The sequence below is a fragment of the Tsukamurella sp. 8F genome (assembly GCF_029167375.1).
Lineage (GTDB): Bacteria > Actinomycetota > Actinomycetes > Mycobacteriales > Mycobacteriaceae > Tsukamurella.
In genome coordinates this window covers 1-57,671 of record NZ_JARFTP010000022.1, presented here as the reverse complement: position 1 = coordinate 57,671, position 57,671 = coordinate 1, and the positions used below count along the sequence as shown (strand labels likewise).

General features: G+C 69.9%; 31 protein-coding genes (1 of these 31 running past the window's edge). 25 read left to right on the top strand and 6 right to left on the bottom strand.

All coding sequences use genetic code 11. The features are described 5' to 3' along the window. Positions 1-902: the 5' portion of an MBL fold metallo-hydrolase gene (locus tag P0W64_RS16240; RefSeq protein ID WP_275481198.1), read on the bottom strand. Its footprint begins 694 nt before the window's first position; only the first 902 of its 1,596 coding nucleotides appear in the window; the start codon lies at positions 900-902; its stop codon lies beyond the left edge, outside the window. A gap of 114 nt (positions 903-1,016) precedes the next feature. Here P0W64_RS16240 and P0W64_RS16235 point away from each other — a divergent pair, with 114 nt between their 5' ends. The 4 genes from P0W64_RS16235 to P0W64_RS16220 all read left to right on the top strand — a co-directional run bounded on the left by P0W64_RS16235 (position 1,017) and on the right by P0W64_RS16220 (position 6,823). Then, positions 1,017-1,772: a lysophospholipid acyltransferase family protein gene (locus P0W64_RS16235; RefSeq protein ID WP_275481197.1), complete on the top strand. Its 756-nt coding sequence runs from the start codon at positions 1,017-1,019 to the stop codon at positions 1,770-1,772. Continuing rightward, positions 1,765-2,628, top strand: coding sequence for an HAD family hydrolase (locus P0W64_RS16230; protein WP_275481196.1), 864 nt, complete (start codon positions 1,765-1,767; stop codon positions 2,626-2,628). Before P0W64_RS16235 ends, P0W64_RS16230 begins: the two co-directional genes overlap by 8 nt. A 135-nt stretch (positions 2,629-2,763) precedes the next feature. After that, the gene (locus P0W64_RS16225) at positions 2,764-4,779 is read left to right on the top strand and encodes a SpoIID/LytB domain-containing protein (RefSeq protein WP_275481195.1); all 2,016 of its coding nucleotides are present in this window, start codon (positions 2,764-2,766) and stop codon (positions 4,777-4,779) included. Positions 4,780-4,987: 208 nt separating this feature from the next. Beyond that, a complete protein-coding gene (locus P0W64_RS16220) occupies positions 4,988-6,823 on the top strand; it encodes a SpoIID/LytB domain-containing protein (protein ID WP_275481194.1) in 1,836 nt (611 codons plus the stop codon). Here P0W64_RS16220 and P0W64_RS16215 read toward each other — a convergent pair. Then, a complete protein-coding gene (locus P0W64_RS16215) occupies positions 6,820-8,040 on the bottom strand; it encodes a glycosyltransferase (RefSeq protein ID WP_275481193.1) in 1,221 nt (406 codons plus the stop codon). The genes P0W64_RS16220 and P0W64_RS16215 overlap by 4 nt on opposite strands. 175 nt (positions 8,041-8,215) lie before the next feature. Between P0W64_RS16215 and P0W64_RS16210 the strand changes: the two genes are divergently transcribed. From P0W64_RS16210 to ccrA, 4 genes are read left to right on the top strand one after another with little or no spacing between them, the layout of a single operon-like run. After that, positions 8,216-23,653, top strand: a complete 15,438-nt coding sequence (locus P0W64_RS16210) for a type I polyketide synthase (RefSeq protein WP_275481192.1) — start codon at positions 8,216-8,218, stop codon at positions 23,651-23,653. Next, positions 23,650-25,791, top strand: a complete 2,142-nt coding sequence (locus tag P0W64_RS16205) for a thioester reductase domain-containing protein (RefSeq protein ID WP_275481191.1) — start codon at positions 23,650-23,652, stop codon at positions 25,789-25,791. The genes P0W64_RS16210 and P0W64_RS16205 overlap by 4 nt, the downstream gene beginning before the upstream one ends. Then, positions 25,788-26,831 (top strand): alpha/beta fold hydrolase, encoded by a 1,044-nt coding sequence (locus P0W64_RS16200; RefSeq protein ID WP_275481190.1) that lies wholly within the window; start codon positions 25,788-25,790, stop codon positions 26,829-26,831. The genes P0W64_RS16205 and P0W64_RS16200 overlap by 4 nt, the downstream gene beginning before the upstream one ends. Next, positions 26,828-28,039 (top strand): crotonyl-CoA carboxylase/reductase, encoded by a 1,212-nt coding sequence (gene ccrA / locus P0W64_RS16195; protein ID WP_275481189.1) that lies wholly within the window; start codon positions 26,828-26,830, stop codon positions 28,037-28,039. Before P0W64_RS16200 ends, ccrA begins: the two co-directional genes overlap by 4 nt. On the opposite strand, the gene P0W64_RS16190 is transcribed toward ccrA, so the two are convergent. Then, entirely contained in the window at positions 28,026-29,468 is a 1,443-nt protein-coding gene (locus P0W64_RS16190) for an MFS transporter (RefSeq protein WP_275481188.1), read from the bottom strand. The genes ccrA and P0W64_RS16190 overlap by 14 nt on opposite strands. Positions 29,469-29,601: 133 nt before the next feature. On the opposite strand from P0W64_RS16190, the gene P0W64_RS16185 reads away from it, so the two are divergent. Further along, the gene (locus P0W64_RS16185) at positions 29,602-30,222 is read left to right on the top strand and encodes a TetR/AcrR family transcriptional regulator C-terminal domain-containing protein (protein ID WP_275481187.1); all 621 of its coding nucleotides are present in this window, start codon (positions 29,602-29,604) and stop codon (positions 30,220-30,222) included. Positions 30,223-30,416: 194 nt separating this feature from the next. Here the strand turns inward: P0W64_RS16185 and P0W64_RS16180 are convergent, their stop codons facing one another. Continuing rightward, positions 30,417-31,028 carry a TetR/AcrR family transcriptional regulator gene (locus P0W64_RS16180; protein WP_275481186.1) on the bottom strand — a complete coding sequence of 204 codons (612 nt, stop codon included), beginning with the start codon at positions 31,026-31,028 and terminating at the stop codon, positions 30,417-30,419. Positions 31,029-31,131: 103 nt separating this feature from the next. Between P0W64_RS16180 and glf the strand changes: the two genes are divergently transcribed. The 5 genes from glf to zomB are packed head-to-tail and all read left to right on the top strand — an operon-like array spanning position 31,132 to position 37,813. After that, the gene (gene glf, locus P0W64_RS16175; protein ID WP_275481185.1) at positions 31,132-32,322 is read left to right on the top strand and encodes a UDP-galactopyranose mutase; all 1,191 of its coding nucleotides are present in this window, start codon (positions 31,132-31,134) and stop codon (positions 32,320-32,322) included. Next, the gene (locus P0W64_RS16170; protein WP_275481208.1) at positions 32,289-34,217 is read left to right on the top strand and encodes a glycosyltransferase; all 1,929 of its coding nucleotides are present in this window, start codon (positions 32,289-32,291) and stop codon (positions 34,215-34,217) included. The genes glf and P0W64_RS16170 overlap by 34 nt, the downstream gene beginning before the upstream one ends. Next, positions 34,214-34,801: a phosphatase PAP2 family protein gene (locus P0W64_RS16165; protein WP_275481184.1), complete on the top strand. Its 588-nt coding sequence runs from the start codon at positions 34,214-34,216 to the stop codon at positions 34,799-34,801. Before P0W64_RS16170 ends, P0W64_RS16165 begins: the two co-directional genes overlap by 4 nt. Further along, positions 34,798-35,715, top strand: coding sequence for a decaprenyl-phosphate phosphoribosyltransferase (locus tag P0W64_RS16160; protein WP_275481183.1), 918 nt, complete (start codon positions 34,798-34,800; stop codon positions 35,713-35,715). The genes P0W64_RS16165 and P0W64_RS16160 overlap by 4 nt, the downstream gene beginning before the upstream one ends. Next, a complete protein-coding gene (gene zomB / locus P0W64_RS16155) occupies positions 35,693-37,813 on the top strand; it encodes a flagellar motor control protein ZomB (RefSeq protein ID WP_275481182.1) in 2,121 nt (706 codons plus the stop codon). Before P0W64_RS16160 ends, zomB begins: the two co-directional genes overlap by 23 nt. Here the strand turns inward: zomB and P0W64_RS16150 are convergent. Further along, positions 37,810-39,192 carry an NAD(P)/FAD-dependent oxidoreductase gene (locus P0W64_RS16150; protein WP_275481181.1) on the bottom strand — a complete coding sequence of 461 codons (1,383 nt, stop codon included), beginning with the start codon at positions 39,190-39,192 and terminating at the stop codon, positions 37,810-37,812. The two genes, zomB and P0W64_RS16150, sit on opposite strands and share 4 nt — an antisense overlap. Before the next feature lie 81 nt (positions 39,193-39,273). On the opposite strand from P0W64_RS16150, the gene P0W64_RS16145 reads away from it, so the two are divergent. The 10 genes from P0W64_RS16145 (at position 39,274) to P0W64_RS16100 (ending at position 55,689) form a co-directional block, all read left to right on the top strand. Then, a complete protein-coding gene (locus tag P0W64_RS16145) occupies positions 39,274-39,927 on the top strand; it encodes a TetR/AcrR family transcriptional regulator (protein ID WP_275481180.1) in 654 nt (217 codons plus the stop codon). Between the two features lie 187 nt (positions 39,928-40,114). Continuing rightward, positions 40,115-41,788, top strand: coding sequence for an alpha/beta hydrolase-fold protein (locus P0W64_RS16140; protein WP_275481179.1), 1,674 nt, complete (start codon positions 40,115-40,117; stop codon positions 41,786-41,788). A 122-nt stretch (positions 41,789-41,910) separates the two neighbouring features. Further along, a complete protein-coding gene (locus P0W64_RS16135) occupies positions 41,911-42,408 on the top strand; it encodes a DUF732 domain-containing protein (protein ID WP_275481178.1) in 498 nt (165 codons plus the stop codon). A 4-nt stretch (positions 42,409-42,412) separates the two neighbouring features. Further along, a complete protein-coding gene (locus P0W64_RS16130) occupies positions 42,413-43,408 on the top strand; it encodes a cutinase family protein (RefSeq protein ID WP_275481177.1) in 996 nt (331 codons plus the stop codon). A 1-nt stretch (position 43,409) separates the two neighbouring features. After that, on the top strand, positions 43,410-44,375 hold the full coding sequence (locus P0W64_RS16125) for a cutinase family protein (protein WP_275481176.1): 966 nt from the start codon (positions 43,410-43,412) through the stop codon (positions 44,373-44,375). A 105-nt stretch (positions 44,376-44,480) separates the two neighbouring features. Further along, entirely contained in the window at positions 44,481-45,464 is a 984-nt protein-coding gene (locus P0W64_RS16120; protein ID WP_275481175.1) for a TIGR03621 family F420-dependent LLM class oxidoreductase, read from the top strand. A 170-nt stretch (positions 45,465-45,634) separates the two neighbouring features. Next, entirely contained in the window at positions 45,635-47,542 is a 1,908-nt protein-coding gene (gene fadD32 / locus P0W64_RS16115; protein ID WP_275481174.1) for a long-chain-fatty-acid--AMP ligase FadD32, read from the top strand. A gap of 32 nt (positions 47,543-47,574) precedes the next feature. Continuing rightward, positions 47,575-52,740 (top strand): polyketide synthase Pks13, encoded by a 5,166-nt coding sequence (gene pks13, locus P0W64_RS16110; RefSeq protein WP_275481173.1) that lies wholly within the window; start codon positions 47,575-47,577, stop codon positions 52,738-52,740. A gap of 10 nt (positions 52,741-52,750) precedes the next feature. Further along, entirely contained in the window at positions 52,751-54,334 is a 1,584-nt protein-coding gene (locus P0W64_RS16105; RefSeq protein ID WP_275481172.1) for an acyl-CoA carboxylase subunit beta, read from the top strand. 2 nt (positions 54,335-54,336) lie between these two features. After that, on the top strand, positions 54,337-55,689 hold the full coding sequence (locus P0W64_RS16100; protein WP_275481171.1) for an FAD-linked oxidase C-terminal domain-containing protein: 1,353 nt from the start codon (positions 54,337-54,339) through the stop codon (positions 55,687-55,689). Here P0W64_RS16100 and P0W64_RS16095 read toward each other — a convergent pair. Continuing rightward, entirely contained in the window at positions 55,686-56,216 is a 531-nt protein-coding gene (locus tag P0W64_RS16095; RefSeq protein ID WP_275481170.1) for a GAF domain-containing protein, read from the bottom strand. The genes P0W64_RS16100 and P0W64_RS16095 overlap by 4 nt on opposite strands. Before the next feature lie 436 nt (positions 56,217-56,652). Between P0W64_RS16095 and P0W64_RS16090 the strand changes: the two genes are divergently transcribed. Next, entirely contained in the window at positions 56,653-57,639 is a 987-nt protein-coding gene (locus tag P0W64_RS16090; RefSeq protein WP_275481169.1) for an alpha/beta hydrolase family protein, read from the top strand. Positions 57,640-57,671 lie beyond the last annotated feature (32 nt).

Below are 57,671 nucleotides of genomic sequence, written 5' to 3'. Positions count from 1 at the left end.
GGATGGGTCAGCGACAGCATCTCGGTCCCGCGGAAGTCACCGACGGTGCCGGGGATGAAGAGCAGGCCCTGCCCCGGCTTCTCGCTCCCGTTCCCAGCCTTCTTCATCTCCTCGAGGAAGGTGATCTGGTCGGGGAAGATGTTCGACAGGTCGCCGCCGACCGTGTCCGCGTCGACGCGGCCCTCGTCGTTCAGGTAGCGCAACTCCGGGTCCAGGAACGCGGGCGGCCCCGCGGACGGAACGACCCAGCTGGCCGCCACCTGGTCGACGTAGCTGCGCGCCCGGTCCATGCCGCGCTGACGCTTCTGCTCCGCGAATCGCCGCTTGGAACCGCGGGGCATGTCGTAGACCATCGGGTACCAGATCGCGCCCGAGTACTGCAGCAGGTGCACGTCGATGTGCCCGAACTCCTCACCGAGGACGTCCATATCGACGGGCCGGGCGTCGTTCATGTTGAACAGGGTGGTCTCGCCGTCGGATACGACCAGGCCCGAGTCGCCGATCGGCCCGTCTGCGGGTGCGCGCAGGGCGATGATCATCACGTCCAAGTCGCCCTTGGGGCCGCTGACGGTGTGGCGGACCGAGTCCTGCGTCTCGAAGAACTTGGTGAAGCCGAGGCGCTCGAGCTCGCGGCGCAGGTCCGGTACGGGGTAGTCCGGCAGCAGGACGGTGGCGTCCTTGCTGATGTTCTCGACCAGGTTCTTCTCGTCGAAGTGGTCCCGGTGCAGGTGGGATACGTACAGGTAGTCGACGTCGCCGAGCGCCTTCCAGTCCAGCTGCGTGTTGTCGGGGAACGGGAACCACGAACCGAAGTACGCGGGGTTGACCCACGGGTCGCACAGGATGGTGCCGGCGGCTGTGGTGATGTGGAAGCCCGCGTGACCAACGCTGGTGACCTGCACGGTGGAAGCCTTTCGTTAGGGGCTGGTGTCGGGGCCTGCGGAGCCCGAATCGGGTACCAGGGTAATCGCCCGCCAGCTGCACCCGCGCCGCGCGCTGCGGCTACGCTGGCGCCCGTGGAACCCGTCTACGGCACCGTCCTCGAAGTCGCGCGCGCCATGTGGGCCCTGCAGGGCATCAGATTCACCGAGGTCGACTTCCACAAGTTCCCCCGCGCCGGTGGCGCCGTCGTCGCGATCAATCACACCGGTTACCTCGACTTCCCCTTCGCCGGTAAGCCCGCATTCGCTGCCGGGCGACGCAAGGTGCGGTTCATGGCCAAGAAGGAGGTCTTCGACGATCCCAAGTCGGGACCGATCATGCGGGCCCTGCGCCACATCCCCGTCGACCGCGAGGCCGGGTCCGAGGCGTATCAGGCCGCCGTCGCCGCGCTCCGATCCGGTGAACTCGTCGGCGTGTACCCAGAGGCGACGCACAGCCGCAGCTTCGAGTTGAAGGCCTTCAAGTCCGGAGCCGCCCGCATGGCCATCGAGGCGGACGTGCCGATCGTTCCCGTCGTCGTGTGGGGGGCGCAGCAGATCTGGACCAAGGGGCTGCCGAAGCGCCTGGGCCGCAACAACTTCCGTGTGATGATCGGAGTATGCGACCCGATCGACCCGGTCGGTCCGCCGGATGCGCTCACGGCACGTCTCAAGCGCGAGATGCAGGCGATGCTGGATCAACTGCAACACCTGTACGGCGCGCACCCCCAGGGTGAGCCGTGGGTACCCGCACGCCTGGGCGGCTCGGCCCCGACGCTGGAGGAGGCCGACGCGCTGGATGCCGCAGAACTCGACGAGCGCCGTCGGCGGCGTGAGGGGCGGGATGACTGACGCTGCTCCCGTGGTCGCCGTCCCCGCGCGCGCCGCGCTGGGTGAGCGCCCGCTGCTCGTCGCGAGCGATGTCGACGGAACCCTGGTGGGGCCCGACGAGTTGCTCAGCCCCCGGACCCGACGGACCCTCTCGGCCCTCCGGGACGCGGGCACGGCGTTCGTGCTGGCGACGGGACGGCCGCCGCGAGCCGTCGATCCGATCGCGGCACAGCTGGACTTCGCGCCGCTCGCCGTCGCCGCGAACGGTGCGGTGCTGTACGACACCGGATCCGGGAGGGTCGTGTCGGCGTCCTTGCTGTCGCCTGAGCAGCTCGCGCAGATCGCAGAGCTCGTGTACGAGTACCTGCCCGGCGCCGGCTTCGCCGCCGAGCGCGTCGTGACGGGTGAGCACGATGCGGCGACTCCGTCGTTCGTAGCTTCGACGGGTTACCAGCACGCATGGCTGGACCCGGACACGGTCGAGGCGGACGACGCGGGCGTGATCGACGGCCCCGCCGTAAAGCTGCTGGTACGGCAGCCCGGGCTGACCAGCGACGAGATGTACGCGCGCGTGGCGCCGCACCTCGGTGGTATCGCGGATGTCACGTACGCCTCCAACAACGGGCTTCTCGAGTTCCACGTCCCGGGTGTCACCAAGGCCTCGGGCGTACGCGCCGCCCTGAAGTATCTCGGGCTGCCGGCGGAGGCACGCGTCGCCGCGTTCGGTGACATGCCGAACGACACCGAGATGCTGCACTGGGCGGGCGTCGGTATCGCTGTCGCCAATGCTCATCCCGCTGCCCGCGCCGCCGCGGATCTCACGACCGCCGCGAACGTCGACGACGGCGTCGCCGCGGTCCTGGAGCGCTGGCTGTAGCCGGGTCGGGAGTCGCGTGTTCGCGATACGCGTGTTGTTAGAGTGACATCTACGTAGTTCTGGGGTTTACTGTAGTCACACCAGTCACACGAGTAACAGCACTCGTGCGCCTGTCTGTGATCGAAGGAGAACCCCATGCCCGTGTGGATCGACGGAGGCCCCCGCATCTCCCGACGGCAGAGCGTGCTGCGCTACGCGGCTCTCGCCGCGGTTCCCGCCGTGGCGCTGGGCGGCCTGATGGTCGGTGGCAGCACGACGTCGGAGCCGTCCGACGCCGCGGCCGCCGCGCCGTCGGTGACGTTCGTGGGCTCGGGCAACGGGCACGGTCGTGGCATGGGCCAGTGGGGCGCCTTCGGCTACGCGAAGGCGGGCTGGTCCGCTGAAAAGATCTTGGCTCACTACTACGGTGGCACCGCGTTGGGAAAGGTGGACGGGAACACCCCGGTGACTACGCAGCTCACGAAGCAGCGCCGGGTGGACGTCTACGCGGGCGCCGGCGCAGTGGTCGCGGGGAAGGTTGTCGCCCCGGGCCAGGCGGTGAGTCTGGACGGGACCACCGCGACCGTGCGACGCGGTTGCGGTGGCCCCGTAGTGAGACGCTTCCAGGTCCCGAACGCGACGGTGAATCCCGTCGCGGTGGGCCTGAACCGGCCCGCTAGGGAACTGCTCACGTTCTGCGGCAGCAACGCCGCCTACCGCGGCAGCATCGCCCTTAAGGACGGCAAGGTCTACAACACCGCGGGCGTCGACGACTACCTGCGTGGCGTCGTGCCCGCCGAGAGTCCCGCCGAATGGGCCGATGAGGGCGGCTTCCAGGCGCTCCGGGCGCAGGCCGTCGCCGCGCGCTCGTACGCGTTGTCCGCGTCGAAGGCCCGGGGGCTGAAGTTCGACGACACCCAGGCCTCCCAGGTGTACGGCGGCGTCGCCAAGGAGGATCCGCGCACCGACAAGGCGATTGCGACCACCGCGGGGCTCGTCGTCTCCAAGAACGGCAGCGTCGCTCAGACCGAGTTCTCGTCCTCGACCGGCGGCTACACCGCAGGCGGCACATTCCCCGCGGTCCCCGACGCCGGCGATGCCGCGTCGCCGTACAAGAAGTGGACCCAGACCGTATCCGCCAACGACATCGGCTCGAAGTTCGGCGTCGGGAGGCTCGAGTCCATCAAGGTCACCAAGGTTCAGGGCCGCGATGTGCCGCGTGCCGAGCAGGTGACCGTGGTCGGAACGCGGGGCACGAAGACGGTGTCCGGCATGGACATCCGCAGCAGACTCGGTCTCCGATCCGACGTGTTCGTCATCGAGGCCCCGAAGCCCGTCGCCCCGAAGTCGGGCGACCGGGGGCCCGCGGAGGTGCGCAACGTCGCCGAGACCGAGACCGCGACGCCGGGTGAGGTCGTCGCGGATCCGGTCGTCGGGGTGACCATCCCGGCGGTGACTCCGATCCCGGGCGTCGCCGCGGTCCCGACGGCGGCAGCGGTCCCGACAGTGGCAGCGGCCCCGTCCGTCAACCCACTGAACCCCGTCCCCACGGCACCCAACGCAGCACAGATCGCGCCCAGCGCCGGCGCTGCGGTAGCGCCCGTGGTGACGCAGATACAGCAGGCGGCTCCTACCGTGACGGATCCGAAGCAGGCGGCGGTCACAGCTGCCGCGGCGATAGCGCAGGCGTACCAGGCGTCGGGCGGCGATGGCGGCTCGCTGGGCAAGGTCACGGGCACGCCCGTGCTGCTGCCCGGTGCCCAGGCGATGTTCCAGTCGTACGAGAAGGGCACCGTGTTCTGGACTCCGACGGCGGGCGCGCAGGTCATCCCGTCCGGCGTGGCGGCGCCCCAGACGCTGATGAACTGGGCGGCGGCGTTCGCGTCGGGTGGAAAGCCGGACCTGCCGAACATCCCTCTGCTGAACCTGATCCCCGGCTGGGGCTCGCTGCTCGGCATCACGCCGGGCGGTGACACCGCGTCGCTGCTGGGCACCGTTGCGACAACGGCGGCGGCCCCGTCGTCGGATGCGGGTTCCGTGGCCCCGACGGTGCCGAACTCGGGCGCGCCCACTGCGCCCGGCGTCGCGCCGGCCACACCGTCGGCCCAGGCCGTATCCGCTGGGCCGACCACACCGAACCCGCCGGCGATCGCGACCGCGGCGCCGAGGTAGGCGGCCCACGTCACGCCCGGTCCGTGCGGCCGAATCCCGCCGATGTAACTAATGGTGCGTGTGATGCCAGTGTGACTTTTGATCGTTATTGGTGTTTACTTGAGGCGCAATAGTCACAGGAGTAACACGCGCTGACTGTGCGGTGCTCGTCCATGGCGCCCTATGCCTCCGGTGTGGGGACCAGACCGACGAACGAAGGAGACACCAGATGCCCGTGTGGATCGACGGAGGACCTCGTCGTTCGCGACGCCGGCGGGCCACGCGTGCCGCAGTGTTCGCCGCCGTGCCCGTGTTGGTGATCGGCGGCGCACTCATCGATAACGGCACCCGCATGCAGACGGCGGCCGACACCGCCCCCGGCAGTGCGGGCGGGCACGGCCGCGGGATGAGTCAGCTCGGCGCGCTCGAGTACGCGAAGCAGGGCTGGAGCGCGCAGCAGATCCTCGGGCACTACTACCCGGGCACGACCATGGGTTCCGTGAACACGGGCAGCCCCGTCACCGTGAAGCTGACCAAGCAGAGCAACCTCGACGTGCTCGCCCCGGCGGGTGCGGTCGTCGGCGGGCAGCAGGTCGCTCCGGGACAGGCCGTCAGCATTCAGGGCGCCACCGCTACGGTGCGCACCGGCTGCGGCGGGCCCGTTGTCACGTCGTTCCCGGCCCCGGACGCCACGGTGCGCCCGCTCAGCAACAACCAGTCCCTCCCCGCCGACCAGGTGCTGCGCTTCTGCGGCAGCAACGCCGGGTATCGCGGCAGCCTGACCGCCAAAGACGGCGGCGTGTACAACACCGTCGGCCTCGAGGACTATGTGCGCAGCGTCGTCTCCGTCGAGAACTCGCCGGACTGGGCAGACAAGGGCGGTACGGCCGCACTGCAGGCGCAGGCGATAGCGGCGCGCTCGTATGCGCTGGTGCGGGGGGCCGAGCGTGGCGACGGTTTCGACGACACCCAGGGATCGCAGGTGTACGGCGGGGTGAACAAGGAGGACCCGCGGACCGACCGGGCCGTCGCGAGCACGGCAGGTCTGGTGATGTCCCAGAACGGCCGGGTCTACGAGACCGAGTACGGTGCCTCCCGCGCCGATGATCCGCAGGTCGGACCCGCGCGACCGATCGGGCAGCCCGGTGCCGTGGTCGCCGAGACCGTCGCGGCAGCCGCACCCGCCGCGCCGACCGGCGCGGTCACCGCCGCGGCGTCCACGCCGGCCGCGGCGGGGGTACCGACGGTGCCCGGCACGGCCACGGGCGCGCAGGCCCCGACCGCAGCGGCCCAGGCCCCGACAGCGGCCCAGGCCCCAAGTGCTGCCGGCGCGGTCCCGACGGCTGCGGCGCAGGTGCCGACGGCCGCCGCGCAGCCGTCCGTGAACACGAACAACCCGACGCCTACGGCGCCCAACTCGTCGCAGATCGCTCCCAGCGCTGGTGGGACGACGCAGGGGCAGAGCCAGGTCCAGACACAGAGTCAGGGGCAGGTCCCGACCGTGGCCCAGGCCCAGCAGGCGCCCGCGGATCCCAAGCAGACCGCCGCTACGGCGGGTGCGGCGATCGCGCAGGCGTACCAGGCCGCCGGAGGCGAGGGCGGCCAGCTCGGGAAGGTCACCGGCACGCCGGTGCTGCTTCCGGGCGGGCAGGCGATGTTCCAGTCGTACGAGAAGGGCACGGTCTTCTGGACGCCCGCAGGCGGTGCGCAGGTGATCCCGTCGGGCGTGGCCGCACCGGCGACGCTGATGAACTGGGCGGCGGCGTTCGCTTCCGGTGGAAAGCCGGAGCTGCCCGACATCCCGATGCTGAACCTGATCCCCGGCTGGGGCTCGCTGCTCGGCATCACGCCGGGAGGGGACACCGCGTCACTGCTCGGCACGTCGGCGACGAGCGCGCCCGCGGCACCTTCCACAGCGGGATCGGCGGCGCCCAGCGTGCCGAACTCGGGTGCCCCCACCGCTCCCGCGACCGCGACGACCGCTCCGGCAGCCCCGACGACTCCGGCGACTCCGGCGGCGCCTGCGGCGCCGTCCGGAGCTGTAGCGACGGCCGCACCTCGCTAGAGCGAGCGGTACACGTCGAGCAGGCGTTCGGTGACACGGGACTGGCGCGGGGCGTCCCATGCGGCCCGTTGGGCGTCGGACATCGCCGTGACGGCCCGACGGTCCGCCGCCAGGCGCCGCAGCTCGTGGGCCAGAGCACCGGTCGAGCTGTCGGCCGTGCACACGCCGCCGCCGGGCGCGAGGGATTCGGCGAGGTCGGGGTCGCAGTAGACGACCGGAGTACCGACCGCGGTCGCCTCGAGTAGCACGACGCATTGGGTGTCGAAGTCGAACGAGTTCACCAGCGCGATGTCCGCGGCGGCGAGGGCGCATAGGGCATCCAGATGCGGAACACGCCCGTGGCAGCGCACGTCGTCGGCCCGGCCGCGCTCGGCGGCCAGCCGCTCGAGCGCAGGCTGCAGGTCGCCGTCGCCGTACAGGTCGAGCGTCACGCCGGGCACCCGCGTCACCGCGTCGACGGCCTCACGCACGCGCTTCTCCGCGGACAGCCGCCCCAGGTAGACGGCGCGCAGCCCGATGCCGGGTGGCGATTCGGATGCGGCACGTGCGGCGTCGACGAGCGCGTCGTCCACGCCGTTGGAGACCACGGTCAGGGGTCGGGTCACGCCGTGCGCACGGAGCCTCCTGGCGAAGTGCTCGGTGGGCGCGACGACGTGGTCGGCGGCGTGCGCCTGGGCGGCCATCGAATGCCAGGACACGGCCGCGGACCGTGAGTCGCCGGCGACGGTGACGCGCGGCGGGTATTCGAGGTACCGCCGGAGCGCGAGGCCGAGGAGGACCGGTCCGACGAGCGGGAACGGCGAGGTCTGCTCGAAGAACGCGTCGTCGCGGCTGTGCATCGTCTGCACCACGGGCACGCCGCACGCACGGGCCGCGCGGATCCCGATAACCGCCACTCCGAAACTGCTGTGGATGTGTGCTATATCGAATGGGCCGCGCCGAGTCAATTCCCGTGTCGTCGTTTCGATATTGCGATTACTGGGCGCGACGAACCTGTATTGATCGACTTTGGAAGCAATATGCGCAACGCGGCTCGCTGCTCGCAATTCCGGGAGCACGACGGTGTCCGAGTCAGGCTCATCGCGTCTGCCGAGGGGCGCGGTGAACACGCAAACCCGGTGTCCCAGACGGCGAAAAGCATTGACCTGTGCTGTGATCGATGTCTGGATACCACCCAGGCTGTCCGGGTGGAAATCGGTGAACACCGCGATCCGCATGCGTTAGACGCTACAGGGGAGTAACACGATCGGTCCGGGTGCCGAATAACCATTGCGGGAGTAGCGTGGGTTCGACCGGGCGACGCCGGGGGCCGCGGTATTCGCGCCGGGGAGAGTGGAACAGGTGCGATGCCCCGTGGTGGGAAAGGCGTTTTTTCTCTGGTGGGGAGGACCGATGGATTCCAGATCGATTCTGCACGCGGCGGACCGATGGATCGAAGAGCGGCCGGACACCGTCGCATTCCGGTACCTGCGGACGGGTGATATCGGAGGGGGGACCGACGAGCTCACCTTCGCCGATCTGGGTGCACACGCGGGTGCGGTGACGGAACGCCTGCGCGCCGCCGGCCTAGCGGGGAGCCGGGTCCTACTGCTGTATCCGCCGGGTCTGGACTTCGTCGCGGGATTCCTCGGCACACTCGGCGCGCCTGCCGTCGCCGTGCCGGCTCCGATCCCCGGGCCGCATGAGCTGGACCGCGCCGTGCGGCGCCTACGGGCGATCGCCGCCGATGCGGGTGTCCGCGCCGTCCTCACCACCCGTTTCGTCGCCGACGCCCTCGCGGCCGCGACATCGGCCGTCCCCGAGCTCGCGGCCGTGCCGTGGGTGTGCACCGACGAGTTGGATCCCGGCGAGTGGGCGGCGCCGACCGCCGGACCGGACGATCTCGCCTTCATCCAGTACACCTCCGGTTCGACGAGCGCGCCCAAGGGCGTGCTCGTGGGACACGGGAACCTGATGGCCCAGGAGGAGGCGCTGGCGCGCGAGGGCGGCCACGATCAGGCCTTCATAGCCTCACTGCCGGGCGTGCTGCACGTCAGCTGGCTGCCGATGTTCCACGACATGGGCCTCATTGCGCCGCTGCTCGGCACCGTGTACTCGGGTGCGGAGTGCGTACTCATGTCGCCACTGCACTTCCTGGAGGACCCCGCCCGCTGGCTGCGCGCTATCGACCACTTCGGCGCGTGGGTCTCGGGAGGCCCGAACTTCGCGTACGAGATCACTGCGCGCCGGTCGGCCGGGCTGGCGGGTGACGTCGATCTGAGCCGGTGGCAGGTGGCGTTCAACGGCTCGGAGCCCCTGCGCGCGGCGACGCTGGAGAAGTTCGCGCGAGTCTTCGAGCCGTCGGGGTTCCGTCCCGAGATCGTGAGCCCCCTATACGGTCTCGCGGAGTCGACCCTCGCGATCACGGGCAACCGCAATACCGAGCCGCCGCGCGTAGCCGAAGTCGCGGGTGCCCCGCGCGTGTCGTGTGGCCGACCGCTGCACGGCTACGACGTCCGCATCGTGGATCCCGAAACCCATTGTGAGGTAACCGGATCAACCGAGGGCGAGGTCTGGGTGCGCGGCCCGAGCGTGTGCCGCGGGTACCTGGGGCATCCGCCGGGCGATACGTTCGGGGCGCGGCTCCGCACCGGTTCCGGTGAGGAGTTCCTACGGACGGGGGACCTGGGCGCGTTCGTCGACGGTGAGCTGTACGTGACGGGCCGCCGGAAGGATCTGGTGATCATCGACGGCGTGAACCACCATCCGCAGGACCTGGAACTCGCGGTCGAATCGGCGCATCCGGCAGTGCGCGGTGGCTGCGTCATCGTGTTCGCGGTGGACAGCGGGGAGGGCGAGCAGGCCGTCGCGGTGGCCGAGGTGCGCGCTGGAGCGATATCCGCCGAGGTCCGTGCCGCGGTGACTGCGCGCGTAGCCCGCGACTGCGGGGTGGCGCTCGCGGACGTCGCTCTGATCCCGCCGCGCACCATCCCGAAGACGAGCAGCGGGAAGCTGCAGCGCCGCGCGTGTCGAGACGACTACCTGGCGGGCAGACTATCGGTCCCGGAACCCCCACCGGCTCCCGAATCCCTTCCGATCCTGGAACCTGCTGTGCCCCAGCCCGGTCCGCTGGACGTCGCCGCAGTGGTGCGGCGCTCGCTGGCGTCGGCGCTGGGTGTCGATCCGGACTCGATCGTGGACGATCGCCCTTTCGCCGAGTTCGGTCTGGGCTCACGGCAACTCGTGGAGTTGGCGGTAAGGGTCGGTACCGGACTGGAGCGCGTGGTGCCCGCGAGCCTGGTGTTCGAGTATCCGACGGTGGCCGCTCTTGCGGGGGCGTTGGGCGGGGCGTCCGACGTGGAGTCCGCTCCGGGTGCGGTGCCTCATCGGGCGACGCCTGGGGAACGAGATGCGGCGGAGCCGATCGCGGTGATCGGTATGGCCTGCCGGTTGCCCGGGGCGGACACCCCGGAACAACTGTGGGACCTGGTGGAGAGCGGGGGAACTGCGATCCGCGATGTCCCGCCCGGGAGGTGGCGTGTCGACGACCCGTACGACCCGGATCGCGCTGCGCCGGGCCGGGCCTACACCGTCGCGGGCGGGTTCTTGGGCGATGTCTACGGATTCGACGCAGCGCTGTTCGGCATCGGCCCGCGTGAGGCCGCGGCCATGGACCCGCAGCACCGCGTGTTCCTCCAGACAGCGTACGAGGCGCTGGAGCGGTCGGGGATCGACCCGTCGAGCCTTGCCGGTAGCGACGTCGGCGTGTACCTGGGAATGTACGGCGACGGCTACGGAGCGGACCTCGCGCCCGACCAGCTCGACGGGCACGTCGGCACGGGCTCGGCGGGAAGCGTTGCAGCCGGACGGCTCTCGTATCTCCTGGGCGTGACGGGACCGGCGCTCACGGTCGACACCGCCTGCTCGAGCTCGCTCGTCGCCACGCATCTCGCGATGTCGGCGCTGCGGTCGGGGGAGTGCTCGGCCGCGATCGTGGGCGGCGTGAGCCTGCTGCTGGATGCGCGTACTCACATCGAGTTCTCCAAGCTCGGGGCGCTGTCCCCGTCCGGCGGGTGCCACCCGTTCGGTGCGGCGGCAGACGGCACCGTCTGGGGCGAGGGGTGCGCGGTCGTGGTGGTGAAACCCCTTGCGGCCGCCCAGGCCGACGGCGATCGAGTGCTGGCCGTGCTGCGTGGCTCGGCCGTCAACCAGGACGGCCGGAGTCAGGGGCTCAGCGCCCCGAACGGACGGGCGCAGGAGGCGGTGATCGGAGCCGCGCTGCGGGCCGCGGGCGTGCGGCCGGGCGACATCGGCTACGTCGAGACCCATGGGACCGCGACGCCACTGGGCGACCCGATAGAGGCGCGCGCCCTGGCCCGCGTTCACGCGGGCCGCGAGCGGCCGCTAGTACTGGGCGCTCTCAAGGCGACCATCGGGCACACCGGGGCGGCGGCAGGGGTCGCGGGGCTCATCGAGGCCGTACAGGCCCTGCGGTCCGGCGTGCGCCCGGGGACGCCGGACTCCGAGCATCCGACGCGCGAGATCGACTGGGCCGAGGCTCCGCTCGCCTTGAGCCGGGCGCCCTGGCCGGACGGCGTCCGGCGTGCCGGTGTGAGCGCGTTCGGGGTGTCCGGCACCAACGCCCATGTGGTGCTCGAACAGGCACCGGCCGCCGAGCTCGAACAGGCACCGCACACCGCCGTGCCCGCCGGGCCCGATCCGGTGGCGGACGTACTGCCACTCTCTGCCGCCACCGAGGACTCGCTACGGCGGCGGGCGCGCGACCTGATCGGGGCCGAAGCGCCGGTGGCGCAGATGCTTCGGACGCTGGGTCCCCGTCGTGCGCACCACCGCTTCCGGGCCGCGGTGATCGGGTCCGACGTGGGCGGCGGGTTGTCTGCGCTGGCATCGGGGGTCGCCTCGCCCCACCTCGTCACGGGCGAGCCGGTACCGGCCGGCCGGCTCGCGTTCGTGTGCGCGGGTCAGGGCGGGCAGTGGGCCGGAATGGGACGTGATCTGCTCGGATCGAATGCCTTCCGTGCGGAGTTGGAACGCTGCGATGCCGCACTGGCACCGCTCACGGGCTGGTCCGTCGTCGAGCGGCTGCGCACGTCGGCGGACGTCACCCGGGAGGATGTGCTGCAACCGCTGCTGTTCTCGGTGATGGTCTCGCTGGCTGCGCTGTGGCGGGAACGCGGCGTCGTTCCGGACGCGGTGGTCGGGCACAGCCAGGGCGAGGTCGCGGCGGCATACCTCTGCGGAGCCCTGGATCTGGCTGCGGCTGCGCGCATCGTGGTGCACCGCAGTCGAGGCTGGAGTTCACTGGTGGGGTTGGGGGCCATGACCGTCGTCGGGCTCGGGGCCGAACGCGTGGAAGCAATGCTTCCCGAGGGTGTCTCGGTCGCCGTCGCCAACTCGGGCCGAGCAGTGGTGGTCACGGGTGACGTGTCCGGTGTCGAACAGCTCGAGGAACGCCTCGACGCCGACGGGGTCTTCCATCGCCGCCTCGCGGCCGGGACTGCGGGCCACAGCCCGGCTGTGGAACCGTTGCGGGAGAGGCTGATCGAGCAGTTCTCGGGGGTAGCGGGATCGGCGCCGACCGCGGCCTGGTACTCGACGGTGACCGGCGGACGCAAGACCGACGCGCCCGACGCCGAGCACTGGTTCGCGAACATGCGCCGCCGCGTGCGGTTCGACGAGGCCGTCGGCGCGCTGGTCGCAGAGGGGTACACCCGATTCGTCGAGCTGAGCGCACACCCCACCCTGAGGACCGCGGTCGAGACCGTCGCGCAGGATGCGGGGCGCCGGGTGGCGGCCGTCGGGTCGCTCACGCGCGAGAGCGACGGGCCCGGGGCGCTCGACCGCGCGCTCGGGCAGCTGTACGTCTCCGGCGCCGATCTGCGCTGGGACGTCCTCGCGCCCGGGTCGGACTGGGCAGACCTGCCCACGTACCCGTTCGACGAGCGCCGCCTCATGGTGGAGACCCGCAGCGGCACACCGGAGGACATGGGCGCGCGGCCGACCGGGCATCCCCTGCTGCCGACCGCGACCGCGCTTCCGGAGGCCTCCGCGGTGGCCTTCACCGGCAGGGTGTCCACCGGGCGCAGGCCCTGGCTCGTGGACCACAGCATCGGGGCTACCGTGCTGGCGCCGGGTGCGTTGCTGCTCGATGCAGCCCTCTGCGCGGCCGACGGTCGCGGGATCACGGAGTTGGCACTCGAGACACCACTGCCGCTCAGCGCCGCCGGGATCGACGTTCAGGCGACGGTGACAGGCGACCGCGTCACCGTGCACAGCCACGGCGACGGCGACTGGGTGCGCCACGCCGAGGGGACACTCGGTGCGCCCGCCGATCCCGTGCCGGGTGAGGTGGTAGACCGTCCGGTAGACGCCCTCGACGGGGACGAGCTGTACCGGCGACTCGCTGCGGCGGGCTATGTCTACGGCCCCGCGTTCCGGGGCGTGCGGTCGGCCTGGCGCGACGGTGCGGATGCGATCGCAGACGTCGTGCTCTCGCCCGAGGTCGACGACGATGATGCCGGCTATCTGGTGCATCCCGCGCTGTTGGACGCGGCTCTGCATCCCGCGGCCCTGCTCGGCCTGCCTCGGCCTGAGGGCACCGTGTTGGTGCCCGTGGCATTCGCGGGTGCCGCCGTCCACCTCACCGGGGCGGCCGACGTGCAGGTCCGGCTGCGCAGACTTTCGGATGGTGCGATCTCGGTCGAGATCCGCACGCGGACAGGCGCCCTCGTGGCGTCGATCGCGCGTGTGACGCTCGCCGCTGTGGACCTGAGCGCACTGTCGACGGCTCGGACGGACGATCTGTACGAGCTCCAGTGGGCCGTGGCTTCGACGCCGGATGCCGGACGTCTACCCGACCGCGTGCTGAGAATCGGCGGAGCGGGGCCGGACGAGACCGCTGAGCTGGTGGCGCGCACCGCCGCCGACGTATCCGGTTGGCTGGAGCATGAGAGCGGCGTGATCGCCGTGGTCACCCGGGGAGCCGTGGCGGTGTCGGGCGGAGACGACGTCGTCGACCCGGCGGCCGCCGCGGTGCTGGGGCTGATGCGTTCGGTACAGGCGGAGTACCCGGGCCGGGTGCACCTGGTCGACATCGACGGCGATGCCGACGATGAGAGTGCCGATGCCGCTGCGAGTTCCGCGATGGCTCTGGGTGCCACCGAACTGGTATCGCGACTCGGTGTTCTCTATGTCCCGAGGGTGACGCGCGCGGCTGCCGGGATCGGCACGCCCGCGTCGGATTGGAGGCTGGAGGCCCGTCCTGGCGGCGGGCTCTCCGATGCCACCCTGCGACTGGCTCCCGACGATCCGCGGTCGTTGCGGTCCGGCGAGGTCCGCGTCCGCCTATCGGCGGCGGGCGTGAACTTCCACGACGTGGTGACCGCGATGGGCATGGTGCCCGACGACCCCGCAGCGCTCGGCGGCGAGGGTGCGGGTGTCGTGATCGAGGCGGCGGCGGACGTCGATTCGATCGCGTTGGGCGACAGGGTCTTCGGTTTGTTGCCGGCGACTGCGGGAACCGTCGCCGTGGATCACCGTGCCCTGTGCCGGATCCCGGCGGGCTGGTCGGATGCCCAGGCCGCGGCTGTTCCGGTCGCGTTCCTGACCGCCTACCTCGCGCTGCGCGACGTCGCCGGCCTCGCCCCGGGCGAGACGGTGGTGGTCCATGCGGCCACCGGCGGCGTCGGATGGGCCGCGTCGGAGCTGGGGCGACACTGGGGCGCAGACGTCTATGTCACTGCGTCCCGACAGAAGTGGGATGTGCTGCGCCGCCGAGGTTTCGAGAACGGCTCGATCGAGGACTCCCGGGTGCCCGCGCCCGATGCGCCGGACGCAGACGTGGTCGTGGGTTCACTCGCGGGAGCGTCGGTCGAGTCATCGCTGCGACGCCTGGATGCGCGACGTGGTCGCTACGTGGAGTTGGGTAAGACTGACGTCCGCGATCCCCGCGTCGTATCCGCCGACCACCCGGGCGTGGCGTATCAGGCGATCGAGTTGCCGAGTATGCCGATCGGCCGTGTGGCGCCGATCCTGCACGAGGTCGCGGAGCTCCTCGAGCAGGGCGCCATCACCGCCCCTCCGGTCGCGGCGTGGGACCTCCGACGCGCGCCGGACGCGTACCGGGCCATGGCGCGGGCACGGCACATCGGGAAGAACGTCCTCGTGGTCCCGCGCGCGCCGGATCCGAACGGCACGGTGCTCATCAGCGGCGGCACGGGCCTGGTCGGGCTGGCCGTCACCCGGCACCTCGCCGAGCGGGGGGCGCGGAACCTCCTGCTGCTGAGCCGAACCGGCGAGACGAAAGCCTCTCGCGACCTGGCGACGGAGCTTGCGGGCCGGGCGCGTGTCGATGTCGTAGCCTGCGACGTGGGCGACCCCGATGCGCTCGCCGCGGTGCTCGACGGACTCGAGAGGCCGCTCACGGCCGTCTACCACGCCGCGGGTGTTCTGGATGACGCCACCGCGCCCGAGATCGACGAGGAACAGGTGCGTGCCGTGTGTGCCCCCAAGGTCACCGGGGGGTGGAACCTGCACAGGCTGACCGCGGATCACGATATCGCGGAGTTCGTGCTGTTCTCGTCCGCCGCGAACCTACTCGGCTCGCCCGGCCAGGGCGCGTATGCCGCCGCGAATGCCGCGCTCGAGGCCCTGGCCCAGCACCGTCGGCATCTGGGGCTCCCGGGTCTCGCCGTCGGGTGGGGGCTCTGGGCCGGGGCGAGCGGTATGGGCTCGGGACTGGATGCCGCGAGCCGGGACCGCTTGGCGCGCATGCCCGTCCGTCCCATGCGCACCGACGTAGCGGTGCGGCTGCTGGATGCCGCGCGCGCGATCGGGGCGCCCTACGTCCTGGCTGCACGCCTCGACACCTCCCTGCTCGCCGAACACCTACCCGCCTTCTCGGGGTTCGCCGTTGCCCGGCGGAGGGCCGCTGAGGCATCGTCGGGGGTGGAGGCGAGGCTCGCGGGTCTGAGCGCACAGGCGCGCGTCAGGGTGGTCCACGAGACGGTGCGGCGAGTGGCCGCCGAGACCCTGGGACATGCAGGCGCCTCGGCGATCGATCCGGATGCCTCGTTCCGGGATCTCGGCTTCGACTCGCTCGGCGGGGTGGAGCTCCGGAATCGGCTGCAGCGAGAGCTCGGCGTCACGTTGCCCGCAACGATCGCGTTCGACACCCCCACACCCGCAGCTCTGGCGCAGTACGTCGCGGAGCAGCTCGGGGACGTCGCCGGGATCGATTCGATGGAGGTTGAAACCCCTGTTGCGGAACATGATCCGATCGCGATCGTCGGTGTCGGGTGTCGATACCCCGGCGGGGTGACCTCGCTCGACGACCTGTGGGACGTGGTAGCGGGGGAGCGCGACGTCATCGGGCCGTTCCCCACCGACCGCGGTTGGGACCTCGAGGCGCTCTACTCCGAGGATCCCGCGGTGCCCGGCACGACCTACACGCGTCGCGGCGGGTTCCTCGACGCGCCCGGTGACTTCGATCCGACCGTGTTCCGCATCAGCCCGCGCGAAGCCACCGCGATGGATCCGCAGCAGCGCCTCATGCTGGAGATCTCCTGGGAGGCGCTCGAGACGGCGGGCATCGCACCGGATTCACTGCGCGGCACCGACGCGGGCGTGTTCACGGGCGTGACCTACGCCGACTACGCGACGCGCGTGGCTCACGACGTGCCGCCGGAGGCGGAGCCGTTCCTCGCGGAGAGCAGCACGTTCTCCGTGGTGTCGGGACGCGTGGCGTACACCCTGGGACTCACCGGCCCGGCTCTGAGCGTCGACACCGCCTGTTCGTCGTCGCTCGTCGCGGTCCACTCGGCCGTGGGTGCGCTCCGACGCGGCGAATGCTCGCTCGCGCTCGCGGGCGGTGTCACCGTCATGGCGACGCCGGGTGCCATCGTGAGTTTCGCGCGGCAGCGAGGTCTTGCGCCCGACGGGCACTGCAAGCCGTTCGCCGACGACGCCGACGGCACGAGCTTCGGCGAGGGCGCGGGAGTGTTGGTGCTGGAACGGCTGTCGGACGCGCGTCGTCTCGGCCACCCGGTGCGCGCGGTGATCGCGGGTTCGGCGGTCAATCAGGACGGCGCGAGCAACGGGATGACCGCGCCGAGCGGCGCCGCCCAACAGCGGGTCGTTGCGGCCGCGCTCGCGGACGCCGGGTTGGCGGCCGACGACGTCGACGTCGTCGAGGCCCACGGCACGGGTACGACGTTGGGGGATCCGATCGAGGCCACCGCCCTGATCCAGGCGTACGGCGGCGGGCGCGCCGCGCCTCTCCGGATCGGCACGCTCAAGTCGAATATCGGTCACACACAGGCGGCGTCAGGCGTAGGCGGGATCCTCAAGACCGTGGCCGCGATGGAACACGGACTGATGCCACGGACGCTGCACGCGGGCTCGCCCTCCCGGCACGTCGACTGGTCGTCGGGTGCTGTCGAGGTCTTGGATCGCGCGCTGCCCTGGCGGTCCGGTGGCCGCCCGCGCCGCGCCGGGGTGTCGTCCTTCGGCATCAGCGGCACCAACGCTCACGTCATCCTCGAAGCCGCCGAGATCGCCGAGACCGCCGGGCGCGCGGCATCGCCGGGCGGCGCTGGAGCGTGGATCCTGTCGGCAGCGACCTGGGATTCCCTGCGTGCCCAGGCCGCCCGGCTCGCGGAACGGCTCCCACCTGAAGCCGACGCCGACATCGGATGGTCCCTCGCGCGGGGCAGGGCGACCCTGGGACACCGCGCAGTCCTGGAGGGCGACAGTGCCGCGCTCCGTGCCGGACTCGCCGCCCTCGCCGTGGGGACGACACATCCCGCCCTGCGGACGGGACGAGCACGCGACGGGGGCGCGGGCCCGGTGTTCGTGTTCGGCGGTCACGGAACGCAATGGGCTGGGATGGCAGAGCGGCTCCTGTCCGAGTCCGACGTGTTCGCCGACGCGGTCGACGAGTGTTCTGCAGCGCTGGAACCGCACCTGGGGTGCTCCGTCGCCGCCGCGTTGCGCGGAGACCCGGCCGGTCCGCCGGTCGGTCGGCCCGATGTCGTGCAGGGGGCGATCCTGGCGGTGGCCGCCGGGCAGGTCGCGCTCTGGGAGGCGGCCGGTGTGGTGCCGGCCGCGGTGATCGGTCACTCCCAGGGCGAGATCGCCGCCGCGTACGCCGCAGGCCGCCTCACGCTGGACGATGCCGCTTCGCTCGTCGCGAAGCGTGCGGAGGCTTTGGCCCCCTTCGCCGGTACGGGCGGGATGACGTCTGTCGGCATGGCCGCGGACCGGCTCGCGCGCACCCTCGATGAGCGCTGGCCCGGGCGCCTGGCGGTCGGTGCGGTCAACTCACCGTCCTCGACCACTGTGACCGGCGACGCGGACGCGCTCGAGGAACTCGAGGAGTGGTGCGCGGACGAGGGCTTGCGTGCCCGGCGTGTGGACATCGGATTCCCTGCGCACTCGCCACGGATCGCCCTGTATCGCAGCGAGTTCGAGGCGAAGCTCGACGTTCCTGTCGCGCCCGGCGGCCTTCCCGTGTACTCGACCGTGACGGGCGGCCTGCTCGGTCCTGCACCCCGAGACCATTGGGCGCGCAATGCAGTCGACCCGGTGCGGTTCGACGATGCCGTGCGGGCCGCGATAACAGACGGCTACACAGACTTCGTGGAGATCGGCGGGCGCCCCGTGCTCGCGGGTGCACTGGACGAGCTGGCGGCAGAGTTCGTCACCGCGACGGCGGGACGTGCCCGCCCCGGGCTCGACGGTATCCGTCACGCCGCCGCTGGACTCTGGCTGCGCGGCACGCGAATCGACTGGGCGGCACTGCACCCCGGCGGACATCGCGTGGACCTTCCGACCTACGCGTTCGACCGCCGGCGGTACTGGCTGCACGCCCGCGTAGGTCCCGCTGTATTCGTGACACCGCCCGGCGTCGACGCGCTACGCCATCCGATCCTGAATCAATACGTACCGCAACCGGAATCGCGAACCCTGGTGCTGGGCGCGCTGCCTGCGCCGGCCGGGTCGTGGCTCGGCGACCACCGGATCGGCGGACGTGTGATCCTGCCCGGCGCGGTGACGATGGAGTGCGCTGCGGTCGCGGCCCGGAAATCCGGGCTCGAGATCGGGGAGTTGGTTCTCACGGCACCGTTCGAGATCGGCGAGGGGACGACCCCGGTGCAGGTCCAGATCGGGCCCGGGGTAGTCGCCGTGCATGCCTGCGGAACGGAGTGGGTGAAGGTGGCCGAGGGCCGTACGGAGGCTGCCCGCCCGCGCCGCGAAGCGGCGCTCGACTGGCCGCCTGCGGGCGACGAGATCGACTGCGCCGGCGTCTATGGGAACCTCGCGGCGGGCGGATTCGAATACGGGCCCGCCTACCGTGCACTGAAGCGCGCGTGGCGGAACGGCGACACGCTGTCTGTGGAGGTGGCGCTGCCGCCGGAGGAGGTGGCGAGGGCACGTGCTCACCTGCTGCACCCGGTCCTGCTGGACGCGGCCGCACACGCGCTCGCGATGGCCGAGCCCGGCCGCATGGGAATGCCCTTCGCATGGAACGGGATCCGACTGTACCGGCCGGGAGCAACCGCTCTGCGGGTGCGGCTCACCCGTATCGGGCCGGACACACTCGCCGTCGCCGCCGACGACCTCGACGGCAATCCGGTGCTCGACATCGACGCGCTGACGATGCGGCCACTGCCCGGCCGCACCTCGCGGTCGGGGGCGGTCGAAGCCGCGTTGCTCAGCCTACGCTGGCACGAGACCCACACCACCACAGTCGCTCACGCGGCAACAGTCCTCGACGTGCCGCGTGGCGGCGACGCCGTTGCGGCGGTCACGGCGTTCGCACCCCGGCTCGCGCGGGCATGTTCCGGGCCCGGTGACGTGCTCGTGTGCGTTCCCGCGGCGCCGTCGACGGACGGCTCGCCCCGTCTGGATGCGGCGGGAGCCGCGATCACCGGCCTGGTACGTGCGGCCGCGTGGGAGTATCCGGGCCGGATCCGGCTGCTGCACACGGACGCCGAGCCGGACGCCGGGGCGGCACCCGACTTGGCGGAGGCCGCGGTCTTCGACGGTACTGTGCGCACACCGCGCCTCGCAGTCGCTCCCGGATCAGCCGGTGCGCTACCGGTGTTGGCGGATGGAACCACCGTGGTGACGGGTGCCGGAAGTCCGATCGCGGCGGTGGTGGCCCGCCACCTGGTACGCGAGTACGGCTCGCGCCGCGTCCTGCTGCTCGGTCGTCGTGGCGAGGCCGCTCCGGGCACCGCCGAGACGCTGACCGAGCTGGCGGAGCTCGGGGCCGACGCGGCGGCGCGCGCGTGCGATGTGACCGACGAGGCCGCTGTCCGCGCGGCGCTCGCGGGAGAGCACATCGTGGCCGTCGTGCATGCTGCGGGCGTCGTAGACGATGCGCTACTCCCCGATGTGGGAGGGCAACAGGTATCGGATGTGTTGCGGCCCAAGATCGACGGTGCTGCGGTGCTCGACCGTGTGACCGCAGCGGACCCGCCTACGCTGTTCGCCGTCTTCTCGTCCCTCGCGGGGGTCACCGGAGCGCCGGGGCAGGGCGTCTACGCCGCGGCGAACTCCGCACTCGATGCGTTCGCGCGCGAGCGGGCAGCGGCGGGTCGCCCGACGGTGTCGGTGCAGTGGGGAGCCTGGGGTACAGGAATGGCGGAACGCGCGCCGGGAAACGCGGCCGCGCGCATGCGGGCGGCGGGCCTCGTGCCACTCGACGCGGACGTCGCCATGACGCTCTTCGATGCCGCCGTGGGGCGAGCGGCCGACGGTGACCCGGCGGTCGCCGCCGCACGGTGGAATCCCGATGCGCTGCCACCGCATCCGATGCTGGCCTGGCTCCGCGCCGACTCGGTGGCGGCCGACGGTGTGCCCGTGACGACGTCCGGCGGCCCGCGGACCGAGGACGAACTCGTGGAGCTCGTGCGCGACCATGTGGCACGGGTCGCGGGTAGCGCACCGTCTGCGGTGGACGACGACACGTTGTTACCGGAGTACGGCTTCGACTCGCTGATGACCGTGGAGTTGCGGAACACGCTGCGTGCCGAGACGGGCGTGGACCTCCCGGTGTCGGAGGTGTTCGCCGAACCGACCGTCGCCGGACTGGCGCGGCTGATCGGCGCGAGCGCCGCCGTGGAACAGGAGCGGTCGACGGGAGGCGGGGAGATCCCGGCGAGCGGCGACGTCGTGCGTCTGCTGCGGGCGGGGCGTGGTCTGCCGCCGGCGACCCACGCGCTCGCACTCGCGGTCGCTGCGCCGGCCGGCACGACGCTGGACGGTGTGCGCGTGGCCCTTGCCACGGTCGCCGGGCGGCACCCGATCCTGCGTGCCGGGCTGCCGACGGGCGCCGACGGCACCGTGCGCGTGGCGCTGAGCGGAGAGCCACCGGCGGCCGACGCGACCCGCATGCCGGACGTCGATGTCGCGAGTCTCGAAGCGGCGGCGCGCGATCTGCTCGCCGAACCCTTCGACATCGACCGCGGGCCGCTGTGGCGGCTGCGCCTGGTGTCCGGTGCGGACGGGGCCTGTGCCGTGGTGCTCGGCGCGCACCACGCCGTATCGGACGTTCCGTCCCTGATCACGGTGGGCGGCGAGATCCATGCGGTGCTCACGGGTACCGAGCTGGGCGACGCCGGCGAGGCAGCGTCGCGGGATCTCGCGGCGCTCCGCGCGCCCGCGATTCCCGTTGCCGCGCGTGGCGGGTTCGACGATGTGGAGCGCCTCGCTCTCCCGGTCGCCGGGGAGCGCCGATACGGCGAAGGCCTCGTCATCGTCGACATCCCGGCACCGGCGGTGGTAGACGCCCGCGCTCGCGAGCTGGGCGTCACACCCGCGGCGGTGTACTTCGCCGCCGCGATCGCTCATCTCGGACGCGTCAGTGGTACAACGAGGTTCGCGGTGGCGGTACCGGTCGACACGCGCCTGCACAGGGGTGCGGAGGGTGCGGTCGGGTTCCATTCCGTTCCCGTGCCCGTCGCGGTACGCCACGACTGCGCCGAACCGGCCGACGACGCCGTGCGCCGCGCGGCGCGGTCCCTCCGCGACCTGTTCGACGGTCGCGGGGTGGTGGGAGACCTGCCTGTCCTGGCGAAGCGTCTGCATCGCGCGGGGCAGCCGCTGCTGCAGGCGTACTTCAGCCACCTCACGGTGCCGGGGTCGTCCGCGGCGCAGGCGCGACCGGTGCCCTCGGGCGCGGTCGACCTGGATGTGATGTATACCGTCGTCGCCGACCCGGCCGTGGACTCCGCGAGGGTGTTCCTGACGTACTCGACGGATGTGTTCGACGACCGCGGCGCGCATGATTTCGCCGCCGGATACCTCGACGCTCTTCGCGCAACCGTGACGCCCGTCATGCGCGCGGTGGTCGCGGGTGCGTTCAGCCTCGGCGACCTACCCGGGCTGTGCCGCATCGCGTGGGCAGCGGGTGGGCCGGCACATCGCGTGGACCAGGTACCGCACACGGACCTGGATGCGACGCTCCTGAATCCTCGCCTACGTGACGAACGCCCGGAGGCGGTGGTGCTGCTCGTCCGAGGTAGCGATGCTCCGGACACCGACGGGTTCGCCACGGGCGTTGCCGATCTCGCACGCACATCGGCTGTGCTCGTCGTCGTTCCGCCGAGTCCTCCGGGATCGCCCGCCGGATGCGATGCTCGGCTGGCCGATGCGGTGCGGGCGCTCCCAGGCGTCGGAGTGCTGGACCGCCTGACCGATGACGATGTGCACGACGGCGCGACCGAGCGGCTCGCGGGCCTGCCGTACACGCGGCGCTTCCAGGCGACGCTGGCGCTCGCAATCGCCCGCGCACTGCGCTCCGCCCTGGCGCCGCGCCCGAAGGTGATCGCGGTGGACGGTGATGGGACCCTGTGGGACGGTGTCGCCGGCGAGATAGGGCCGGACGGTGTGGGATTCGGACCCGGCCGCGTCGCGCTCGCCGAGCGGCTCCGGCAATGGCGCGACGCGGGAACCCATCTCGTGTTGGTGAGCAACAACGACTCCGACACGGTGGAGGCCGTGCTGAGCCGCACCGAGAGCCCGCTGGGGCCGGGTGATTTCGCTGTCGTGGACGCCGGTTGGGGACCGAAGGCGGAGCGTCTTGCCGCGGCCGCCGCCAGCCTCGGTGCGGCCATGGATGCGGTCGTGTTCCTGGACGACGATCCGGTGCAGATCGCACGGGTCGCCGAGGCCCTGCCCGAGGTGCGTGCCGTCCGGCTCCCGCAGGAGGGGATCGAGGCCTTCGTCGCGGGGTTGTGGCCCCTGCGACCGGCGGCCGCCACCGACGAGGACAGGCGCCGCGCGGGCTACCGGCGGGCCGACGAACGTCGCGCACTGGCGCAGGCGACGCAGGGGTTCGAGGAGTTCCTGTCCGGCCTGGGGCTCGAGGTGGACATCGCGCCGCTGACAGCGAGCGATCGCGATCGCGCCGAGCAGATCGTCGCGCGCACAACCCAGTTCGTGCTCGGCCGAGCTCGGCCGGCGGACGTCGCGCGATGGGTCGCCGACGGCGAAGTGTATGTGGTGACTGCACGTGACCGTTTCGGCGACCACGGCCGGGCAGGCCTGCTCGCTCTGCGTCGGGACGGGGACGTACTGGTGGTCCGAGCCTGGCACATGAGTTGCCGTACCCTCGGTCGCGGTGCCGAGGAGCAGGTGCTCGCCTGGGTCGCGGACCGAGCCGACGAGATGCGTTGTACGGCGGTGCGGTTCGCGCTGGAACCCACGGACCGAAACGAGCCGGCGCGCAGGTTCGTTGCGGCGCTCACGGGTGCCGAGCCGCCCGATGATTCCGTTACCAGCCCGGAACGCCTGCGCACCTTCCGATCCTGGAGGACCGAATGACGGAACCCGAGATGACCGTGGACGAACTGCTGGCCCTCGCCGACGGCACGCGGCCGGAACCGGCTGACCCGAGTGGGTCTCCGCGGGTGGTGGGGATGGATCCGGCGGGGATCGAGGCTGCTCTCATCCGCGCCGCCGGGCGGATGGCGGCTAGGCCGGTCGGCTCCGACACAGACCTGTTCGACGCCGGTCTCACGTCCGCACAGGCCGTGGAGCTGGTGGCCGAGCTCGAACACGAGCTCGGTTCCGAGCTGGATCTCGGGGCGGTGTTCGCAGATCCGCGACCTTCGGCGATCGCCCGTGCCGTGGGCTCGCCCGGTGAGAGCGCGGGTGATGAGCTCGCCCTCGTCCGCGCCGATCTCCGGCGGGCCGACGAGCTGCCCTTCGTCGGCCCACCACGCACGGACGAGCCGCGATGTCTGCTGCTCACCGGGGCCACGGGCTTCGTCGGTGTGCACGTCCTCGCCGAGCTGCTGCGGCGCAGCGACGCCCACGTGGTGTGCCTCGCCCGGGCGGCAGACGACGCCGCGGCGCTGGCCCGGATCGCTACGGCCGCAAAAGAGTACGGAGTGCCGTGGAACACCGAGGTCCGCCGCAGGGTGACCGCGGTGGCGGGCGACCTCGCGGCGCCGCGACTCGGGCTCGACGATGTGCGCTGGCAGGCGCTGGCCGCGGAGGTCGACGGCGTCGTGAGCGTCGGCGCGGAGGTGGACTTCGTCCGCGGGTACCGGTCACTCGGGGGTGCGAACGTCGCGGGCCCACTCTCTCTCGCGGAGCTCGCATCCGTCGGACCCGTTCCATTGCACCATGTCTCGTCTCTGGGCGCGTTCAACCAGATCGGCATCGAGGCGATGGACGAGGACGGCCCGCTGGCCCGTGTCGATCGGCTCGGCTCGGGCTACGACCGGAGCAAGTGGGCTTCCGATGTGGCGCTCCAGCGCGCCCGCGACCACGGTCTCGTCGTGACCTTGTTGCGGCCCGGCGGTATCGGGGGAAACCGGTCGACCGGCGCTCACAACGCGCACGACCTCAGCAGTGCGATCACTGCGGCGCTCACGCGGTACCGCACGATCCCCGCATTCCGCTGTCTCAACACGGCTCCGGTGGACTGGGTGGCGCGTCTGACTGCAGCAGCCGTCCTGGATCCCGGCTCATGGGGCGGGAACTACCATCTCGTCGGCGAACCGGTGACCCTCGACGATCTCGTGCGCGGGCTCACTCTCGCGGGCATGGCGCCCACGGTCCAGCCGTGGGACGAGTGGAGGTCGGGGATCCTCGAGCGCATCGACGGTGTCGCCGAACTGGCCTTCCTGGCGACGATGCTGCGCTCGCCGTCCGCGTGCGCACTCGCGCAGGCGTCCCTCTCCGTCCCCGCGGCGGGTACGGCGAGGGCGCGGGAACTCGCCGTTCGCCACGGGATCGAGCCGGCGCCGGGGTTCGACGTCTCTGCGCAGCTCAGGACCCTGACGGCGATGGACCGAACGGGGCTCGCGCGCCTGCCCGGTCGGGACAGCACGCCCCACGTGGCTTTCGACGAGACCCTGACGGGTGCCGTCGATTCACGCCCGTGCACGATCGCACTGACCCTCTCGGCGGCAGGCATGCATCAGTTGCTCACCGAACGCCGCCTCGACGTTCGGGGGACCGTGGAATGCGATCTCCTACCGGGTGGCGCGCTCACCGTTTCGGGCGATCTCGTGATCCGGCCGGATGGCGGCGTCCCGGTCGACGCAGCGGAGCTGCGGCATCCGCTCATGGAGTACCGTCTCGCGGGTACCGACGGAACGGGTACGGACTGGACGGTCGTCGCGCACAAGACGGCGCGCCTCGGGCGCGATATCGCGAGTCAGACTCGCACTGCCACAGTGGAACTCACGTCGGCCGCCGAGGCGTACAGCGGCACCGTCTCCTTCGCCCCGCGCGACTACCTGCGCGACGGTGTAGACGGCCTGCGCATCGACCCCGCGCTGTCCGCACGAGAGCGCCGGCAGGCGAAGGCGGTGTGGTTCGCGTGGTTCGGGGGCCAGGTCGGGCGTGGACTCCTCCAGCCGGCGCTGCGGGCGTTCGCCGAGTTGTGGGACCTCCGGGGCGCGCGCGACGATGGCGGATCGAGGCAGTGGCAGAGGGGGCTCCGATGAGCGCCGTCGAGTTCGAGGAGCTCGAGCTGACCGCCGACGACGGTGTACGTCTCGCTCTCCGGCACGTGATCGGTGGCTCGGCCGAGGGTCCGGTGGCACTGCTGCTGCACGGTCACGGCGTGTCCTCCGACATGTTCGCCACAGAAGAGACCCGGAATTTGGCCGAGGTGTTGCGCGATAACGGGATCGACACCTACGCCCTCGACTGGCGAGGTAGCTGCCGACTGCCGTACAACGAGCGAGGGCCGCGGTTCACGTACGACCACGTGGCCGCGTTCGATATTCCGGCCGCGGTGCGCACCGTCCGCGAGCGCACGGGCGGCCGCCCCCTGTACGTGATCGCGCACTGCATCGGGGCGCTCGCCCTCGGTGCGTCGCTGACAGCAGGGCTCGTGCCAGGCCTGGCGGGCGTCGTCGCCCACGGCGTCTTCCTAACGCCGCGGATGTCGGCGACGGCACGGATGCGTCTCGGTGTGGGGGCGGAACTCCTGCGGCGTGCCGGACCCATACCGACGGACTTCCGTGCGGTCGGCCTGTTCTCACGCCGCACACCGCTGTTCGCGGCACTCACCGTCGGCGCCGGCCGTTGCCCTGATCCCACCTGCCGCATCGTGCACAACGCGTGGGGTGCCGGCGGTGAGCTGTTCCTGCACGACAACCTGCATCCGGCGACGCACCGGCGGCTGGCCGATCTCGCCGGTCCCATCCCGACGTGGACGCTGCCGCATCTGCGTCGTGCCGAACTGGCCCACACCATGGTGCGTTTCGATGATCGGGACGCGCGCTTCGCTGCACTACCCGCATCCGCTGTCGAGTCGGCCGACAGGATCGACTGTCCCGTGATGCTTCTCGCAGGCAGCGAGAATCGCTTCTGGTACGACTCCAACGCGCTGTGTGCCGATGTGCTCGCCCACCGGGCCTCATCGCTCGACGTCCGTTACAGGGAGATCCCCGGCTACGGGCACCTGGACGCATTCCTGGGCCGCGGCGCGGCGATCGACGTGTTCGGGCACATTCTGGAATTCCTGGAGGAGACATGAGGCTCGCCGAGACCGACCAGCCGATAGACGTCGGTACGGTTCCGGACGAGATGTACGCGTCCGTCGTCCGGCCCGCTCGCTATGGGGAGCCGAAGAACGCGTTCGCAACGGAGGCCGTCCCGACGCCTCGTCCCGAGCGTGGTGAGGTCCTCGTGTACGTGAAGGCCGCCGGTATCAACTACAACAACGTGTGGGCGGCCCGCGGCTATCCGCTCGACGTCGTCGGTGCCCGTGAGAAGCGCGGCGATACAACAGGGTTCCATATAGGGGGCTCGGAGGCCTCGGGGATCGTGTGGGAGGTGGGCGAAGGGGTGCGGTCCGTCGCGCCGGGCGATCACGTCGTGCTGTCTGGTTGCCGCTGGGACGAGTCGGCGGAGGACATCCGTCTGGGCGGCGACCCCATGGCCTCTGTGACGCAACGGGTCTGGGGCTATGAGGACAACTTCGGTGCGTTCGCCCAGTTCACCGTCGTCGCCGATTTCCAGTGCCACCCGAAGCCTCCCGCGCTGTCGTGGGAGGCGGCAGCCGCATACCTGCTCACCGGTGCCACCGCGTACCGGCAGTTGCGTGGCTGGGAACCGCACGTCGTGCGCCCCGGGGATCCGGTGCTCGTGTGGGGCGGTGCCGGAGGTCTCGGATCCATGGCTATCCAGCTGGTACGCGAATTCGGCGGCCGGGGGGGCGCCGTCGTCTCCAGCCCCGAGCGCGCCGAGTACTGCCGCGCGCTCGGCGCAGTAGGGACCGTCGACCGCACCGGCTACGCCCACTGGGGGCGGCTGCCCGACACCGGGGACGCGGCCTTCGCCGCCTGGGCTGCCGAGGCCAAGCGATTCGGGCGGGCCTTCTTCGATGCGCTCGGGGAGCGGCGGGCCCCGCGGATCGTCTTCGAGCACGTCGGGGAGGACACCCTGCCGACATCGTTGTTGCTATGCGACACAGCGGGAATGGTGGTGATCTGCGGCGGGACGTCAGGCTATAACGGTGATATCGATCTGCGATATCTGTGGATGAGGCAGAAGCGGCTGCAGGGCTCGCACTTCGCCGATCTCGCGGAGTGCCGTGCGATCACGGCTCTCGTGGCCGCCGGCCGCATCGATCCCTGCCTGTCCTGGACCGGCACTCTCGATGACGTCGGCGTGGGCCACCAGATGTTGGCCGATAACACCCAACCCCCGGGGAACCTCGCAGTCACCGTCAACTCCGCGTAGTCCTGTCGCCGCCTGGAAGCAGGAGCGCGAGCAGGGTGGACGCGACCCCGACGGCCGCGGCCACCACGAGCGCGATCCGGTAGCCGTGTGCCACGGCTTCGAGACCGCCGAGGTGGCTGTGACGCAGGGCGGTCGAGGAGACGGTGACCAGCACCGCGAGCCCGATCGCTCCGCCTAGTTGGCGGCTGGTGTTGAACAGGCCGGATGCGAGTCCGGCGTCTGCCGCGGCCACGCCCGCGGTCGCGGTCTCGCTTGCCGGCACCATCATGAAACCGACTCCGGCGCCGAGGACGACGGTGGGCCCGAGAACGGACGTGACGTACTCGGAGGGCACGGGGAGCAGGGACAGCCAGGCGACGCCCGCGGTCGCGACGGCCGACCCGATCACGACGACGGTACGAGCGTTGAAGCGGCCCACCGCCTTCTTCCCCGCCGCGACACCGACGACCATCGCCGCCGTCTGCGGCACCATCGCCAGGCCCGTCCGCAGCGCGCTGTATCCGTTGACCTGCTGAAGGTAGAGCGCGATGAAGAAAAGCGTCGTCGTGAGCGTGACGCCGAGGCACGCCGCGAGCCCGTTCGCGACTGCGATGCCGCGAACGCGGAAGATGTCGAGGCGGACCAGTGGCTCCGGGCGGCGCGTCTCGACGACGACGAAGGCCGTCGACAGGAATGCCGCCGCGACGAGTGCACACACGACCTGTGCCGAGCCCCAACCGGTCTCGGTAGTGGCGGACACTCCGTACACCAACGCGCCTACGCCGAGGGTCACCGTCAGCGCCCCGGGCAGGTCGATGCGTGGGTTGGTGCGCCCCGCGGGGCGCCCGACGAGGCATACGGCCGTCGCGACCAGGAGTGCGGCGCCGATGGGGAGGTTGACCAGCAGTACCCACCGCCACGAGAGTTCAGACGTGAGGACCCCGCCGAGGACGAGGCCGATGGCCCCTCCGCACACCGTGCTCGAGCTCCAGATGGCGAGCGCTCGGCTGCGGGCAGGCCCTTCGGGGTGGCTCGCGGTGATGAGACTGAGGCTCGCCGGCGCCAGCGCCGCCGCCCCGGCGCCCTGAACGATCCGGGCCGCGATCAGCCAGCCGGCGTCGCCCGCGAGACCGCCGACGAGGCTCGCCAGCGTGAACACGATCAGGCCCGCCTGGAACACCCGCTTGTGCCCCAGCAGGTCTCCGCTGCGGGCCGCCAGCATGAGCAACCCGCCGAACGCGACGAGGTAGCCGTCGACCACCCATTGCTGGCCGGTTGCCGACAGCCCGAGGCCGGCCTTCATGGCGGGGAGCGCGACGTTCACGATCGTCGTGTCCAGCACGACCATGAACTGGGCGGCGGTCGCTATCGCGAGGACCATGCCCAGGGGGACGTGGGGGTGCGCCACGTGCGTGACGGACGGCTCCCGCGTGGGGGTGGGTCGTGCCATGAGCGTCTCCGATCCTTGTCGAGCGGGGCGTCATTGAGGAAGTCATCGACGATGACCGTCAACGTTGATGACGTCAGCAGTGATGACGCTATGGCTACGATGGAGAACCTGTCAAGGGTCGAGAGGAGTGGACGTGGCCTTGCTGCGCCGTGCGGATGTAGTGGACGGGGCGATCCGCCTCCTGGACGCCGAGGGACTGGACGGGCTGACCACGAGGAAGCTGGGCGCGAGCCTGGGTGTCGACGGATCTGCCCTCTATCGCCACTTCCCCAACAAGACGGCACTTCTCGAGGGGATTGCGGACCGCATCGTCCAGGGGGTGGACCACTCGTTGCCGGACGGTGCATGGGACGAGCAGCTGGCCGTCTTGGCGGTTCGGCTCCGCGACGCACTGTTGGCCCATCGTGACGGCGCGCGCCTGGTGGCCGGGACCTACGTCATCGGGCCCAACACCCAGCTGTCGGCCGACACGATGCTGGGGCTGCTGGAGCGTGCCGGTTTCGCACCGGATCGTTCCGGCTGGATCCTGTTCGCGCTCAACTACTACGTGCTGGGCTACGCCATCGAGGAGCAGGCGCTGCGTGGACTCATCGCCTCGGGGGCGTGGCGTCGCAAACGCGAGGACATGCTCGACGCAGCAGGCAGCGACTACATCAGGACCGCCGTTTCCGCGACATTCGAGGCCGATCCGGACGAGCGTTTCGAATACGGCTTGCGGGCCCTCCTGGACGGGTTCCGTCGCGAACTCGGCTGAGGCGCCGCCGCTTCGGCCGCGCCGGCCCTGATTCGCGACGCCCTCTCCGGCGGCGCTGGAGTCCGCGCACCAGAACGGACGGGATGCCGCCACTAATACGAGACGGTATCGTATCGTATAGCTATGGTCGTAGCTATCGAGATCCTGTTGGTGCTGGTCGGGCTGGTGACGGTGTGGACTGCCGGCTACATCCTCTACCGATTGTTCTGGGACTGACCGATGAGCAACGGCAGGGCGATCTCGTCGACGATCCGAGTCAGGTAGGCGTCGTCGACCGGACCATCCCGTACCGATAGTCGATGGAAGATGAGGGCGGGGAAGGTTCGGGCCACAAGGTCGAATTCCCCGTCCGCGACGATCTCACCGCGTCGTCGCGCGTTGGCCACTGCGACGGTGAATGCCTGCCTACGTGGAGCTGCGACGATCTCGTCGAGGGCGGCGCGCAGTCGGGGCTCCCGGGGCAGCGCCGCTACGACCCCTGCGAAGACCGCATCGCGCTCGTCGTGCCGACCGAGGTAGGCGCGGCCGATGTGCAGCAGGTCCGAGCGCAGTTCGCCGGTATCGGGCGCGGGCTCGTTCCAGTTCAGCGCTATGAGGGCGGCTATCGCGAGATCGGACTTCGTCGCCCACCGCCGGTAGACGGTCGCTTTTCCCGCGCCCGCGCGCGCCGCGACCGCTTCGATGCTCATCCGGTCGTAGCCGACCTCGGCGATCAGCTGTTGCGCGGCGGCGAGGATCGCACGCTCGCGCGCGGTGTCCCGTGGCCGCCCGGCCCGAGCGGTTTCCGTGCCCACTGCTGCTCCCATGCTCGATCGCCGCCACTATACGAGCGGCGGATCCGCGGATCGCGGGTCACACGCCCGCGGCGGTCAGGCCCCGTCCGGCGCGGTTCCGATACCCTGAGTGCCCGTGGCGAGCGAAAAATCTTATGACCTGATCGTGGTCGGCTCTGGCTTCTTCGGCCTGACGATCGCCGAGCGCGCCGCGTCGGAGCTGGGCAGGCGGGTGCTCGTGGTCGAGCGCAGGCCCCATATCGGCGGCAACGCCTACTCCGAGCCCGAGCCCGAGACCGGCATCGAGGTGCACAAGTACGGCGCCCACCTGTTCCACACCTCCAACGAGAAGGTGTGGGAGTACGTCAACAGGTTCACCGATTTCACCGGTTACCAGCACCGGGTGTTCGCGATGCACGACGGGCAGGCGTACCAGTTCCCGCTGGGGCTGGGCCTCGTCAGCCAGTTCTTCGGCCGGTACTTCACGCCTGACGAGGCGCGCGCGCTGATCGCCGAGCAGGCCTCGGAGTTCGACTCCAAGGACGCACGCAACTTCGAGGAGAAGGCCATCAGCCTGATCGGGCGCCCGTTGTACGAGGCGTTCTTCAAGCACTACACGGCCAAGCAGTGGGAGACCGATCCCAAGAATCTGCCCGCGGGCAACATCACGCGACTGCCGGTGCGATACACGTTCGACAACCGCTACTTCAACGACACCCACGAGGGGCTGCCCACCGCGGGTTACACCAAGTGGCTGGAGAACATGGCTGCTTCCGACCTGATCGACGTGCGGCTCGACACCGATTGGTTCGAGATCCGCGACGATGTCCACGCAGGCCAGCCCGTGGTCTACACCGGCCCGCTCGACCGCTACTTCGACTACAGCGCGGGCCGCCTCGGTTGGCGGACGCTGGATTTCGAGACCGAGGTCCTGCCCACCGGCGACTTCCAAGGCACCCCGGTCATGAACTACAACGACGCCGATGTGCCCTACACCCGCATCCACGAGTTCCGGCACTTCCACCCGGAGCGCAAGGAGTACCCGGCCGACAAGACCGTCATCATGCGCGAATACGGCCGCTTCGCACGCGACGACGACGAGCCGTACTACCCCATCAATACCCCCGACGATCGCGAGATGCTGGCCGTGTACCGCGAGAAGGCCAGGCAGGAGACCGCCGAGAACAAGGTCCTGTTCGGCGGCCGGCTCGGCACCTACCAGTACCTCGACATGCACATGGCCATCGCCAGCGCGCTGACGATGTTCGAGAACACGCTGCGGCCCCACCTGGAATCGGGTGCGCCGTTGCAGGAGGAGAACCAGTGACCCAGGCGCGGACCCTACTCCAGCGGATCATCCTGCCCCGTCCAGGTGAACCCCTCGACGTCCGTGCGCTCTACCTGGACGAGGCGACCACCAATACGCGTCGTGCACATGCCCCGACGCGCACCTCGCTGAAGCTGAGTGAGGACTCCGAGGTCAGCTTCGCGACCTACTGGGGCGCCTTCCCCGCGTCGTACTGGCGCCGGTGGACGATCCTCACCGATGTCGTGTTGCGGGTCGAGGTCCGCGGCACGGTCCGGGTCGACCTCTATCGCTCCAAGATCGACGGATCCCGGATCGCGCTCGGCGGAGCGCTTGTCGATATCGACGAATCAGGTACGGGCACAGCAGAATTCGCAACCGATTTGGGCCCCTTCGAGGATGGTGGCTGGATCTGGTTCGACATCACCGCCGACAGCGATGCCGAGCTGATCAGCGCCGGCTGGTACTCGACCATCGACGATGCCACGCTTCCCACCGAGAAGCGGGTGACCGTCGGCATCCCGACCTTCAACCGGCCCGACGACGCCGTCGCCGCGCTCGAGGCGCTCGCGTCCGACCCCGAGGTCGACGATGTGATCGACGCGGTGCTCATGCCGGACCAGGGCACGAAGAAGGTCACGGACCACCCCGGCTACGCGGCTGCCGTCGACAAATTCGGCGACAGGTTCCACCGCTTCGAGCAGGGCAACCTTGGCGGCTCGGGTGGCTACAGCCGCATCATGTACGAGGCGCTGCGGCTCACGGATTCGCCGTACGTCCTGTACATGGACGACGACATCGCCATCGAGCCCGATTCCATCCTGCGCGCCCTGGCGTTCGCGCGGTTCGCGAAGACCCCGATGCTGGTCGGCGGACAGATGCTCAATCTGCAGGACCGCAGTCACCTGCACTGCATGGGTGAGGTCATCGACCGCGGCCGGTTCATGTGGACAGCCGCGCCCTTCGTGCACTACGACCACGACTTCGCGAAGTACCCGCTCAAGGACCGCGAGAAGTCCAAGGACCTGCACCGGCGCATCGACGTCGACGGCAACGGCTGGTGGATGTGCCTCATCCCGCGTGTCGCCGCCGAGCGGATCGGCCTTCCCATGCCGCTGTTCATCAAATGGGACGACTGGGACTACGGGCTCAGGGCCGCCGAGGCCGGGTTCCCGACGGCGACCATCCCCGGCATCGCCATCTGGCACATGGCCTGGTCCGATAAGGACGACGCCATCGACTGGCAGGCGTACTTCCATCTCCGGAATCGACTCATCGTGGCCGCGCTGCACCACGAGGGCGACCACCGGGGCATCATCAAGAGCTCCGTGAAGGCGCTGCTCAAGCACCTCCTCTGTCTCGAATACTCGACGGCCGCGATCCAGATCGAGGCGATGCGTGACTTCCTGAACGGGCCGGAGGGGCTGTTCGACCTGCTGCCGACGGCATTGCCCAAGGTCGCGGCTATGCGCAAGGAGTACCCCGACGCGGTCGTCCTGCCGTCGGCGACGGAACTCCCTCGCACCAGCGGAGAGGCGACCGCACTCGGCACCGCGATCCCCACGAATCCCGTGGCGAAGGCCAAAGCACTCGCCGCCGCGGTCCGCAACAACGTCCGGCCCGCGGACCCGCGCAACCACGAGGTGCCGCAGGCCAACTACCCGCCCCTACAGGCCCGATGGTTCAGCCTGGGCCGTGTCGACGGCGTAACGGTGACCACCGCCGACGGCCGCGGCGTCGTCTACCGTCAGCGCGACCGCGCGAAGATGGCGGAGCTCATGAAGACGTCGCTGAAGCTGCACCGCGAGGTCGACGCGCGGTTCGGCGAGATGAAGGAGCGGTATCGCGCCGCCTACGCTGACCTGACCAGCGTCGACGCCTGGAAGCAGATCTTCGAGCCGGAGGAGACCAAGTGACGGAGAGCGAAGCCGGGCGCGACTTGCGCACCGAGGAGGGCATCCTCGTCGCAGTACAGGCTCGGCTCGCCGATCAGCCGGCTGTGCTTCCCGCGGCGCGCGGCCTGAGCCACTTCGGTGAGCACTCGATCGGCTGGCTCGCGCTGGCCGGCCTCGGCGCGCTCCTGCAGCCCGGTCGCCGTACGCAGTACCTCACCGCGGGTGTCGGGGCCTTCGGCGCCCACGCTGCTTCCGTCGTCATCAAGCGGATCGTGCGCCGCCGGCGCCCGGATCACCCGGAGATCACCGTCGGCGTCGGCACGCCCAGCCGGCTCAGCTTCCCGTCGTCGCACGCCACGTCGTCGACGGCGGCTGCGATCCTGCTCGGCCGCGCCTCTGGCGTGCCGGGCGGTGCTCTGCTCGCGACCGCCGTCGTCGTGCCCCCGATGCTCGCCTCGCGTCTCGTGCTGGGCGTGCACTACCCGACCGACGTGGCCGCGGGTGCGGCGATCGGAACGCTGAGCGCGGCGGCCGCGATCGAGGGTGAGAGACTGTGGCAGCACCGGAGGAACAGCAGTATGGCGAAGGGACAGCGGACCGCATGAGCGAGGAGCCGATCGAGCACGGTGAGCTGAAGGCCCCGTCGAACCTCGCCACCGGGCTGATCAAGGCCGTGCGCCCCCGGCAGTGGGTGAAGAACGCCCTGGTCCTGGTCGCGCCGTTGGCAGCCGGTCTGGACGGTGTCTCCAGGCACGGGCTCGTGGGCGTTGCGGTCGCGTTCGTCGCGTTCTGCATGGTCGCCTCGAGCATCTATCTGATCAACGACGCCATGGACGTCGAGGCGGACCGTGCGCATCCGACCAAGCGCTTCCGCCCCATCGCCGCGGGGGTCGTGCCCCGCAACCTCGCGTTCGTGATCGCCGTGATCCTCGCCGCAGGGGCGCTGGCGATCTCGTTCATAGCCAACTGGCACCTCGTGATCGTGATCGCGGTCTACCTGGTGATCCAGCTCGGCTACTGCTTCGGACTCAAGCACCAGGCCGTCATCGACATCTGCATCGTGAGCTCCGGGTTCCTACTGCGTGCGGTCGCCGGCGGTGTCGCGGCCGAGCTGCCCAAGGGGCTGTCGCAGTGGTTCCTGCTCGTCATGGCGTTCGGATCGCTGTTCATGGCCGCGGGCAAGCGGTACGCCGAGTTGCAGCTCGCCGAGCGCACCGGCGCCAAGATCCGCAAGTCGCTCGAGTACTACACGACCACCTACCTACGGTTCGTGTGGACCCTGTCGGCCACGGCCGTCGTGCTGGCATACGGGCTCTGGGCGTTCTCGACAGTGCACGCGCAGAACGTCTGGTACGCGCTGTCCATGGTCCCGTTCACCATCGCCATCCTTCGGTACGCGGTCGACGTCGACGGTGGCGAGGCTGGGGAGCCCGAAGAGATCGCGCTGGGGGACCGCGTCCTCCAGCTGCTGGCGGTGGCGTGGATAGGAGCCGTCGTTGTCGCGGTCTTCGTCGGCTGAGCCATCCGAGCCCCGCCGCTTCGGGCCGCCCGACGACCCGGAGGCGACGACTGCGTCGTTCTCGGCGGAGGCCGTGCAAAGCGCGCTGCGGCGCCGAGCCGGTTCGGCCCACTCGCGCCGTGATCCCGATGACACCCTGCGCGCAGAACTGAAGGACGCCTTCCCGCTCCCGCGCGTCACGCTGTGGCTCGGCGTGCTCACCTCGGCCGTCCTGTTCGGCTATGGAGCCTGGCAGCGTCGCTGGATCGCAGACGACGGGCTGATCGTCCTCCGCACCGTCCGCAACCTGCTCGCGGGTAACGGCCCGGTTTTCAACCAGGGGGAACGCGTCGAGGTCAACACCTCTGCGGCCTGGACGTACATCGTCTGGTTCTTCACGTGGATCAGTGATGTTCAGATCGAGTACGTCGTGCTCGCGATCACGCTGGTCCTGACGGTGCTCACCCTGCCGATCGCGATGCTCGGCACGGCCCGGCTCTACAAGGGCGGACCCGGGTGGTCGGGCCTGCACGGCAGCGGTCTGCTGCTGCTCCCGGCCGGTGGCTTCGTCTACATGGCTCTGCCGCCGGCGCGCGACTTCGCAACCAGCGGCCTGGAGTCGTCGTTGACGATCTTCTGGATCGCGGGCATGTGGTGGCTGACCCTCGTGTGGGCACAGCGCGACCCGGACGCACGGGACCGAGGCGACAAGGCGGTCACCTACGGCCTCGCCTTCGTCGCCGGACTGTCCTGGTTGGTACGGCCCGACATGGCGCTCATCGGCGCCATGGTGCTGGCACTCATGTTCGTGTCGCCGATCGGTGCCGGGCGGCGCATCGGCATAGTCCTCGCGGGCGGCCTGCTTCCCGTCGCGTACCAGGTATTCCGGATGGGCTACTACGGCCTGCCCGTACCCAACACGGCCATCGCGAAGGACGCCAACGGCTCCAAGTGGACACAGGGCTTCGACTACCTGTGGAACCTCGTCGACCCGTACTCGCTGTGGCTGCCCGTACTGGCACTGGTGATCGGCGCCCCGCTGGTCCTGCTGACCGTCGTCGGCCTGCGGCGGGACCCGCGCCCGGTCCGCACAGGCTCGCGCATCGCGCGGGTGCGGGCCGCACTGCGCAGCCCGACTGTGGTCGTGATCCTCTTCCTGCTCGGCGGACTGGCCGAGGGCACGTACTGGCTGCGGCAGGGCGGCGACTTCATGTCTGGTCGCGTGCTGCTCGCGCCGTTGTTCATCCTGCTGTTGCCGGTCATGGTGCTGCCCCTGCGCATCCCGAGCCGCGCGCCAGCGGCGTCCGAGCACCTGCGCGGCCGGCTGACCACTGCGGCACGCGTGCTCGGGGGCTCCGCTGGTGCGGCGGTCGCCGCCGTGCTGTGGGTTCTCGTGATCGGGTGGGCGCTCTATGCTTCCACCTTCCGCGGGCAGCCGGACGGCACCTACATCGGCCGGAGCGGCATCGTGGACGAGCGCTCCTTCTACTCCATGCAGACCGGCCACTCGCACCCCGTCACGGCACAGGACTACCTGGACTATCCGCGCATGCGGTCCCTGCAGCAGTGGCTTCAGGCGACGCCGCGCGGCGGCGTGTACCTGCCGTCGTACGACTACGACTGGTGGTACTACGACCCGCTGCCGTACCCCAAGCCCGCGGACGTTCAACAGCGCCAGACGGTGTTCTTCCTCAATCTGGGTATGACGTCCATGAACACGGATCTCTCTGTGCGCATCTGGGATCAGGTGGGCCTGGCGTGGCCCACCGCCACGCACACGTCCCGGCTGACCGACGGCCGGATCGGTCACGACAAGGACCAGTACCCGGACTGGGCGATCGCCGAGACGAGGGCGATGGCCAAGCACCCACTGCTGCCGTACTTCATCGATCCGGACTGGGTGAACCAGGCTCGCGTGGCCCTGCAGTGCCCGGCGATGAAGCAACTGCATCAGTCCTACGCAGCGCCGCTCACGTGGGACCTGTTCAAGCGCAACATCAAACTGTCGTTCGCGACCATGAGGTTCCGCATCGACCGCACCCCCGAGTACACGCTCCAGATGTGCGGCCAGAAGGTTCCGCCGCCCCTGCCCTACGACAAGACGGTCATCAAGCGCTAGCGGATGCGGCCCGCGGCCGGTTCCTCCGCGAGCGAGGCGGCGATCCGCTCAGCCGTGGCGGTGCCGATACGGACGGCACCGTCGACGTGCTGGTAGCCCGGCCCCGCTATGTCGGAGGACGCGAAGTACAGCGGCCCGACGGGCTCGTTCTGGTCTGGGCCGTACCGGTGCAGGCCGCCCAGGTCGTACGACGCGGCGTACGCACCTCGCGTCCATTCCTCACTGCCCCAATCAGATTCGTAGTACACGGTCGGATTCAGCGCGGCGGGTCCGAGGGCGTCCGCGATGGACGCGAGAATCTTGGAGCGGCGCTCGTCGGCGCCCAAGGCGAACAGGGTGTCGGCCTTCTCATCGGGTACGAATCCCACGAGGGTGCCGCGCTCGTCGCCGTGATTCGTGTTGTCGTACACCTCCTGCACCAGACCGGCGGGATTGAAGCACGTGCCGGACAGGCCTTCGGCGCGCCAGAACGGGGTGTCGTACACGGCGTGAACCTTGATCACCAGGCCCATCGACTGGTGTTGGTGCGCCTGGTGTTTGCGGCGGGGGAGCGGCGGGATGTAGCCGATGCGGCTGTACAGGTTCGGCGGCACCGCCACGATCACGCGGCGGGCGCGGACGGTCGCCTCCTGGCCGACCACGGTGACTCCGCTTTCATCCCAGTGGATCTCACGCACCGGACAGCTCAGGACCACGTCTTCGGGTAGCTCCGCGGCCATCGCCTCCGACACCGACTGCATTCCTGTGATGATGCGCCGATCGAGAAGGAAGTCCTCGTCGACGATGTGGCGGAAAGCCCCCGTCGACGCAGCCATGAGCGCTGCCTGCAGGGCCGAGAACGAGTGGGCGGGCTTCGTCAGCATGCCGCCCGCGATCCACAGTGCCACGGCGTCACGGGCGTCGGGGTCCTCGGACTGCTGGATCAGCCACTGTGAGAACGAGACCGAGTCCAGCTCGGCGGCGCGCGGGTGCGCCCATGGCGCGGCGGGATCGACCTCGGCCGCGAGATCGTCGAGGAGTGCCACCAGGCGCTCGGTCTCGGTCGCGGTGGCCGGCGCGGCGGGGGTCTCGTCGCCCGTGAGGCGAGTGGTGCCGCCGTCGGGCGACACGTAGACCGTGTCGCCGTCGCGGTATCGGGAGAACAGCTCCAGCCCGAGCTCGTCGATCAGCGCTATGAGCGCGGTCTGATCGGGCGACACCCACTGGCCGCCGATCTCGAGCCGGGCGCCTTCGACGGTGTCGGTCCACGTCCGCCCGCCGACGCGGTCCCGCGCCTCCAGGACGGCGACGGTGTGCCCCGCGCGGGTGAGCGCGCGGGCGGCGGACAGGCCGGTCGCGCCTGCGCCGACGATCGCGACGTCACGGGTGAGCTCCTGCATCGTGTGACTCCTCATGAAATGAAACAAATTCATTAATAGGGTAGCGCACATCACAGAGCGGGGGTAGGGGATGATGCGGCAATGACGGAGTCGACCCGCGGCCGCGGCCGCCCGACGGTCCGGGTTCTGAGCCCGGACCGGATCGTCGCCGCCGCGATCGCGCTGGTCGAGCGTGGCGGAGAATCCGCGCTGACCATAGCGGCGCTGGCCCGGGAACTCGGCGTGGCACCGTCGGCGCTCTACAACCACGTGAGCGGCAAGCGCGAGCTGCTGCTCCTGGTCCAGGACCACCTCATCGCCGAGATCGACTACGCCGCGTTCGCCGAGGCGCCCTGGGACGAGGCCGTCGTCTCGTGGGCGAGATCGATGCGCGAGGTCTTCGCGCGGCATCCTCAGCTCATCCCGCTGTACGCCGTCATGCCGGTGACCGAGTCCGCGATCGTGCTCGCGATGTATGAGGCGGTGTCGGATGGACTGCTCCGCGGTGGCTGGTCCGAGGACGAGGCCGTGCATGCGATAGTCACCGTCGAATCGTTCGTCCTGGGCGCCGCGATGGACGCGACCGCCCCCGACGACCTGTTCGACACCGGTGCCCTCGCTGCGCGGTTCCCGGTATTCACCCGCGTGGTGCGTGCGGAACGCGAAGCAGCGCAACGGTCCTCGCGCGCAGACGCGGCATTCGACCTCGGCCTGCAGGTCCTGGTCGCCGGCCTTCGGGACCGCCTGCCCACCTGATCGGCGGGCGATCACGAACCGGGTCCTGAGAGCGGCTATGCCGCTATATATCGGGATAGCCGCCCTCCGGACCCGTCTCGTGACTCGACGCAAGCGATCGACGCACGCGCGGCGCTCCCGACCGGTGAATAACATCCGTGTAAGACTGAATCCAGAGGTTGTCGGTTGCAGCGGAGGTTTCGCGAGGATGGTCGAGCGCGCATCGCGCAGAGTGACGGGGTTGGCTGGGGCGGCGATGGCCGCCGTGGTCCTGGCCGCGGCGGGTACCGCCGCGCCCGTGATATCTCCGCAGCTCACGGCATCTGCCAAGGCCGCGCCACAGGCACCGGGGCCCCAGGTGCCCAGCGGCGTCCGCATCGTCGGCGCGCAGTGGCAGTCGGACCGCCAGGTCGATGTGACGGTCCACTCGGCCGTTATGAACGCCGACGTCAAGGTGCAACTCCTGCTCGCGCGGGACTGGTACGCCAGGCCCAAGGCCGCATTCCCCACGCTGTACCTGCTCGACGGCCTCCGCGCGCGCGATGACCGCAACGGCTGGCTGATCAACACCAACGTTGCGGACTTCTATCGCGACAAGAACGTCACGGTCGTGCTCCCGGTGGGCGGGCAGTCCAGCTGGTACACGAACTGGAAGCAGCCGGACAACGGCAAGAACTACCAGTGGGAGACGTTCCTGACGTCCGAGCTCCCGCCTGTGCTGCAGCGCGACTGGCGAGCGACGACAGTGCGCGGCGTCGCCGGCGTCTCGATGGGCGGGAGTGCCGCGTACATGCTCGCCGGCCGTCACCCTCGCTTCTACCGGTTCGCGGGCTCCTACTCGGGAATCCTCTCGATGAGCTCGACGGGCATGCCCACGGCTATCGCGACGGCCATGCGCGACGCGGGGAACTACGACGCGAACAAGATGTTCGGGCCCGAGTCCAGTCCGGAGTGGGCTGCGCACGACCCCCTCAAGCTGGCCGACAAGTTGCGCGGGACATCCCTGTACTTCAGCTCGGGCAACGGCGAGTCCCCGACGAATGCACAGCCCGACCTCTCCGGCACCGCGCTCGAGATCCTCTCCCGCGCCTCCAATCAGGCGTTCGCCGTGCAACTGAACAAGCTGGGCATCCCGGCACAGGCCATCTACCGCCCGTCGGGAATCCACTCCTGGCCCTACTGGCAGTTCGAGGACGCCCAGGCGTGGCCGCAGGCGCAGGCCGCGCTCGGCGTCGGGAACCCGGCCGCGTGCAAACCCGGTGGCGCGATCGGCGTCGCCGCACTGCAGAGCAAGTCCCTCGGCGCCTGCATCACGCCCGAGTACGCCGTCAAGGGTGGGCGTGCGCAGGACTTCCGCGGCGGCCAGGTGTTCTGGTCGCAGGCGACCGGTGCGCACATCGTGGGCGGTGCGATAGCCGGCGAGTATGCACGGCAGGGCGGGCCCGCCGGAACGCTCGGCTACCCGACGTCGGACGAGCTCGCCAGCCCCGACAAGAAGGGCCGCTACCAGAAGTTCCAGGGCGGCACCGTCTACTGGACGGCCGCGACCGGCGCGCATTCGGTGGGCGGCGCGATCTTCGCCAAGTGGGGATCGCAGGGCTACGAGCGCGGCAAGCTCGGCTACCCCGTGACGAGCGAGACCAAGCTGGCCGGCGGCGGCGCGTTCACGCGGTTCACGGGCGGGTCGATCTACTGGTCGCCCAAGACCGCGGCGACGGTGGTTCCGAACGGCCCGGTCTTCGATGCCTGGGGTAAGGCGGGGTACGAGGGCGGCAGGCTGGGCTACCCCGTGCTGGACCCGCTTCCCGTTCCCGGTGGCGTCCTGATGCGCTTCCAGCACGGGACGATCAGTTCGGTCAACGGGAAGACGTCGGTTCAGTAACGCGCGCCGGTCGCGGCAGGGCGCTGCCTGAGGCCGTCCCTCAGGCTCGACCGGTAGCCTGGCAGCGATTCGGGACCCAGCCCGGGCCCGGGCACCGACGGCGACGTCGGTGGAGAGCAAGGATGGGAAGCACACCGACGATGGTTCGAGTCCAGTCCACGCGGCGGCTGTTCGCCGCGACGACCCTGATCGGTGCGGTCCTGCTGGGCGCGACCGCGTGTGGCGGCAGCTCGACGGTGTCCGCACCGACGGCCCCTGCGATCTCCGGCACCGAGGACGAGGCGCCGTCGTCGGGCCCGAGCACCCTTCCCGCGACAGGCCCGGACAGCTCGACGGCGCCGTCCGGTTTCCCGGGTGCGTCCGTGGCGCCGCAGGTGTCCAGCAAGGACAAGGGCTTCATCGAGCAGGTGCGTAAGCAGGGCGTGACCGCGCCGGACGACGTCATCATCTCGACCGTCGGATACGTGTGCGACACCGTCAAGGCGAACCCGAAGTCGCAGAACCTGCAGACGTTCGTGACCGCGCTGCTCAGCGCGGGCGGCACCACCGACGACGCGCAGGCCAAGGCAGTCGCGAACAAGTTCATCGCGACAGCCAAGACCAGCTACTGCGACAAGTAGCGTCATGCCCGGAAAGCAGAGGCGCGTCTCCGCGCTCGCAATCGGCGTCGGCATCGCGGCGATCATCGCGATCGTCCTCGTGATCGTGCTACTGATCGAATGGCTGAAGCCCGGCCCCACGCCGCCGGTCGTTCCCGGCCCGAGCAGCTCCAGCGCGCCGCCGTCGTCGTCGGCGCCTGCGCGGCCGGAGTCCCAGCCGGCCAGCTGTCCGGATGTCGAGGTCATCGCGGTGCCGGGCACGTGGGAGTCGAAGTCGACCGACGACCCGCTGCATCCCACGGCGAACCCGAACTCGTTGATCCTCAAGGTGAGCGGTCCGCTTCAGAAGGCGTACCCGTCACCGCGGGCGGAGGTGTGGACCACCCCGTACGTGGCACAGCTGTCGAATCCCGTCGCGATCCCGCCGGATGGGCAGGCGACCTACCAGGTATCCCGCACCGAAGGCGATAAGAAGACGCGCGCGCAGATCGAGAAGGTCTACGCGAAGTGCAAGCTGACCAGCTTCCTGCTCATGGGCTTCTCGCAGGGCGCGGTCATCGCGGGCGACATCGCGAGCGACATCGGCAACGGCCGCGGCCCGATCCCGTCCGAGAACGTTCTCGGCGTCGGCCTCATCTCGGACGGTCGGAGGGTGCCGGGCGAGGCGAAGAGCGTCGGTCCGAACCCGCCCGGTGTGGGCGCCGAGGTCGCATTCAAGGGGCTCGCCATCGGCGGCCTCGAGCTGCGCGGCCCACGTGCAGGAGGTTTCGGCGACCTCGGGGACAAGACGTACTCGCTGTGCGGGCAGCACGACCCGATCTGCAACGAGCCCAAGGACATCTTCGACGCGAACGCGATCTCGCAGACGCTGCCGAAGGTCCAGGCCGTGTTGACCGCGAACTCGCACGCCCTGTATGCGACTACCAAGGACTGGATCTACGAGGGCGAGTCGGCTGTTCAGTGGATGAACGGCTGGGCGGACGGACTGGTCTCGAAGGCCCCCAAGCCGAAGCACTCCTGACGTGGCCGAGCGTGGAAGACGGGCCCTGACCGTCATGGGGCTCGGCGTGGTGCTCGCGGCTCTGATCGCCCTCGTGGTGGTGGTGATCCTGATCGCGTCACTGCTGCGGGGCGGGGGCACCGGGGGCCCGGGTCCGACGCTGCCCGGCCGACCGACGGCGCAGCCCGCGGACTGCCCCGACGTACAGGTGATCTCGATCCCCGGGACGTGGGAGTCGTCGGCGACCGACAGCCCGACGGCACCGCACGCCAACCGCCGTTCGCTGATGCTGCAGGTGTCGGGTCCGCTGCAGCGGCAGTACAAGACCGGTCGTGCGACGGTGTACACGGTCCCGTACGTCGCGCAGTTCCACAATCCGGTAGCGGTCCCGCCGGACGGGCAGGTCACCTACGCGGCGTCGCGCAAGCAGGGTACGGACCGCGCGGTCGCCGAGATCACGCGTGTGTACAAGCACTGCCCGCTGACGGGTTTCGTGCTCATGGGCTTCTCGCAGGGCGCGACCATCGCGGGCAACATCGCGAGCGACATCGGCAACGCGCGCGGGCCGATCCCCGCGGAGAACGTCCTCGGTGTCGGCCTCGTCTCCGACAGCCGCCGCGTGCAGGGCGAAGCCAAGGCCATCGGGCCGGATCCCGAGGGACAGGGCGTGGAGATCCTGTTCGGAGGTCTGTCGTTGATGGGCGTGGACCTGCAGGGCAAGCGCGATGGTGCGTTCGGGACCCTGGCGGCGCGTACCGTCTCCATCTGCGGCTCGCGTGACCCGATCTGCAACGAGCCGGATCGGCCGCTGAACCCGCTGAACATCGTCGGAAACGTCACCCAGCTCGCGAGTGTGCTCACCATGAACTCCCACGCCCTGTACGGCACGACATCGGATTGGCAGTTGGGCGGGCAGACCGCGCCGCGGTGGCTGCTCGGCTGGGCGCGCGGGCTGATCGACGCGGCGCCGACTCCCAAGCACAACTGAACCGCTACCGTAGACCGGAGTCCGCACCCTGCGTCCCACCGCGACCGGGGCCGCACCCTGTCGCCCAACCGCGACGGGGCCGCACCAACATAGGAGCCCATCACCGTGACGACTCCCGAGCCCCGCAAGTTCCGTTTCGCCGCGGGCGGCGCGGGCAACTCCGACGAGGGCGGCGCCCGCAAGTTCGTGAAGCTGGCGCAGGAGGCCGAGGAACTCGGCTTCGACACCTTCGCCGTCCCCGACCGGCTGGACGAGCAGGTGGGGCCGCTGGCCGCGCTCGGCGCGCTGGCCGTGTCCACCGACAAGATCCGGCTCGCGACCTCGATGCTCTCGACGCCGTTCCGCCACCCCGCGGTGCTGGCGAAGGAGCTGACGACCATCGACGTGCTGTCGAAGGGCCGACTCGAGGTCGGCCTCGGCGTCGGCGCGTTCCGCGAGGACTTCGACAAGGCGGGGATCCCGTTCGACAGCCCGGCCGAGCGCATCGCGCGCTTCGACGAGAGCCTGACGGTGCTCGACAAGCTGCTGCGCGGCGAGGAGGCCGAGTTCGAGGGTGAGGTGTTCCAGGTCAAGGGCATCAAGGGTTATCCGCGCCCGCGGCAGGGCCCTCGTCCCAAGATCGCGATCGGCGCCGGCGGTCCCCGCATGCTCGAGCTGGCTGCGCGTCGTGCCGACGTCGTGTCGATCAATCCACGCTCGAACGCCGAGGGCAAGATGCGGATCTCCGAGATGTCGATGGAGTCCACCAAGAGCAAGGTCGAGGCGGTCGCGAAGGCCGCCGGCGACCGCTTCGCGGACATCGAGTTGTCGTGGACGATCGCGATGATCGTTGTGACGGACGACCGCGAGCAGGTCGGCGAGTACGCGCTCAAGGCGATCGAGCGCGGGCTCTCCCCGAGCATCGAGGTCGATAAGGAGATCACGATCGACGACGTGCTCGGCTCGCCGTACCTGGCGATCGGTACGTTCGACGAGATCGCCGAGCAGGTCCGGCACACCCGCGCCGAGACGTCCATGTCGTATGTGGGCGTGGTGCCCACGCAGATGGAGGCGTTCGCACCCGTCCTGGAGCAGCTCAGGGGCGAGTGACGACGGCACTGAAGTGGCTTTTCGTCACTTATGGCGCCGCGCGCTACCATGGTCGGGTTTGCCGGACACCCAACCGACCGGCCCGAGACGATGGATGAGGGCGATGGCGCTATACCCGTGTAGCAGCCACACCGGCACGCCGGTGGGCCCGTAGAGCTTCAGGAGTGCGGATGCAGAAACTCGAGTTCGACCAGTTCCTGGACGAAGACGGCAACCTCTTCTTCAAGCCGGGGATGAATCTGGTCGACCACGTCGAGCGGAACGTCGCCGAGCGCGGCGACCAGCTCGCGTACCGATACATCGACTACAGCCGCGAGCGTGACGGCGAGAAGGTCGATCTGACCTGGTCGCAGTTCGGTGCGCGGCTGCGCGCGATCGGCGCGCGCCTGCAGCACATCACCAAGAGAGAGGACCGCGTCGCCATCCTGGCGCCGCAGGGCCTCGACTACGTGACCGCGTTCTTCGGCTCGCTGTACGCGGGCAACATCGCCGTCCCGCTGTTCAGTCCCGACGAGCCGGGCCACACCGACCGCCTGCGTCTCGTCATCGAGGACTGCAAGCCGACCGCGATCCTCACGTCGACCGGTTCGGCCGAGGCGTGCCGCAACTTCTTCCGGCACCTGCCGGCCAAGGAGCGTCCGCGCATCATCGCCGTCGATGCGATCCCCGACTCCGTCGGCGCGACGCTGAAGCCCGTGCCGATCTACCGCGAGACCATCGCGTACCTGCAGTACACGTCGGGCTCCACGCGCAACCCGGCCGGCGTACAGATCACGTACGAGGCCGTCGGGACCAACGTGCTGCAGATGATCAACGCATTGGATCTGAACGAGAATTCGCGCGGCGTGACGTGGCTGCCGATGTTCCACGACATGGGCCTCTTGACGGTGATCCTGCCCGCGATCGGCGGCAAGTACATCACGATCATGAGCCCGGCGGCGTTCGTTCGTCGGCCGGGCCGATGGATCCACGAGCTGGCCGCTATGGACGACAACGCGGAGACCTTCGCAGCCGCACCGAACTTCGCGTTCGAGCACGCCGCCGGGCGCGGCCTGCCCAAGGAGGGTGAGGAGCTCGACCTGTCGAATGTCGTCGGACTCATCAACGGCTCGGAGCCGGTCACGGTCTCGTCGATGAAGAAGTTCAACGAGGCGTTCGCGCCGTTCGGTCTGCCCAAGACCGCGATCAAGCCCTGCTACGGCATGGCGGAGGCGACGCTGTTCGTGTCGTCGACCGCGCGCGAGAACGAGGCCCGGGTGGTCTATGTCGACCGCGAGAAGCTGGGCGCCGGGCAGTTCGTGCCCGCCGATGAGCACGCCGAGGGCGCTGTACCGCAGGTATCGTGCGGCGACGTCGCGCTCTCGCAGTGGGCGTGCATCGTCGATCCCGAGACCGGGCAGGAGCTCGAGGACGGCCGCGTCGGCGAGATCTGGCTGCACGGCATGAATATCGGATCGGGCTACTGGGGCCGCGCCGACGAGTCCCGCGAGACCTTCCAGAACCACGTCACCCCACTGACCGAGGGCAGCCACAGCGAGGGCGTGAAGAACCTGGAGAAGGCGAAGTGGCTGCGTACCGGCGACTTCGGCGTGTACCACGAGGGCGAGCTGTACATCACCGGCCGAGTCAAGGACCTGGTCATCGTGGACGGCCGCAACCACTACCCGCAGGACCTCGAGTTCACGGCACAGGAGTCCAATAAGAATCTGCGCGTGGGGTATGTCGCGGCGTTCTCGGTCCCGGCCAACGAACTCCCGCGCGAGGTCTTCGAGAACGCGCACTCCGGCCTGACCTACGACCCCGACGACCAGAGCGAGCAACTCGTCATCGTCGCCGAGCGGGCCGCGGGCGCGCACAAGGCGGACCCCCAGCCCATCGCCGACGAGGTCCGCACCGCGGTCGCGGCCGCGCACGGCGTCATGGTTCGCGACGTGCTGCTGGTGCCCGCCGGATCGATCCCGCGCACGTCGTCCGGCAAGATCGCGCACCGCGCCTGCCGGGCCGCATACATCGACGGCACGCTCCGCGGCGGATACACGCAGACCGCGTTCCCCGACGCCGCGAACGACGTGAACTAGCACCCCCGAGGCGAGGATTCTTAAGAAAGCCTATGGCCGAGAACGACAACTCCATCCCGAAGTCCAACGAGGACCTCACAGTCGAGGAACTCCGCGCCTGGATGCGGAACTGGATCGCCGAGGCGACCAAACAGCCGGTCGAGAACATCACCGATGACAAGTCGCTCGACGAGTTCGGTCTGGGCTCGCGCGACGCCGTGTCGATGGCGTCCGACATCGAGGACTTCACCGGTGTCACGGTGACCGCCACGATGGCGTTCCAGCATCCGACCATCGCCCTGCTCGCGCAGCGCATCGTCGACGGCGAGCCCGAGGTCTCCGACGACGACCTCGCCGCCGAGGCGGCGCGCTACGACCGTGGTGAGGAGTTCGAGGCCGCACGCGGCACCCACGACGTGGCCGTGGTCGGGCTAGCGACGCGTTTCCCGCATGCGGGCGAGACCCCGGAGTCGACGTGGGAGTTCCTCATCGGGGGCGGCGACGGCACCTCGGAGCTGCCTGAGGACAGGTGGGTCGAGTTCAAGCAGGACCCGCGTCTGAAGGCCGTGCTCGACGACGCGAACACGCAGGGCGGCTACCTGGACGACGTCGCGAGCTTCGACGCCGAGTTCTTCCTGATGACGCCGCGCGAGGTCGAGATGGTCGACCCGCAGCAGCGGCTCGCCCTAGAGCTCACCTGGGAGGCCCTGGAGCAGGCACACATCCCGGCCAGCTCGGTGAAGGGCACCCGCACCGGCGTCTGGATGGGCAGCTCGGCCAACGACTACCAGATGCTGACGGTCGCAGATCCCTCGAAGTCCAACGCATACGCGCTGACCGGTACGTCGACCTCGATCGTGGCGAACCGCGTCTCGTACTTCTACGATTTCCACGGTCCGTCGGTCACGATCGACACCGCGTGCAGTTCCTCCCTCGTCGCGATCCACCAGGCGTTGCGCTCGCTGCGTGACGGCGAGACCGACATGGCCGTCGCCGGTGGCGTCAACATGCTGATCGTCCCAGCGGCGACGTTGGGCTTCGACAGCGTCGGCGCACAGGCCGCGAACGGCAAGATCAAGGCATTCAGCTCGGACGCCGACGGCATGATCCGGGCGGAGGGCGGCGGCGTCGTGCTGCTCAAGCGGCTGGCGGATGCCGAGCGCGACGGCGACGAGGTGCTCGGGGTCATCTCGGGCTCGGCCGTCACCTCCGACGGCAAGTCCAACGGACTGTTCGCGCCCAACCCCGAGGCGCAGGTGACCAACCTGCGCGATGCGTACGTCGACGCCGGGATCGACCCGCGCACCGTCGACTACCTGGAGGCGCACGGCACCGGCACGCTGCTGGGAGATCCACTCGAGGCCGATGCCGTGGGCCGCGTACTCGGCCGCGGCCGCGACGCCGAGAAGCCCCTGCTCATGGGCTCGGTCAAGACGAACTTCGGGCACATGGAGGCCGCGGCCGGCGTGGCCGGCGTGGCGAAGGTGCTGCTCGCCATGAAGAACGGCGAGATCCCCGCGTCGCTCAATTACGCGGGCCCCAACCCGTACATCCAGTTCGAGGCGAACCGGATGCTGGTGGCCGGCCGCAACGTGGCGTGGCCGCAGTACTCCGGCCACAAGGTCGCGGGCGTCACGGGCAACGGCTTCGGTGGCACCAACGCGCACGTCGTGCTGCGCGAGTACACGGGGCCCGTCTCGGAGGAGGTTCCGGCGACTGAGGGCTCCGAGGCCTCCGCGGACGGGACACCAGCGGCAGCGGTTCCGGAGTTCTACGCCGCGGCGGCCGAGGGTGCGACGGTCCCGCTGGTGCTGTCCGGTTACGTGCCGTCCCGCCGCCGCGCAGCGGCAGGGGACCTCGCCGACTGGCTCGAGACCGACGAGGCGCGCGGGTACAGCCTCGCCGAGATCGGCCGGAGCCTGGCGCACCGCAGTCACAACCGCGTCAGATCCGTGGTCATGGCCAAGACACACGACGACGCGATCAAGGGCTTCCGGGCGATCGCCGACGGCCGCAACAGCCCGCTGGTGATCTCGGCCAACGAGCCCGACACCGCGGGTCCGGCGTTCATCTTCTCCGGCTTCGGCAGCCACCACCGCAAGATGGCGAAGCAGCTGTATCTAGAGAATCCGATCTTCAAGTACTACTTCGACCAGGTCAACGAGCTGATCATCGACGAAGCGGGCGACGACTACGCCGAGATGCTGGTCGACGACTCGGTGACGTACCACATCGAGACCGGGCAGGTCGGCATCTTCGCGATCCAGGTCGCGCTCGTGGGCCTGTTCCGCCACCACGGCATCGAACCGGGTGTCGTACTCCCGCACTCCATGGGCGAGGCGACGGCCGCCTGGCTCACGGGTGGCCTGTCCCTCGAGGATGCGGTACGCGTGATCTGCAACCGTTCGCGCCTGATGGGCGAGGGCGAGGCCATGCTCCCCGAGGAGATGGAGCGTTTCATGGCGCTGGTCGAGTACAGCGCCGCCGACATCGACACCGTGCTCGGTGAGTACGACGGCCTCGAGATCTGTGTGTACGCGGCGCCCACGCACACCGTCATCGGCGGGCCGGGCAAGGTGATCGACCAGATCGTCGCCGAGACCGAGGCCAAGGGTCTGATGGCCCGCAAGCTGGTCACGAGAGGCGCGTCGCATACATCGCAGATGGACCCGCTGCTGGGTGAGCTGCAGGCGGAGCTGATGGGCGTCGAGCCGCATCCGCTGAAGTACCCGATGTACTCGACGGTCAACAAGGATCAGTTCTATCGCGCCGGGCATCCGCCCGTGCACGACGTGGACTACTGGATCAAGGGCCTGCGGCACAGCGTGTGGTTCACACAGGCCGTCGAGAAGGCCGTCGAGGACGGGTACCGCACGTTCGTCGAGTTCTCGCCGAACCCCATCACGCTGATCTCGGTCGCCGCGGTCACGTTCGGCAACGGGATCCAGGACGCCGCGCTGGTGCAGACGCTGAAGCGCAAGGAGGACGAGCCCGGCACGATCCTCACCGCGCTCGCAACGGTGTACTCGCGCGGCCACGACCTCGACGTCGCATCGCTGTTCGGCCCCGGCCGCTATGCCCCGATCCCGCGAACCCGCTTCCAGCGCAAGCCGATCTGGATCGATACCAAGCTGCCCGAGGGCGGCTCCGGCAGCGTTCCGGGCAGTCATGTGGCCCTGCCCGACGGCCGGCACGTGTGGCAGCTCGAAGCCGCCGCTCTCACCCTGGGCGACCGGACCGAGGTGTCCCTTGTCGACCTCGCCCGCATCGCCGCGGGCCAGGTGCTCGACGGCGCCGCGGTCACCGCGGCGGTGGAGCACGGCTCGCCCCAGTCGGGTGAGACCCTCACGACGACCCTGACTCCGCATCCGGGCGGTGCGTCGATCCAGGTGCACGAGAACCTCGGCGCCGCGAACGGATCGAATGCCGCAACGGCCGTCTTCCGGCTGCTGCTGGACGCGGTCGTCGTGGGCGGCGAGGGCGCAGGCAGTATCGCGGAACCGAAGATCACGAAGGCTGCGCCGCCGGTCGCCGCGGCCGGAGTGGCCGTCGCCGGCGACGAGCCGGAGATCACGGTCTCGGAGGAGGCCCCGGCGCCCGTCGAAGGCGCCTCGGAGCGTTGGGATTCCGCGTCGGGAGAGTCGGTGGAGCACCGCCTCGGCACGATCATCTCGGAGACGATGGGCTTCGAGCTGGAGGATCTGCCCAAGGAGATCCCGCTGATCGACCTGGGTATGGATTCCCTGATCGCGATGCGCATCAAGAACCGCACCGAGTACGAGTTCGACATCCCGCCGATCCAGATCCAGGCCGTGCGTGAGGCGTCCTTCAACGACGTCGTCGAGTTCGTGGAATACGCTGTGACGCACCGGGATCAGGTGGATGCGCTGGCTGAGCACCAGGCCGGCAAGGACGGCGAGGTCGCCGACGCGGCCCAGCTCGCCGAGCTGATGAAGGCTGCCAAGGCAGAGGCCGCGGCGAAGAAGGACGCACCCGCCGCCGAGCCGGAGTCCGTCGAGCCTTCAGCCGCCGCGCCGGAGCCCGCCGCCGACTCGGAAGTCTCTGCTACAAAAGTGGATTCGGCCGATGTGGACGTCATGGACCAGGCAGCCGTCGCGGACGCAGCCGATGTGGGCGTACCGCCGCGTGATGCGGCCGAGCGCCTGACGTTCGCGACATATGCCATCGTCGTCGGTGCATCGCCCGGTGGCGTGTTCAACGAGCTTCCGGTCCTCGCGGAGGAGGTCGCCCAGAAGTTGACCGCGCGTCTCACGGAGCGCGCGGGCGGCGGCGAGATCGACATCGAGGACATCATCGACTCGAAGAACATCGAGGAGATGTCCGGCTACGTGCGCGAGCAGATGGACGACGCGACGCCGGTCGAGGGCTTCGTGCGCACCCTGCGCAAACCCGAATCGTCGGATCGTAAGCCGCTCTTCCTCTTCCACCCCGCGGGTGGCAATACGATGGCCTACGAGGCGCTGCTACGGAAGCTCCCCGAGGACCTGCCGATCTACGGCCTCGAGCGCGTCGAGGGCTCGATCGAGGAGCGGTGTCGCCAGTACCTACCCAGGATCAAGGAACTCCAGCCCGAGGGCCCGTACTACATGGCCGGCTGGAGCCTCGGCGGCGCGCTCGCCTACGGCACAGCGCGGCTGCTGCAGTCCGAGGGCGCGGAAATCGCCTACCTCGGACTGCTCGACGTGGTGGGTCCGACGGTTCCGCTCACCGACGAGCCCGACGAGAAGCGTGCCCGGCTGGAGCGCTGGGAGGCCTTCGCGCGCAAGAACTACGACATCCCCGCAGATATCGAGCTGCCGATGGATCGCCTGCTCGAAGCCGACGACGAGGGCCAGATCCGGATCCTCATGGAGCTGGCACAGTTGTCGGATAAGAAGATCTCGGGCGCCATGGTCGAGCATCAGCGCACGTCGTTCATCGACAACCGTGCGCTACTCAAGCTGAACCCTGCCGACTACGGCCGGTTCGAGGGCACCGTCACGCTGTACCGCGCCGACCGTATGCATGACGGGGCCATCGAGTTGGAGCCCGCGTTCGCGGAGGTCGCACCCGACGGCGGCTGGGGCGAGGTCGCGGAGAAGCTCGATCTGGTCAAGGTCGGCGGCGACCACCTGCAGATCATCGACGAGCCGTACATCGGCAAGGTGGCCACCCACATGAGCGAGGCGCTGGACCGCGCCCGCACCGACAAGCGTTAGGGTCGAGCACGTGACTGATCTATCCGCGAACTCAGGCGCCGCCCTGGACCTGCACACCACCGCGGGCAAGCTGGCGGACCTGCATCGCAGGCTCGACCAGGCTCAGGATCCGGGTAGCGAGCGGGCCAAGGCGCGGCGTGCCGAGCGGGGGCTCCCGAGTGCCCGCCAGCGCATGCACATGCTGTTCGACGAGGGCACCTTCGTCGAGATGGATCAGCTCGCCAAGACGCCGGGCGACCCCAAGAACCCGATCGGCGACGGGGTCGTCATCGGCTACGGCAAGGTCGACGGTCGTCCCGTCGCGGCGTTCAGCCACGATCAGACCGTCGCGGGCGGCACCGTCGGGGAGATGTTCGGCCGCAAGGTCGTCAAGCTCTACGACTTCGCCGCCACCGCCGGCATGCCCGTCGTCGGCATCAACGACTCGGGTGGTGCACGCATCCAGGACGCCGCGACGTCGCTGGCGTGGTACGCCGAACTCGGCCGCCACCAGGACGGCCTGTGCGGCATGGTCCCGCAGATCTCGATGATCCTCGGAAAGTGCGTCGGCGGCGCCGTCTACGCCCCCGCCAACACGGACGTGCTCGTCGGTGTCGAGGATCAGGCCTACATGTTCGTCACCGGCCCCGAGGTGCTGCGCCCGGTCACGGGCGAGACCACGAGCGCCGAGGATCTGGGCGGCGCGGTCCGCCAGGCGACGTGGGGCAACCTGCACCACGTCGCGAAGGACGAGAAGGCGGCATTCGACTGGGTCAAGCGCTACCTGTCCTTCATGCCGACCACGAGCCACCAGCGCCCTCCCGTCGTGAACCCGGGCCTCGAGCCCGAGCTGACGCCGTCGGACCTCGAGCTCGAGACGATCATCCCCGACAGCGACAACGCCGGGTACGACATCCACGACGTAATCCTCCGGGTGTTCGACGACGGTGACTTCCTCGAGTATGCCGAGCTGTGGGCGCAGAACCTGGTGTGCGGTTTCGCCCGCGTCGACGGCTCACCCGTCGGTGTCGTCGCGAACCAGCCGATGTTCATGGCCGGCACTCTGGACACGCAGGCCTCGGAGAAGGCCGCGCGGTTCGTCCGGCTGTGCAACGGCTTCAACATCCCGCTCGTGTTCCTCGTCGATGTGCCGGGCATCCTCCCGGGCCTCGAGGAGGAGCGGATCGGCACCATCCGCCGGTCGGGCAAGTTCATCTACGCCTATGTCGAGGCGGCCGTGCCCAAGGTGACCATCGTGCTCCGCAAGGCGTACGGGGGTGCATGGGCCGTGATGGGATCGAAGCAGTTGGGCGCGGACTTCTCGTTCGCGTGGCCCACTGCGCGTCTCGCCGTCATGGGCGCGGAGAGTGCCGCCGCAATCATCAAGCGGCGCGAGATCGAGGAGGCCGGCGAGAACGGTCCCGCGATCCGTCAGGCGTTCATCGACTTCTACAACCAGTTCATGGCGACCCCGTGGTTGTCGGCCGAGCGCGGCTACATCGACGGCGTCATCGAACCCAAGGACACACGCCTGTTGATCCGGAAGTGCCTGTCGCAGTTGCAGGACAAGGAGCTTCAGCGTGCGCCGCGCCGCTCGTACCTGATGCCGATCTAGCCGTGACGGCCCTGCCCGGCGACTTCCCCACGCTGCGCGGCTCGGTCCTCACGGACCCCGACGTCACCGCGGCGTACAGCAACGACCACTGTTCGCCCGTGCGTGGGGGCGTCCCGCTCGCCGTCGTAGTCGCGGAATGCACCGACGACGTGTCGCGCACAGCCCGTTGGTGTTACGCGAACGACGTGGTGATGATCCCGCGCGGCGGGGGCAGCGGTCTGGCGGGCGGCGCGAGCGCACTCGACGGCTGCGTGATCATCTCGCTCGCCAAGATGAACGCGATCCGCGAGATCAGCGCCCCGGACCAGTACGCCGTCGCCGAAGCGGGCGTCATCAACGCCGATCTCGATGCCGCCGCGCGCGAGCACGGGCTGATGTACCCGCCGGATCCCTCCTCGCTGATGATGTGCACGATCGGTGGCAACGTCGCCACCAATGCGGGCGGTCTGCGCTGCGTGAAGTACGGCGTGACAAGGGAATACGTGCTGGGGCTCGAGGTCGTGCTGCCCGACGGCCGTGTGCTCGAGACCGGCCGCCGCACCGTCAAGGGCGTCACCGGCTACGACATCACGCAGCTGCTGTGCGGGAGCGAGGGCACGCTCGGCATCGTGACGACGGTGACGGTCAAGCTCAAGCCCGCCCCGGCACACCGGCCGACCACGATCGCCGCCTCCTTCCCGGACGTCGTCTGCGCGGCGAGTGCCGTTGCGGCAGTCGTCGCCTCGGGTGTCACTCCGGCCCTGATGGAGCTGATGGACCGGCGCACGCTCGAAGTCGTGCAGGACCTGCGCCCCTTCGGGCTCGAGGACTCGACCATCGCGATGTTGATCGGGCAGGCGTCGACACCCGAGGATGCCGCGGTGCTGGAGCGCAAGTTCGAGGCGGCTGGAGCGCACTACGTGGTGGTATCCGACGACCAGGCCGAGACCGACGAGCTGCTCGCGGTGCGCCGAGCGGCATTCCACGCCTACGAGAACGCGGGCAACATCTTCTCCGAGGACGTGGGCGTCCCGCGATCCAAGCTGCCCGAGATGTTCGCGCGGATCGAGGCGATCGCCGCGAAGTACGGGGTCGACATCCCCACATGCGCACACGCGGGCGACGGCAACCTGCATCCGACGCTGATCTATCCGCACGACGTGGCCGAGGTGCCGCAGGCGATCTGGGACGCCGCCGACGAGGTGTTCACGGCCGCGCTCGAGCTGGGTGGAACGCTGACCGGCGAACACGGAGTCGGGGTGCTCAAGGCGCGCTGGACCGGCCAGGAACTGGGGGAGGACGTACTCGGGCTGCACCGGGGGATCAAGGCCGTGTTCGATCCGAAGAACCTGCTGAACCCCGGCCGGGCGTTCTAGGGCCGCGCGCGCTGTGGCCGCAGCGACTCCACCCGTCCAGGCTGCAGCGACTCGACGTACACCCGGGCGATCGCCTCGAGGCCGGCCTGGTCGTCATCGGTGAAGCGGCTGCGCCGCTCGCTGTCGAGGTCGAAGACGCCGAGCAACTCGTCACCGGACCCCACGAGCGGTACCACGAGCTCGGAGTTGGTCGCCGCGTCGCAGGCGATGTGGTCGGCGACGGCGTGCACGTCGTCGATCCGCTGCGTGGTGCGGGTGCGGGCGGCCGCACCGCAGACCCCACGAGTCAGCGGGATGCGGATGCACGCGGGGAGTCCCTGGAACGGTCCGACGACCAGCTCGGTGCCGTCGTAGAAATAGAAACCGACCCAGTTCAGATCGGGCACCGCGGCCTTGACCAGGGCAGACAGGTTGGCGGCGTTCGCTATGGGGTCGAGTTCGCCGTCGGTCAGCGCGGCCGCGGCTGCGGCCAGGTCGGCGTAACGTTCGGCGGTGGAACCGCTGAGTTCGGGGAGTGCGAAGGACACCCGGGCCACGCTAGCGACCCGTCCGCCGGGGCGACAGGTTCAGGCGCCGCGTGAACCTGAGAGGCCGGTGTCAGTCTGTGCCGCCTGCATCGCGGTTTACTGAGAGAAGCCTGAAACACAACTGAGGTAACGATCGACGCCGCGGTGGTCAGTCCACCTGGTGGGCTCGCGGAACACCTCCCCCACCTGCGTTGACAGCGTGTACGCGGGCGTTCACTGAAACCGCGGTCCGCATCGGATTCGCTTCGGGGTTTGTCAGGTTCCGGTCAGTCGCATAGAGTGCTCAGCGACACCCTGCGGCCGGTTTCCGGTCTGGATCCATCACGTCGAGCACGCGGTGGACGCCCGTCGGCGACTCTCTGGACCGGTGCGACTGACGAGGGATGGCAGCGTGAGTCGCCCGACCCGGGCGCACTCGACAGGAGGAGAAGCAGGAATGCGTTTGCGTAAGGGATGGGCCAAGCGCGCGGCTGCCGCCGCGGTGGCTATCGCCGCGATTCCGTCGCTCGCGGGCGTCACCGGTCAGATCGGCGCCGCCAACGCGTGGGGACCCGGTGGTGACAAGAAACCGCCGAAGGGCTTCAAGCAGGCGTTCGTGAACGGCGCCGGTATGCCCAACGTCAAGGTTCGCACCTGGCCTTCGACGACCACTGCGCCGAGCAAGGCGCCGACGGTGGTCTTCCTGGACGGCTTGCGCGCCACCTGGGACGTCTCCGGCTGGGAGCGCGATTCCAACGTCGCGTTCCTGTCGCAGAAGGGCATCAACGTCGTGATGCCGGTCGGCGGCACCTCGAGCTGGTTCACCGACTGGCAGAACAAGTCGAGCACCAACAACCAGCAGTACCGCTACACCTGGGGCACCTTCCTGAAGAACAGCCTCCCGGCGTACATCAAGAGCATCGGGCTCAATTCGAGCAACGTCTCGCTGGTCGGTCTCTCGATGTCGGGTAGCGCGGCCATGATCAATGCGCTCAACTCGGGCGGCTTCTACAAGCGCGCCGCGTCCCTGTCCGGCATGGACAACCTGTCGGCGCCGGGGATGCCGGTCGCGGTCGGCATCGCGTCGCTCGACTCGGGCGGGTACAACGCCGGCCTCGATATGTGGGGCGGCCCCTTCGACTCCCGTTGGGCGCTCAACGACCCGACGGTGCAGGTGAACCGCTTCAAGGGCATCCCGCTGTGGATCTCGGCCGGTAACGGCGTGTTCGGCAAGTACACGCCGCACCCGACCGCGGCCGACGTCGTCCAGGGTGTGCCGCTCGAGGTGCTCGCGCTGTCGCAGGCGCGCGCTTTCCAGAGCGCCGCACAGAAGGCGGGTCTGAGCAACGTCCACTACGACTTCCCGCCGGCGGGCACCCACACGTGGGGCTACTGGCAGGATCAGGTCTGGCAGATGCAGCGGACCGGTTGGTTCGGTAAGTAAATCGTCGGCATCGCGGAGTTCGGGGGGGGGGG

Excerpts from the sequence above, each read along its gene's own strand:
- P0W64_RS16230 (WP_275481196.1), top strand. The coding sequence starts at position 1,765 with ATGACTGACGCTGCTCCCGTGGTCGCCGTCCCCGCGCGCGCCGCGCTG.
- P0W64_RS16225 (WP_275481195.1), top strand. The coding sequence starts at position 2,764 with ATGCCCGTGTGGATCGACGGAGGCCCCCGCATCTCCCGACGGCAGAGC.
- P0W64_RS16220 (WP_275481194.1), top strand. The coding sequence starts at position 4,988 with ATGCCCGTGTGGATCGACGGAGGACCTCGTCGTTCGCGACGCCGGCGG.
- P0W64_RS16215 (WP_275481193.1), bottom strand. The coding sequence starts at position 8,040 with ATGCGGATCGCGGTGTTCACCGATTTCCACCCGGACAGCCTGGGTGGT.
- P0W64_RS16210 (WP_275481192.1), top strand. The coding sequence starts at position 8,216 with ATGGATTCCAGATCGATTCTGCACGCGGCGGACCGATGGATCGAAGAG.
- P0W64_RS16205 (WP_275481191.1), top strand. The coding sequence starts at position 23,650 with ATGACGGAACCCGAGATGACCGTGGACGAACTGCTGGCCCTCGCCGAC.
- P0W64_RS16200 (WP_275481190.1), top strand. The coding sequence starts at position 25,788 with ATGAGCGCCGTCGAGTTCGAGGAGCTCGAGCTGACCGCCGACGACGGT.
- ccrA (WP_275481189.1), top strand. The coding sequence starts at position 26,828 with ATGAGGCTCGCCGAGACCGACCAGCCGATAGACGTCGGTACGGTTCCG.
- P0W64_RS16190 (WP_275481188.1), bottom strand. The coding sequence starts at position 29,468 with ATGGCACGACCCACCCCCACGCGGGAGCCGTCCGTCACGCACGTGGCG.
- P0W64_RS16180 (WP_275481186.1), bottom strand. The coding sequence starts at position 31,028 with ATGGGAGCAGCAGTGGGCACGGAAACCGCTCGGGCCGGGCGGCCACGG.
- P0W64_RS16160 (WP_275481183.1), top strand. The coding sequence starts at position 34,798 with ATGAGCGAGGAGCCGATCGAGCACGGTGAGCTGAAGGCCCCGTCGAAC.
- P0W64_RS16150 (WP_275481181.1), bottom strand. The coding sequence starts at position 39,192 with ATGCAGGAGCTCACCCGTGACGTCGCGATCGTCGGCGCAGGCGCGACC.
- P0W64_RS16145 (WP_275481180.1), top strand. The coding sequence starts at position 39,274 with ATGACGGAGTCGACCCGCGGCCGCGGCCGCCCGACGGTCCGGGTTCTG.
- P0W64_RS16140 (WP_275481179.1), top strand. The coding sequence starts at position 40,115 with ATGGTCGAGCGCGCATCGCGCAGAGTGACGGGGTTGGCTGGGGCGGCG.
- P0W64_RS16135 (WP_275481178.1), top strand. The coding sequence starts at position 41,911 with ATGGGAAGCACACCGACGATGGTTCGAGTCCAGTCCACGCGGCGGCTG.
- P0W64_RS16130 (WP_275481177.1), top strand. The coding sequence starts at position 42,413 with ATGCCCGGAAAGCAGAGGCGCGTCTCCGCGCTCGCAATCGGCGTCGGC.
- fadD32 (WP_275481174.1), top strand. The coding sequence starts at position 45,635 with ATGCAGAAACTCGAGTTCGACCAGTTCCTGGACGAAGACGGCAACCTC.
- pks13 (WP_275481173.1), top strand. The coding sequence starts at position 47,575 with ATGGCCGAGAACGACAACTCCATCCCGAAGTCCAACGAGGACCTCACA.
- P0W64_RS16090 (WP_275481169.1), top strand. The coding sequence starts at position 56,653 with ATGCGTTTGCGTAAGGGATGGGCCAAGCGCGCGGCTGCCGCCGCGGTG.